Source organism: Pantoea sp. SGAir0175 (genome assembly GCF_043547855.1).
In genome coordinates this window covers 3546823-3603207 of sequence record NZ_CP028081.1, presented here as the reverse complement: position 1 = coordinate 3603207, position 56385 = coordinate 3546823, and the positions used below count along the sequence as shown (strand labels likewise).

General features: G+C 58.7%; 56 protein-coding genes and 2 tRNA genes (2 of these 58 cut by a window edge). 32 read left to right on the top strand and 26 right to left on the bottom strand.

Features of this window, described 5'->3' with window-relative positions; genetic code table 11:
- Positions 1-971 carry the 3' portion of an aerobic respiration two-component sensor histidine kinase ArcB gene (gene arcB, locus C1N56_RS16940; RefSeq protein ID WP_394516897.1) on the top strand. The gene continues 1363 nt to the left of window position 1, outside the view, so 971 of the gene's 2334 nt are visible here — the last part of the coding sequence; its start codon lies beyond the left edge, outside the window; its stop codon occupies positions 969-971.
- Positions 972-1218: 247 nt separating this feature from the next.
- On the opposite strand, the gene C1N56_RS16935 is transcribed toward arcB, so the two are convergent.
- Positions 1219-1563 (bottom strand): hypothetical protein, encoded by a 345-nt coding sequence (locus C1N56_RS16935; protein ID WP_394516896.1) that lies wholly within the window; start codon positions 1561-1563, stop codon positions 1219-1221.
- 306 nt (positions 1564-1869) lie between these two features.
- Here C1N56_RS16935 and mtgA point away from each other — a divergent pair, with 306 nt between their 5' ends.
- Complete coding sequence (mtgA, locus tag C1N56_RS16930) at positions 1870-2592, top strand: monofunctional biosynthetic peptidoglycan transglycosylase (RefSeq protein WP_031279742.1); 723 nt, start codon at positions 1870-1872, stop codon at positions 2590-2592.
- A gap of 5 nt (positions 2593-2597) precedes the next feature.
- Here mtgA and npr read toward each other — a convergent pair whose 3' ends face one another.
- From npr to C1N56_RS16875, 11 genes are all read right to left on the bottom strand, one after another.
- Positions 2598-2870, bottom strand: coding sequence for a PTS phosphocarrier protein NPr (npr, locus tag C1N56_RS16925; RefSeq protein WP_058759594.1), 273 nt, complete (start codon positions 2868-2870; stop codon positions 2598-2600).
- The gene (rapZ, locus tag C1N56_RS16920) at positions 2867-3721 is read right to left on the bottom strand and encodes an RNase adapter RapZ (RefSeq protein WP_021507744.1); all 855 of its coding nucleotides are present in this window, start codon (positions 3719-3721) and stop codon (positions 2867-2869) included. The genes npr and rapZ overlap by 4 nt, the downstream gene beginning before the upstream one ends.
- Positions 3722-3773: 52 nt before the next feature.
- On the bottom strand, positions 3774-4256 hold the full coding sequence (ptsN, locus tag C1N56_RS16915; protein WP_031279741.1) for a PTS IIA-like nitrogen regulatory protein PtsN: 483 nt from the start codon (positions 4254-4256) through the stop codon (positions 3774-3776).
- A 166-nt stretch (positions 4257-4422) separates the two neighbouring features.
- On the bottom strand, positions 4423-4710 hold the full coding sequence (hpf, locus tag C1N56_RS16910) for a ribosome hibernation promoting factor (RefSeq protein WP_010618250.1): 288 nt from the start codon (positions 4708-4710) through the stop codon (positions 4423-4425).
- Positions 4711-4731: 21 nt separating this feature from the next.
- The gene (rpoN, locus tag C1N56_RS16905) at positions 4732-6165 is read right to left on the bottom strand and encodes an RNA polymerase factor sigma-54 (protein WP_031279740.1); all 1434 of its coding nucleotides are present in this window, start codon (positions 6163-6165) and stop codon (positions 4732-4734) included.
- Between the two features lie 48 nt (positions 6166-6213).
- Complete coding sequence (gene lptB / locus C1N56_RS16900) at positions 6214-6939, bottom strand: LPS export ABC transporter ATP-binding protein (RefSeq protein WP_010618248.1); 726 nt, start codon at positions 6937-6939, stop codon at positions 6214-6216.
- Between the two features lie 5 nt (positions 6940-6944).
- On the bottom strand, positions 6945-7499 hold the full coding sequence (lptA, locus tag C1N56_RS16895; RefSeq protein WP_031279739.1) for a lipopolysaccharide ABC transporter substrate-binding protein LptA: 555 nt from the start codon (positions 7497-7499) through the stop codon (positions 6945-6947).
- Positions 7474-8046 (bottom strand): LPS export ABC transporter periplasmic protein LptC, encoded by a 573-nt coding sequence (gene lptC / locus C1N56_RS16890; protein WP_021507740.1) that lies wholly within the window; start codon positions 8044-8046, stop codon positions 7474-7476. The genes lptA and lptC overlap by 26 nt, the downstream gene beginning before the upstream one ends.
- Positions 8043-8609, bottom strand: coding sequence for a 3-deoxy-manno-octulosonate-8-phosphatase KdsC (kdsC, locus tag C1N56_RS16885; RefSeq protein ID WP_021507739.1), 567 nt, complete (start codon positions 8607-8609; stop codon positions 8043-8045). The genes lptC and kdsC overlap by 4 nt, the downstream gene beginning before the upstream one ends.
- Positions 8610-8622: 13 nt before the next feature.
- Positions 8623-9603, bottom strand: a complete 981-nt coding sequence (gene kdsD / locus C1N56_RS16880; protein ID WP_021507738.1) for an arabinose-5-phosphate isomerase KdsD — start codon at positions 9601-9603, stop codon at positions 8623-8625.
- Positions 9604-9615: 12 nt separating this feature from the next.
- Positions 9616-10599 carry a calcium/sodium antiporter gene (locus C1N56_RS16875; RefSeq protein ID WP_058774893.1) on the bottom strand — a complete coding sequence of 328 codons (984 nt, stop codon included), beginning with the start codon at positions 10597-10599 and terminating at the stop codon, positions 9616-9618.
- A gap of 227 nt (positions 10600-10826) precedes the next feature.
- On the opposite strand from C1N56_RS16875, the gene mlaF reads away from it, so the two are divergent.
- The 7 genes from mlaF (at position 10827) to murA (ending at position 15617) form a co-directional block, all read left to right on the top strand.
- The gene (mlaF, locus tag C1N56_RS16870; RefSeq protein ID WP_021507736.1) at positions 10827-11642 is read left to right on the top strand and encodes a phospholipid ABC transporter ATP-binding protein MlaF; all 816 of its coding nucleotides are present in this window, start codon (positions 10827-10829) and stop codon (positions 11640-11642) included.
- Between the two features lie 4 nt (positions 11643-11646).
- A complete protein-coding gene (mlaE, locus tag C1N56_RS16865) occupies positions 11647-12429 on the top strand; it encodes a lipid asymmetry maintenance ABC transporter permease subunit MlaE (protein WP_021507735.1) in 783 nt (260 codons plus the stop codon).
- Between the two features lie 4 nt (positions 12430-12433).
- Complete coding sequence (gene mlaD, locus C1N56_RS16860; RefSeq protein WP_021507734.1) at positions 12434-12976, top strand: outer membrane lipid asymmetry maintenance protein MlaD; 543 nt, start codon at positions 12434-12436, stop codon at positions 12974-12976.
- Positions 12977-12995: 19 nt separating this feature from the next.
- Positions 12996-13634 carry a phospholipid-binding protein MlaC gene (gene mlaC / locus C1N56_RS16855; protein ID WP_021507733.1) on the top strand — a complete coding sequence of 213 codons (639 nt, stop codon included), beginning with the start codon at positions 12996-12998 and terminating at the stop codon, positions 13632-13634.
- Positions 13634-13939: a lipid asymmetry maintenance protein MlaB gene (gene mlaB, locus C1N56_RS16850; RefSeq protein WP_021507732.1), complete on the top strand. Its 306-nt coding sequence runs from the start codon at positions 13634-13636 to the stop codon at positions 13937-13939. Before mlaC ends, mlaB begins: the two co-directional genes overlap by 1 nt.
- A gap of 114 nt (positions 13940-14053) precedes the next feature.
- A complete protein-coding gene (gene ibaG, locus C1N56_RS16845; protein ID WP_007886637.1) occupies positions 14054-14311 on the top strand; it encodes a BolA family iron metabolism protein IbaG in 258 nt (85 codons plus the stop codon).
- A 46-nt stretch (positions 14312-14357) separates the two neighbouring features.
- Complete coding sequence (gene murA, locus C1N56_RS16840) at positions 14358-15617, top strand: UDP-N-acetylglucosamine 1-carboxyvinyltransferase (protein ID WP_021507731.1); 1260 nt, start codon at positions 14358-14360, stop codon at positions 15615-15617.
- A gap of 62 nt (positions 15618-15679) precedes the next feature.
- Here murA and C1N56_RS16835 read toward each other — a convergent pair whose 3' ends face one another.
- Together C1N56_RS16835 and ispB are read right to left on the bottom strand one after the other, a co-directional pair.
- The gene (locus tag C1N56_RS16835; protein ID WP_394516895.1) at positions 15680-15973 is read right to left on the bottom strand and encodes a helix-turn-helix domain-containing protein; all 294 of its coding nucleotides are present in this window, start codon (positions 15971-15973) and stop codon (positions 15680-15682) included.
- A 238-nt stretch (positions 15974-16211) separates the two neighbouring features.
- Positions 16212-17183: an octaprenyl diphosphate synthase gene (gene ispB / locus C1N56_RS16830; protein WP_021507729.1), complete on the bottom strand. Its 972-nt coding sequence runs from the start codon at positions 17181-17183 to the stop codon at positions 16212-16214.
- 254 nt (positions 17184-17437) lie between these two features.
- Between ispB and rplU the strand changes: the two genes are divergently transcribed.
- The 3 genes from rplU (at position 17438) to cgtA (ending at position 19447) form a co-directional block, all read left to right on the top strand.
- Positions 17438-17749 carry a 50S ribosomal protein L21 gene (rplU, locus tag C1N56_RS16825; RefSeq protein WP_021507728.1) on the top strand — a complete coding sequence of 104 codons (312 nt, stop codon included), beginning with the start codon at positions 17438-17440 and terminating at the stop codon, positions 17747-17749.
- A 15-nt stretch (positions 17750-17764) separates the two neighbouring features.
- Positions 17765-18022, top strand: a complete 258-nt coding sequence (gene rpmA / locus C1N56_RS16820) for a 50S ribosomal protein L27 (protein ID WP_006121751.1) — start codon at positions 17765-17767, stop codon at positions 18020-18022.
- A 249-nt stretch (positions 18023-18271) separates the two neighbouring features.
- Positions 18272-19447 carry an Obg family GTPase CgtA gene (gene cgtA, locus C1N56_RS16815; protein ID WP_104093952.1) on the top strand — a complete coding sequence of 392 codons (1176 nt, stop codon included), beginning with the start codon at positions 18272-18274 and terminating at the stop codon, positions 19445-19447.
- A 212-nt stretch (positions 19448-19659) separates the two neighbouring features.
- On the opposite strand, the gene C1N56_RS16810 is transcribed toward cgtA, so the two are convergent.
- Genes C1N56_RS16810 through C1N56_RS16790 form a run of 5 tightly spaced genes read right to left on the bottom strand, consistent with a single transcriptional unit; the run spans position 19660 to position 24513 of the window.
- Positions 19660-20076: a hotdog fold thioesterase gene (locus C1N56_RS16810; protein ID WP_021507726.1), complete on the bottom strand. Its 417-nt coding sequence runs from the start codon at positions 20074-20076 to the stop codon at positions 19660-19662.
- Positions 20077-20079: 3 nt separating this feature from the next.
- The gene (dhbA, locus tag C1N56_RS16805) at positions 20080-20838 is read right to left on the bottom strand and encodes a 2,3-dihydro-2,3-dihydroxybenzoate dehydrogenase (protein ID WP_058759589.1); all 759 of its coding nucleotides are present in this window, start codon (positions 20836-20838) and stop codon (positions 20080-20082) included.
- Positions 20838-21689, bottom strand: coding sequence for an isochorismatase family protein (locus C1N56_RS16800; RefSeq protein ID WP_394516894.1), 852 nt, complete (start codon positions 21687-21689; stop codon positions 20838-20840). Before C1N56_RS16800 ends, dhbA begins: the two co-directional genes overlap by 1 nt.
- 18 nt (positions 21690-21707) lie before the next feature.
- Complete coding sequence (locus C1N56_RS16795) at positions 21708-23321, bottom strand: (2,3-dihydroxybenzoyl)adenylate synthase (protein ID WP_394516893.1); 1614 nt, start codon at positions 23319-23321, stop codon at positions 21708-21710.
- Positions 23322-23331: 10 nt separating this feature from the next.
- Positions 23332-24513, bottom strand: a complete 1182-nt coding sequence (locus C1N56_RS16790) for an isochorismate synthase (protein WP_211726559.1) — start codon at positions 24511-24513, stop codon at positions 23332-23334.
- A gap of 176 nt (positions 24514-24689) precedes the next feature.
- Here C1N56_RS16790 and fepB point away from each other — a divergent pair, with 176 nt between their 5' ends.
- Positions 24690-25655, top strand: a complete 966-nt coding sequence (gene fepB / locus C1N56_RS16785) for a Fe2+-enterobactin ABC transporter substrate-binding protein (protein ID WP_058780377.1) — start codon at positions 24690-24692, stop codon at positions 25653-25655.
- Here the strand turns inward: fepB and entS are convergent.
- Positions 25650-26900, bottom strand: a complete 1251-nt coding sequence (gene entS, locus C1N56_RS16780; protein WP_058770690.1) for an enterobactin transporter EntS — start codon at positions 26898-26900, stop codon at positions 25650-25652. The genes fepB and entS overlap by 6 nt on opposite strands.
- Before the next feature lie 146 nt (positions 26901-27046).
- Between entS and fepD the strand changes: the two genes are divergently transcribed.
- Genes fepD through C1N56_RS16765 form a run of 3 tightly spaced genes read left to right on the top strand, consistent with a single transcriptional unit; the run spans position 27047 to position 29810 of the window.
- Positions 27047-28036, top strand: coding sequence for a Fe(3+)-siderophore ABC transporter permease (gene fepD / locus C1N56_RS16775; protein ID WP_058759585.1), 990 nt, complete (start codon positions 27047-27049; stop codon positions 28034-28036).
- On the top strand, positions 28033-29016 hold the full coding sequence (gene fepG, locus C1N56_RS16770; protein ID WP_394516892.1) for an iron-enterobactin ABC transporter permease: 984 nt from the start codon (positions 28033-28035) through the stop codon (positions 29014-29016). Before fepD ends, fepG begins: the two co-directional genes overlap by 4 nt.
- The gene (locus C1N56_RS16765) at positions 29013-29810 is read left to right on the top strand and encodes an ATP-binding cassette domain-containing protein (RefSeq protein ID WP_058780378.1); all 798 of its coding nucleotides are present in this window, start codon (positions 29013-29015) and stop codon (positions 29808-29810) included. Before fepG ends, C1N56_RS16765 begins: the two co-directional genes overlap by 4 nt.
- A gap of 79 nt (positions 29811-29889) precedes the next feature.
- On the opposite strand, the gene C1N56_RS16760 is transcribed toward C1N56_RS16765, so the two are convergent.
- Together C1N56_RS16760 and fes are read right to left on the bottom strand one after the other, a co-directional pair.
- Positions 29890-33774: an enterobactin synthase subunit F gene (locus tag C1N56_RS16760; RefSeq protein WP_394516891.1), complete on the bottom strand. Its 3885-nt coding sequence runs from the start codon at positions 33772-33774 to the stop codon at positions 29890-29892.
- Positions 33767-35041, bottom strand: a complete 1275-nt coding sequence (fes, locus tag C1N56_RS16755) for an enterochelin esterase (protein WP_058759581.1) — start codon at positions 35039-35041, stop codon at positions 33767-33769. Before fes ends, C1N56_RS16760 begins: the two co-directional genes overlap by 8 nt.
- A gap of 261 nt (positions 35042-35302) precedes the next feature.
- On the opposite strand from fes, the gene C1N56_RS16750 reads away from it, so the two are divergent.
- Positions 35303-37579: a TonB-dependent siderophore receptor gene (locus C1N56_RS16750; RefSeq protein ID WP_394516890.1), complete on the top strand. Its 2277-nt coding sequence runs from the start codon at positions 35303-35305 to the stop codon at positions 37577-37579.
- 6 nt (positions 37580-37585) lie between these two features.
- On the opposite strand, the gene pmrB is transcribed toward C1N56_RS16750, so the two are convergent.
- Genes pmrB through dacB form a run of 3 tightly spaced genes read right to left on the bottom strand, consistent with a single transcriptional unit; the run spans position 37586 to position 40739 of the window.
- Positions 37586-38647 carry a two-component system sensor histidine kinase PmrB gene (pmrB, locus tag C1N56_RS16745; protein ID WP_021507712.1) on the bottom strand — a complete coding sequence of 354 codons (1062 nt, stop codon included), beginning with the start codon at positions 38645-38647 and terminating at the stop codon, positions 37586-37588.
- Entirely contained in the window at positions 38644-39306 is a 663-nt protein-coding gene (gene pmrA / locus C1N56_RS16740) for a two-component system response regulator PmrA (RefSeq protein WP_021507711.1), read from the bottom strand. The genes pmrB and pmrA overlap by 4 nt, the downstream gene beginning before the upstream one ends.
- Positions 39306-40739, bottom strand: a complete 1434-nt coding sequence (gene dacB, locus C1N56_RS16735; protein WP_031279733.1) for a serine-type D-Ala-D-Ala carboxypeptidase — start codon at positions 40737-40739, stop codon at positions 39306-39308. The genes pmrA and dacB overlap by 1 nt, the downstream gene beginning before the upstream one ends.
- A gap of 248 nt (positions 40740-40987) precedes the next feature.
- On the opposite strand from dacB, the gene greA reads away from it, so the two are divergent.
- Entirely contained in the window at positions 40988-41464 is a 477-nt protein-coding gene (greA, locus tag C1N56_RS16730; protein ID WP_021507709.1) for a transcription elongation factor GreA, read from the top strand.
- Positions 41465-41592: 128 nt separating this feature from the next.
- Here greA and yhbY read toward each other — a convergent pair whose 3' ends face one another.
- Positions 41593-41886 carry a ribosome assembly RNA-binding protein YhbY gene (yhbY, locus tag C1N56_RS16725; RefSeq protein ID WP_010617345.1) on the bottom strand — a complete coding sequence of 98 codons (294 nt, stop codon included), beginning with the start codon at positions 41884-41886 and terminating at the stop codon, positions 41593-41595.
- 126 nt (positions 41887-42012) lie between these two features.
- On the opposite strand from yhbY, the gene rlmE reads away from it, so the two are divergent.
- The 14 genes from rlmE to pnp form a co-directional block, all read left to right on the top strand.
- Positions 42013-42642: a 23S rRNA (uridine(2552)-2'-O)-methyltransferase RlmE gene (gene rlmE / locus C1N56_RS16720; RefSeq protein ID WP_394516889.1), complete on the top strand. Its 630-nt coding sequence runs from the start codon at positions 42013-42015 to the stop codon at positions 42640-42642.
- A gap of 174 nt (positions 42643-42816) precedes the next feature.
- Positions 42817-44745, top strand: a complete 1929-nt coding sequence (gene ftsH, locus C1N56_RS16715) for an ATP-dependent zinc metalloprotease FtsH (protein ID WP_021507707.1) — start codon at positions 42817-42819, stop codon at positions 44743-44745.
- An 85-nt stretch (positions 44746-44830) separates the two neighbouring features.
- Complete coding sequence (gene folP, locus C1N56_RS16710) at positions 44831-45664, top strand: dihydropteroate synthase (RefSeq protein ID WP_211725282.1); 834 nt, start codon at positions 44831-44833, stop codon at positions 45662-45664.
- Between the two features lie 4 nt (positions 45665-45668).
- Positions 45669-47003, top strand: a complete 1335-nt coding sequence (gene glmM, locus C1N56_RS16705) for a phosphoglucosamine mutase (RefSeq protein ID WP_394516888.1) — start codon at positions 45669-45671, stop codon at positions 47001-47003.
- 217 nt (positions 47004-47220) lie between these two features.
- Complete coding sequence (gene secG, locus C1N56_RS16700) at positions 47221-47556, top strand: preprotein translocase subunit SecG (RefSeq protein WP_010617340.1); 336 nt, start codon at positions 47221-47223, stop codon at positions 47554-47556.
- Positions 47557-47602: 46 nt separating this feature from the next.
- A tRNA-Leu gene (locus C1N56_RS16695) sits at positions 47603-47689 on the top strand.
- A gap of 59 nt (positions 47690-47748) precedes the next feature.
- A tRNA-Met gene (locus C1N56_RS16690) sits at positions 47749-47825 on the top strand.
- Positions 47826-48037: 212 nt separating this feature from the next.
- A complete protein-coding gene (gene rimP, locus C1N56_RS16685; RefSeq protein ID WP_264249564.1) occupies positions 48038-48490 on the top strand; it encodes a ribosome maturation factor RimP in 453 nt (150 codons plus the stop codon).
- Positions 48491-48514: 24 nt separating this feature from the next.
- Positions 48515-50002, top strand: coding sequence for a transcription termination factor NusA (gene nusA / locus C1N56_RS16680; RefSeq protein WP_021507703.1), 1488 nt, complete (start codon positions 48515-48517; stop codon positions 50000-50002).
- Between the two features lie 17 nt (positions 50003-50019).
- Positions 50020-52710, top strand: coding sequence for a translation initiation factor IF-2 (gene infB, locus C1N56_RS16675; protein ID WP_021507702.1), 2691 nt, complete (start codon positions 50020-50022; stop codon positions 52708-52710).
- Between the two features lie 64 nt (positions 52711-52774).
- The gene (rbfA, locus tag C1N56_RS16670; protein ID WP_021507701.1) at positions 52775-53182 is read left to right on the top strand and encodes a 30S ribosome-binding factor RbfA; all 408 of its coding nucleotides are present in this window, start codon (positions 52775-52777) and stop codon (positions 53180-53182) included.
- Positions 53182-54126: a tRNA pseudouridine(55) synthase TruB gene (gene truB, locus C1N56_RS16665; protein ID WP_394516887.1), complete on the top strand. Its 945-nt coding sequence runs from the start codon at positions 53182-53184 to the stop codon at positions 54124-54126. The genes rbfA and truB overlap by 1 nt, the downstream gene beginning before the upstream one ends.
- A 132-nt stretch (positions 54127-54258) precedes the next feature.
- A complete protein-coding gene (gene rpsO, locus C1N56_RS16660; protein WP_010615981.1) occupies positions 54259-54528 on the top strand; it encodes a 30S ribosomal protein S15 in 270 nt (89 codons plus the stop codon).
- Between the two features lie 308 nt (positions 54529-54836).
- Positions 54837-56385: the 5' portion of a polyribonucleotide nucleotidyltransferase gene (gene pnp, locus C1N56_RS16655; protein WP_058770684.1), read on the top strand. Its footprint extends 584 nt past the window's final position; only the first 1549 of its 2133 coding nucleotides appear in the window; its start codon is at positions 54837-54839; the stop codon falls past the right edge of the window.

Here is a 56385-nt window from a genome sequence, read left to right as displayed (position 1 = left end):
ACCAGGTGAAAGATCAGCACGGCGGTAAACCGGCCACCGGCACCGGGATTGGCCTGGCGGTGTCACGCCGGCTGGCGCAGGCGATGGGCGGCGATATCACTGTCAGCAGCGCACCGGGTCAGGGCTCGTGCTTTACCGTGGAAATCCACGCGCCGCGCGTGGCGGATGAAGTGGAAGATGAGGATCAGGACGACAGCATGCCGCTGCCGGCGCTGCACGTGCTGCTGGTAGAAGATATCGAGCTCAACGTGATTGTGGCGCGCTCGGTACTGGAGAAGCTGGGTTGCAGCGTGGAGGTGGCGATGACCGGCGGTGAGGCGCTGGCGATGTTCGATCCGCAGGAGTTCGACCTGGTGCTGCTGGATATCCAGCTGCCGGACATGACCGGCCTCGATGTGTCGCGCGCCATTCATCAGCAGCACGCCGGCGTGACGCTGCCGCCGCTGGTCGCGCTGACTGCCAACGTGCTGAAGGATAAAAAAGAGTATCTCGATGCTGGCATGGACGATGTGCTGAGCAAACCGCTGGCGGTGCCGGCGCTGACCGCGATGATCAAGAAATTCTGGGATTACCAGACCGAAGCGGAAGCGGTGGTGAGTGACGCCGACGCGGAACAGTCACGCACGCTGCTGGATGTCGACATGCTGGAGCAGTATATCGAGCTGGTTGGTCCGGGGCTGATCACCCAAAGCCTGACGATGTTCGAGCAGATGATGCCGGGTTATCTTGAGGTGCTGGACTCCAACATGATGGCGCGTGACCAGAAGGGCATCGCCGAAGAGGGGCACAAGATCAAAGGCGCGGCGGGCTCCGTCGGCCTGCTGCATCTGCAGAAACTGGCGAAACAGATTCAGTCACCGGAATTGCCGGCCTGGTGGGATAACGTGCAGGAGTGGGTCGACGAGCTGAAACACGAGTGGCGGCACGACGTTGAAGTATTACGGAACTGGGTTGCGGAGCGGGAAAAATAGCGCGGGCCAGAAAAAAATGACCCCAGTCGAAACCGGGGTGCGCGAATACTGCGCCAACACCAGGGAAATGGGCGCTGCTGCTATTATTAGAAATCGAATACAAAAGCAACAGCGTGGTATTGGTTAACGCTTCAAAATCACCTTAGCAAATTCGCCACGGCTTGTGACAAGATTCATTAAATTGTGTGATGTTGAGCAGCGTTTAAATACAGAAAACATTAATTTGCTGACACAGTCAAGCAAGGAATCAATTTCTTTGGCGTATTGCACTATTTTTGAGCAAATGTTCGGTTTTTTGCCTGGTTTTCCCACAGTCGCGGTCCGGAAAGCGCTGCGCGGCGAAGGGAAACGGCAAAAAGCGCAGCGCAACGGCCGTTTTTATGCTCATGTTATTGATTCTAATAATGAATATCCAGATTTTGTGGCGGTTATCCAAAACGTTTTGGAAACCCCCGGCTGAAAGTTCCAGTTCGGGCATTGAACGGTTAGCGTAAACCGGATGGGCGGTAAAACGTTTTACAGGCTGCGCCCTGGCCTGAAGCGTAATTGTCGCTATTTGCGCCGTGTTTTTCAGAATGGTCTCGGTTGTCAATGAACATCTTCACTGACTACTAGAGATGATAGTTAAACATCGTGAAAGGTTTAACGTGAGCGGTATCACAATCGGTTAAGTATTTATGCCTGTGCGCGCTGCGCGATTTTTCTGCATGGAACCGATTCCTTTTTGCCGGAAGTGCTTGATGCGACTGGCTCTAATAGAGGAACGATGGTTGCCCGCGCAATGAGTTTGGCTGGTGGTCGCGATGCCGCAGAGATAAAATTCCGGCTTGCATCACCGCTATTTGAAATCATGACCTGAGTAATTGATTAATCCAGGGAACCGGTAAGAGACGATTGCATGAGTAAGAGTAAAGGGAAGATGGTCCAGCGCCTGAAGCGGCTGGCTGGCAGGGTGCTTCTGGCATGGCTGGGTCTGTGGCTGGCCGGTATTGTGCTGTTCGCATTTTTGCCGGTGCCGTTTTCGGCGGTAATGGTGGAGCGGCAGCTTGGCGCGTGGTTCAGCGGACGCTTCGATTATGTCGCCCATTCAGACTGGGTGGGAATGGATGAGATTTCACCGTGGATGGCGCTGGCGGTGATCGCCTCGGAAGATCAGAAATTCCCCGAGCACTGGGGCTTTGACGTGCATGCCATTCAGCAGGTGCTGGACAATGACGGCAGCGAACGGATGCGCGGCGCATCAACGCTGTCTCAGCAGACGGCGAAGAACCTGTTCTTGTGGGATGGCCGCAGTTGGGTGCGCAAAGGGCTGGAGGCCGGGCTGACGGTGGGGCTGGAAACGGTATGGACCAAACGCCGCATTCTGACGGTGTACCTGAATATTGCGGAATTCGGTAATGGAGTGTTTGGTGTGGAAGAGGCATCGCAGCGCTATTTCCACAAGCCTGCCAGCCGGCTGAGCATGGCGGAAGCCGCTTTGCTGGCGGCGGTGCTGCCGAATCCGATTCGCTTCCGCGCGGATGCGCCGTCCGGCTACATTCGTCAGCGCCAGCAGTGGATTATGCGCCAGATGCGCCAGCTGGGCGGTGAGGGTTTTCTCAACCGTTACCAGCTGCATTGACGTGGTTAGTCTTCGTCAAAACCGGCTTCAAACAGCTCAATGACCGCGGCCAGCGCCTGGGTTTCCTGCGGGCCGCTGGCCTCGATTTCGATATGACCGCCTTTAGCGGAGTCGAGCATCAGTAGCGCAATCACGCTGCTGGCTTCGGCTTCGGTACCGGCCTCGTTACGCAGCAGCACTTCCGCATCAAAACTCTGTACCAGCTCAAACAGCTTCATCGCCGGGCGCGCATGCATACCCAGCTTATTTCGAATCTCAACGGTTTGCTTCACGGTCATGATTTACGTTTTTCCAGGGTGCGATGACGGGACTGCACATTTTTACCGCGCGAACGGAAATAGTCTGCCAGCTGTTCGGCAATGTAGACCGAACGGTGCTTACCGCCAGTACAGCCAATCGCCACCGTCAGATAGCTGCGGTTATTGGTTTCCAGCATCGGCAGCCACAGCTCGAGATAGCTGCGTGTCTGGTAGATAAAGTTGTGCACTTCGGTGTGACGATCGAGGAAGGCCGCCACCGGACGATCGAGCCCGGTCATCGGACGCAGCTTCGGATCCCAGTGTGGGTTGGGCAGGAAACGCACGTCAAACACGTAATCAGCGTCGATCGGGATGCCATGCTTGAAGCCGAAGGATTCAAACACCATGGTGAGTTCACGCTCACGCTTGCCCAGCAGGCGCGTGCGCAGCATTTCTGCCAGCTCATGCACCGACATCTCTGAGGTATCGATGATCAGATCGGCACGCGAGCGCAGTGGCTCCAGCAGATCGTTCTCCTCATCAATGGCGCTTTCCAGCGACAGATTTTTGCTGGAGAGCGGATGCAGGCGGCGCGTGTCGCTGTAGCGGCGGATCAGCGTATTGCGATCGGCGTCCAGAAACAGCAGCTGTGGCGAGAACGCTTCCGGCAGATTGTTCAGTGCCTGCTCAAACACCTCCGGTGATTCCGGCATGTTGCGCACGTCAATGCTGACCGCCGCTGAGATATTGCGCTCGGTTAAGGTGTTCGCCAGCTCCGGCAGCAGCACCACCGGCAGGTTATCGACACAGTAGAAGCCCATATCCTCAAGGGCGCGCAGCGCGACTGATTTTCCTGAGCCTGACCGACCGCTAACGATCATCAGCACCATCACATTTCTCCCGTGTTAAACCGGCACGCAGGCCGGTAAAAGTGTCTGTCGCTTAAGCGTGATCTTCCTGAGCTTCTGTAATGATGGCGTAGAGCTCTTCATCGCTCTGTGCCGCGCGCAAACGGCGGCAGACGGTTTTATCCGCCAGGCGTTTCGCCACCAGCGACAGGGTGTGCAGATGGGTTTTGCACTGGTCTGCGGGCACCAGCAGGGCAAACAGCAGGTCAACCGGCTGGTTGTCGACGGCGTCAAAGGCGATAGGCTGGTCGAGGCTGATAAACACGCCAACGGCGCGCAGCGTATCCTCCTCCAGCTTGCCGTGCGGGATGGCGATGCCGTTGCCAATGCCGGTACTGCCCATGCGTTCACGGGTCAGGATGGCTTCAAAAAGCGTCTGGTGCGGCAGATTGAGCTGCTTAGCGGCCAGCTCGCTGATAATTTCCAGCGCGCGCTTTTTACTCTGGCAGTGTACGCCGCTGCGGGTGCAGTCCAGCGAAAGGACCGCGCTCAATTCCAGTGTCAGATCGTTGTTCATCATCGTTTCACTTGCGTGTTCACATAGCCGTAAGGCACGTACCGGGACACCGCGAACGGGCAGGGCAGGTGACTGCAGGCGCTTGCGCAGATGACAAAACGGGGCGGTGACCCGCCCCATTTCTCCTCTGAGTGCTGAACCCGTCAGCACTCTGCAAGCGTGAAGGTTAGTGTTTTTTCAGTTTGTCTTTGTGTTTGGTCAGCTGACGGGCCAGCTTGTCAATCAACCCGTCGATGGCCGCGTACATGTCTTCCGCTTCCGATGTGGCGTGCAGCTCCCCGCCGTTGACGTGCAGGGTTGCTTCCGCAATCTGCGTCACCTTCTCCACTTTCAGAACAATATAAACCTGATTGATACGATCAAAATAGTGTTCCAGTTTGGCAAATTTGTTATTTACAAATTCGCGCAGTGGGTCGGTTATCTCAACATTCAGTCCGGTAAGGTTTAGCTGCATAGGTCTTCCTTCTTGTTTCGGTCAAACCAGCTGCTTGCGCTGGTTTGATGGCGGTATAGATAAAGACTCGCGATACTTAGCAACCGTACGTCGCGCCACCATGATGCCCTGTTCAGATAACATGGAGGTCAGTTTGCTGTCGCTCAAGGGTTTTGCGGGATTTTCCGCGGAGATTAATTTTTTCACCAGTGCACGGATCGCCGTCGACGAGGCTTCGCCACCGCCTTCGGTGCTGACGTGACTGGAGAAAAAATACTTCAGTTCAAAAATGCCACGCGGGCTGTGCAAATACTTTTGCGTGGTGACGCGGGAAATGGTGGATTCATGCATATCCACGGCCTGGGCGATATCCGCCAGTACCATCGGACGCATATACTCTTCACCCTGTTCAAAAAACGCCTGCTGCTGTTCGACAATACAGCGCGTCACTTTCAGCAGCGTGTCGTTGCGGCTCTCCAGGCTCTTAATCAGCCAGCGGGCTTCCTGTAAGTTGCTGCGAATAAACTGACTGTCACTGTCATTACGCGCAGAACCGCCCATCGCGGCGTAATGCTGATTAATCTTCAGGCGCGGCAGGCTGTCAGCGTTCAGCTCCACCGTCCAGCGTGTGCCAGTCTTGCGCACCAGCACATCGGGAATCACATACTCGGGCTCGCTGGTATTGATGGACTGCCCGGGGCGCGGATCGAGCGACTGAATCAGCAGCATCGCTTCCTTCAGCACCTCTTCTTTCAGCCGCGTCACGCGCATCAGGCTGCGGAAATCGTGGTTAGCCAGCAGGTCGAGGTGCTCGCTGACAATCAGCCGTGCTTCGTTCAGCATCGGCATATCGGCCGCATACTGCGACAGCTGCACCAGCAGGCAGTCACGCAGATCGCGTGCGCCGACGCCCACCGGATCGAAACGCTGTACGCGCTTCAGCACCGCTTCCACCTCTTCCAGCGTCAGCTCTTCGTCACCAATACTGTCACAAATGTCCTGTAAGCTGACGGTGAGATAACCGGTATCGTCGATGGCATCGACGATGGAAGTAGCGATGGCGCGGTCGGTGTCGGTGAACGGCGTCAGTTCTACCTGCCACATCAGATAGTCCTGCAGCGACTGCGTGGTTTCACCCTGATACACAGGCAGCTCGTCGTCCTGGTAATCGGTGCCGGTGCCGGAGGGCGTGCCGGCCGTGTAGATCTCGTCCCAGGTGGCATCGAGCGGCAGCTCTTCCGGCATCTCTTTCTGTTCGAGTGCCTCACGGGTATCTAACGCCTCGTTCTCCTGAAACTCGCGGGCGTCGACTTCATCGTGCAGATCGGTTTGTTCAAGCAGCGGATTGCTTTCCAGCGCCAGTTGCAGTTCCTGCTGGAGTTCAAGCGTAGAGAGTTGCAGCAAGCGGATTGCCTGCTGCAACTGGGGGGTCATCGCCAGCTGTTGGCTGAGCCTGAGTTGCAAACCTTGCTTCATAATCCGGCTAGAATTTCCTAAGCAAATGTCGGGTATGCCGACACCTTATCAGAGTCTGAACTCTTCGCCCAAATAAACCCGCTTAACCTGCTCATCTGCAAGAATTTCATCTGGCGTGCCGTGGGCAATCAGATGGCCCTGGCTGACGATATATGCGCGCTCACACACCGCGAGCGTTTCACGCACGTTGTGGTCGGTGATCAGCACGCCGAGGCCGCTGTCACGCAGGTGTTCGATGATCTTTTTGATATCGATAACGGAGATGGGGTCAACGCCGGCAAAAGGTTCATCCAGCAGGATAAACTTTGGATTGGCGGCCAGCGCACGGGCAATCTCGACGCGGCGACGTTCACCGCCCGACAGCGCCTGGCCCATGCTGTCGCGCAGATGGCCAATGTGGAACTCGTCCATCAGCTCATTGGCGCGATCCTGACGCTGCTCTTCCGTCAGGTCGTCACGCACCTGCAGTACCGCCATCAGGTTGTCGTAGACGCTCAGACGGCGAAAGATCGACGCTTCCTGCGGCAGATAACCGATGCCGCGCCGCGCGCGCGCATGCAGTGGCAGAATACTGATATCTTCTTCATCGATAATAATGCGGCCGGCATCACGCGGCACGATGCCTACCACCATGTAGAAGGTGGTGGTTTTACCGGCCCCGTTGGGACCCAGCAGGCCGACAATCTCGCCGGATTTCACCTGCAGGCTGACATCTTCTACTACGCGACGGCCTTTGTAGGCTTTCGCCAGGTTTTCAGCGACTAATGTGGCCATAGCGATCAGTTACTCTTTTTGGGGCTCGCAGACGAACCGTTTTTATCCTGCAGCTGCGACGGCACCAGCACGGTGGTGACGCGCTTGCTCTGGCCCTGACTGTAGGCCTGCATCTTCTGCTCTTTCACCAGATAGGTGATGCGATCGCCTTTGATGTTGCTGTCCTGCTGCTCGATAAAGGCGTTGCCGGTCAGCTCGACGAAATCGTTGGCCAGCTCATAGTGCAGTTTGGCGGCATGACCCTGCACCGGTTTGCCGTTGTCCTGCATCTGATAAAAGGTGGCCGGATTGCCGTAGGCATCGACGATGGTTTTGTTGCTGTCGCCGCCGGGACGGGTTACCACCACTTTATCGGCGGTAATTTTGATGGTGCCCTGGGTCACGATCACGTTGCCGGTAAAGGTGGCGACGTTACCCTGCAAATCGAGCGCCTGGTTCACCGAGTCGATGTTAACCGGCTTGTCCGAATCGCCCGTTAACGCCAGCGCCGGCAGGCTGGTTGCCAGCAGCGCACTCACCAGCAGCAACTTAAGGCTATTTTTGTTCATTTTGAATTTCATAGGAGGTTTTGACCTTTTCAAGCAGCTCGGCATTCTTTGTCCGTAGGTTGCCGCGCATCTTCATGCCAGTGGAGTTAAAACTGCGGCCAAATAGGGTGACCTGATCGTCAGACGTCACATCCTGGCTGACCAGATTAACCTGAGCATTATCCGTGATGATGCGCTCAAGCTGGGAATCCTGCGTCAATGTGTGTACTTCAACGTGGCCATAAAGATACAGCATACGATCTTTCGTCAGCTTTGCCTTGTCAGCACGAACCGACCACGTGGGCACTTTGTTTTCGTCGTAAGTGGTCATCACCGGATTATCGAACCAGCTCACTTCTTCGGCCGAAAAGTAGGTCACTTTATCCGAGACCAGCTTATAGGCCAGCGCACCCGTCGGGTTATACACCACGGTGCTGGAGTTGGCGCTGGTGTAGGTCGGCGCCTGATCGTTGGTCGCCACCGGCGTGGCGCTGTCGTCCTGGTTGGTAAGATTCCAGCCGATCAGCACCAGGGCGATCAGCGCCAGAATCAGCGTTATCCAACGCCTGCTTTTACTCATACTGATTGCCCTTTGGCATCCTCAAATTTGTTCTGCGCCAGCAAAATCAGGTCGCATAGCTCACGTACTGCACCGCGACCGCCAGCAATGCGCGTCACGTAATGCGCGCGCGGCAGTAACACCGGATGCGCATCGGCGACGGCCACGCTCAGACCCGCCTGTGCCATTACCGGCCAGTCGATCAGGTCGTCACCAATATACGCGACCTGGTCTGCCGATAGTGACAGTTTATCCAGGAGTTCGCGCCAGGCCAAAAGCTTATCCGACTGTCCCTGGTAAAGATGCGTAATGCCGAGCGTTTTACAGCGATCTTCCAGCAGTTTAGCGCGACGGCCGGTAATAATAGCCACTTCGATGTCCGAGGTCAGCAGGCAGCGCACGCCGTAACCGTCGCGCACGTTAAAGGCCTTTAGCTCTTCACCGCTGTTGCCCATGTAAATCAGGCCGTCGGACATCACGCCGTCGACATCGCAAATCAGCAGGCGGATGTTGGCCGCCCGCGCCATCACGTCGGCGCTCACCGGACCGTAGCAGGTGTCGACCATCGTGGTTTCAGCACTCATTGTTGTTTCCCGTTCAGACCACGCCAGCGCGCAGCATGTCATGCATATGTACCACACCGAGCAGGCGATCGTCATCGGCCACCAGCAGCGCAGTGATGTTTTTGTTTTGCATCAGATTAAGCGCATCCACCGCCAGCAGATTAGGGCGCACGCGAATCCCGCCGCGCGTCATCACATCCTGGATGCGGGCCGACTGGAAATCGATGCCCATATCGAAGATGCGGCGCAGGTCACCGTCCGTGAAAATCCCTTCGATTTTCATCAGGTCGTCGACAATCACCGTCAGGCCGAGGTTTTTGCGCGTGATTTCCAGCAGCGCATCGCGCAGCGAGGCGTCACGGGTGACGTGGGGAATTTCGTCGCCGCTGTGCATAATGTCGCTGACGTGCAGCAGCAGTTTGCGCCCCAGCGCGCCGCCCGGGTGCGACAGCGCGAAATCTTCCTGCGTGAAGCCGCGCGCTTCCAGCAGCGCCACCGCCAGCGCATCGCCCATCACCAGCGTGGCGGTGGTGCTGGAGGTCGGTGCCAGCCCGAGCGGACAGGCTTCCTGCGGCACTTTCACGCATAAATGCACATCGGCAGCCCGGCCCATGGCGCTCTCCGGACGGCTGGTCAGACAAATCAGCTGCACTTTCTGCCGTTTGAGCACCGGGATCAGCGCGAGGATTTCGCCCGACTCGCCGCTGTTCGAGATAGCGATCACCACATCATTGGTGCTGACCATGCCGAGATCGCCGTGGCTGGCTTCACCCGGGTGGACGAAGAACGCCGGCGTGCCGGTGCTGGCGAAGGTGGCGGCCATTTTCTTGCCGATATGGCCGGATTTGCCCATGCCCATCACCACCACTTTGCCACGGCAGGCAAAGATCATTTCGCAGGCGCGGCTGAAGTCGGCGTTAATATACTGGTCGAGCTGTTCCAGCCCTTCGCGTTCAATGCGCAGTACCGCTTTACCTGCCTGCTGGAAGTCGAAATCCGGTTGCTGATGTGACATGGTCAGTCATCCTTAATAGCTTGCGATAAGCGTGGGGCTGAGCCACAGCCACAGCACCCACACGATAAATCCACCTAACAGCAGCGTGCCCGCTACGCGGCCGATGCGGCGCTTGCGCAGCAGGCACAGCAGGGCGAACAGCACGCTGACGCCCAGCATAATCCAGTAATCCCGTGCAAAGGCGTGCGCATCGATCGCGCCGGGATGCACCAGCGCCGGCAGGCCCAGCACAATCGCCAGATTGAAGATATTGGCGCCAATCAGGTTGCCGATGGCGATATCGTCTTCGCCTTTCAGCGCGCCGGCCAGCACCGTGGCCAGTTCCGGCAGGCTGGTACCGACAGCAATCAGCGTCAGTCCCATCACCAGTTCGCTAACGCCGAAGTAATCCGCAAACACCGTGGCGTTGTCGATCACCATGCGCGTCGACATCGGCAGAATAATCAGCGCAACCGCCAGCCAGAGAAACGCTACCGTATTGCCGCTTTCGTCGCGCGGCAGCTCCGCCAGTTGTTCACGCGTCAGGGTGTCATTATTATCGCGCTCGGCCCGCCGGGCGATGCGGATCGCCACCAGCAGATAACCCAGCGCCAGCAGCAGCAGTGCCACGCCATCCAGCCGGCTGAGCTGGTTATCAAACAGCATGATGCCGCTGAGCAGTGAGACCAGCAGCAGCAGAGGGAGTTCGCGGCGAATCAGATTGGAGTGTACGGTTAAAGGGTGCAGCAGCGCAGCGCCCCCCAGAATCAGCAGAATATTGGTGATGTTCGAGCCCAGCGCGGTACCCACGGCTAAATCCATCTGACCATGCTGTGCGGCAGAGAACGAGACGATCAGTTCCGGCAGTGAAGTGCCAATGCTCACCACCGTCATGCCAATGATCAACGGGGGAATGCCAAGGGATCGACACAGGATCGCGGCGCTGAACACCAGGCGGTCAGCTCCGTAAGCCAGTAAAATCAATCCGATAAACAGCAGGGCAGTGGCTACGAACATGAAAAATCCTTGATGGATAACGGTGCCGGCAAACCTTGTCCGACAGGTAAAAGCAGTGCGCGTGCGGAATCAGGCGCTGATTTTGACTGTCTGAGAGGCAAAAGTAAATTTTAAGGCCGTTTTCGCCACACCGGACGGGTAAGTTTCTGTAAAACTATCGTGCATTGTGGTTTACCAGGCTACCATCCACCACGTTAATTACGCCCGATCCGTTTAAAGAGGTAATGATGATCCAGCAGCAAACGAATCTGGTTGAGGTTCGTGGCGTCAGTTTTACGCGCGGCAATCGCACCATCTTCGACGACATTTCGCTGACCGTTCCGGCGGGCAAAGTCACGGCGATTATGGGCCCTTCCGGCATCGGTAAAACCACCCTGCTGCGCCTGATTGGCGGGCAGCTGCAGCCGGACAAAGGTGAGATCTGGTTTCGTGACCAGAACATTCCGACGCTGTCGCGCCGTAAGCTGTATGACGTGCGTAAAAAAATGAGCATGCTGTTCCAGTCCGGTGCGCTGTTCACCGACCTTAACGTCTATGAAAACGTTGCCTGGCCGCTGCGCGAACACACCCGGCTGCCAGCGGAATTGCTGCACAGCACGGTAATGATGAAGCTGGAAGCCGTCGGACTGCGCGGTGCAGCGCAGCTGATGCCAGCCGAACTCTCCGGCGGCATGGCGCGCCGGGCGGCGCTGGCGCGTGCAATTGCGCTGGAGCCGGAGCTGATCATGTTCGACGAACCCTTTGTCGGCCAGGATCCCATTACCATGGGCGTGCTGGTCAAGCTGATTGATGAGCTTAACCATTCGCTGGGCGTCACCTGCATTGTGGTTTCACACGATGTGCCGGAGGTCTTGAGCATTGCCGACCATGCCTATATTGTTGCCGGGCAAAAGATTATTGCTCAGGGTAGTGCGCCGCAGCTGAGGGAGAATCCCGATCCGCGCGTGCGCCAGTTTATTGAGGGTCATGCGGATGGTCCGGTGCCGTTCCGCTTCGCTGCCGGGGATTACCTCAGCGATCTGACCCGCACAGGGAGAAGCTAAACTGATGTGGTTACAGGCACTGGCGTCATTTGGGCGTCAGGGAATTAACACCTGTGCGGCCTTTGGCCGGGCGGGCTTAATGCTCTTCCATGCGCTGGTGGGTAAACCGGCGTTTCGTAAGCATGCGCCGCTGCTGGTGAAGCAGCTGTATAGCGTGGGCGTGCTGTCATTGCTGATCATTGTGGTCTCCGGCCTGTTCATTGGCATGGTGCTGGGGCTGCAGGGCTATCTGGTACTCACCACTTACAGCGCGGAAACCAGCCTGGGTATGCTGGTGGCGCTGTCGCTGCTGCGCGAACTGGGGCCGGTAGTCACCGCGCTGCTGTTTGCCGGGCGCGCCGGTTCGGCGCTCACTGCGGAAATTGGCCTGATGAAAGCCACTGAGCAGCTCTCCAGCATGGAGATGATGGCGGTCGATCCGCTGCGCCGCGTAGTGTCGCCGCGCTTCTGGGCCGGCTTTATCAGTATGCCGCTGCTGGCGCTGATCTTTACCGCGGTGGGCATTGCCGGTGGCGCGCTGGTCGGGGTGGCCTGGAAAGGCATCGACCCGGGTTTCTTCTGGTCGGCGATGCAGAACGCGGTGGATTTTCGTACCGATGTGATCAACTGCCTGATCAAGAGCGCGGTGTTTGCCATCACGGTGACCTGGATCGCGCTGTTCAATGGGTATGACGCCATCCCGACTTCGGAAGGGATCAGTCGCGCGACGACGCGTACCGTAGTCCATGCTTCGCTGGCGGTGCTTGGACTGGATTTTGTGCTGACGGCACTGATGTTTGGGAATTAATGCAATGCAAAGCAAAAAAAACGAAATCTGGGTTGGCGTGTTTATGCTGGCTGCGCTGCTGGCGCTGCTGTTCCTCAGCCTGCGCGTCGCCGATCTTAAATCGCTGGGTACTGAGCCAACGTGGAAGCTGTACGCCACCTTCGATAATATCGGCGGCCTGAAAGTCAGCTCGCCGGTGAAAATTGGCGGCGTGGTGATTGGCCGCGTCACCGACATTTCACTGGATGACAAAACGCTGTCGCCGCGCGTCACCATGGACATCAGCGAACAGTATGCCAATAAAATTCCTGACACCAGCTCGCTGGCGATTCGCACCCAGGGTCTGCTGGGTGAGCAGTTCCTCGCGCTCAACTTAGGTTTTGACGATCCGGAGCTTGGCTCGGCGATGCTGAAAGATGGCGGCACGCTGCGGGATACCAAATCGGCGCTGGTGCTGGAAGACCTGATCGGCCAGTTCCTCTACAAGAGCGGCGACAACAAGGACAATGAGAAATCGTCGGGCGCCGCCAGCGCGAGCGCCCCGGCAGCACCTGCTACAACGGAATAACCCAGAGAGGTACAACACGATGTTAAAACGTTTCCTGATGGTGGCCCTGCTGGCCATCGCGCCGCTGGCGGCAAACGCAGCGGATGCCAACCAGAGCAATCCGTACAAGATGATGAATGAAGCGGCGGAGAAGACCTTTACCCGCCTGAAGAACGAACAGCCGAAGATTAAGCAGGATCCGAATTACCTGCGCGAAATCGTGCGCCAGGAGCTGCTGCCGTACGTGCAGATTAAATACGCGGGGGCGCTGGTACTGGGCCGTTACTACCGCGAAGCCACGCCGGCGCAGCGCGACGCCTACTTTGCCGCGTTCGGGGATTATCTGGCGCAGGCTTATGGTCAGGCGCTGGCGTTGTATCACGGCCAGACTTACCAGATTCAGCCTGAGCAGCCGATTGGCGATGCCAATATCGTGGCGATTCGCGTCACCATCATCGATCCCAACGGTCGTCCGCCGGTGCGCCTTGATTTCCAGTGGCGCAAGAACAGCCAGACCGGCAACTGGCAGGCTTATGACATGATTGCTGAAGGCATCAGCATGATCACCACCAAACAGAATGAGTGGAGCGATCTGCTGCGCACCAAAGGCATCGACGGCCTGACTGCGCAGCTGAAAACCTATGCCGCGCAGCCTATCACCCTGGACAAGCAGCAATAATGAGCGAACCGTTACGCTGGCAGCGCACTGCCAGCACGCTGGCCCTGAGCGGCAAACTGGACCGCGATACGCTGCTGGCGCTGTGGCAGGCGCGTGACAGCGCCATGGCTGGTATCACCACGATTGACGTGGCGGCGCTGGATCGGGTTGATTCTGCCGGGCTGGCGCTGCTGGTGCATCTGCGCGAAATCGCGCGGGCGCAGGGCACGACGCCGCTTTTCAGTGGTATCACCGATAAGCTCGACTCGTTAATCAAGCTGTACAACCTGCAGCAGATTATTGTTTCTGCGGAACAAATCGCCTGATTAACGGCGCTGCTGACAAAGCCCCTGATTTTTTCAGGGGCTTTTGCGTATTTAAGAGTCAGGCGCTTTCCTCTAAGATATCCGCCTTATTATTATCAAGTGAAGCAATGAGCGATGGAAAATAGTGAAGTTCAGGCCGTGCTAATGCAGGCGCTGCCGTTAGAAGAAGTACATGTTCTCAGCAACGATGGCAGCCATTTCCAGGTCATTGCCGTGGGCGAAATGTTTGGCGAGCTGAGCCGCGTAAAGAAACAGCAGGCTGTGTACGCGCCGCTGATGGAATACATTGCGGATAACCGTATTCATGCGGTGTCCATCAAGACTTATACCCCAGCCGAGTGGGCGCGCGACCGTAAACTCAACGGTTTCTAAGCGCCACTCTGGCTGTTTTGTTGATAGATAATTGAGAGCCGTGTTAATGGACAAATTTCGTGTGCAAGGCCCCACCCGTTTAAGCGGTGAAGTGACCATTTCCGGGGCGAAGAATGCTGCGCTGCCGATTCTGTTTGCTGCGCTGCTGGCTGAAGAGCCGGTAGAGATTCAGAACGTGCCGAAGCTGCGTGACATCGATACCACCATGAAGCTGCTGAGCCTGCTCGGTGCGCGCGTGGAACGCAATGGTTCGGTCCACGTTGATGCGCGCGAAGTTAATGTCTTCAGTGCGCCGTACGATCTGGTGAAAACCATGCGCGCCTCCATCTGGGCGCTGGGGCCGCTGGTGGCGCGTTTTGGCCAGGGCCAGGTTTCTCTGCCAGGTGGCTGTGCGATTGGTGCGCGTCCGGTCGATCTGCACATTACCGGCCTGGAACAGCTGGGTGCCGAGATCAAACTGGAAGAGGGCTATGTTAAAGCCTCTGTGGATGGCCGCCTGAAGGGCGCGCACATTGTGATGGATAAGGTCAGCGTGGGCGCGACCGTGACCATCATGAGTGCCGCAACGCTGGCGACGGGCACCACCATCATTGAAAACGCGGCGCGTGAACCGGAGATTGTCGACACGGCAAACTTCCTTAACACGCTGGGCGCGAAAATCAGCGGCGCCGGCACCGACAAAATCACCATCGAGGGCGTTGAGCGCCTCGGCGGCGGCGTCTATCGCGTGCTGCCGGACCGTATCGAAACCGGCACCTTCCTCGTGGCCGGCGCTATCTCGCGCGGCAAAGTGGTGTGCCGCAATGCGCAGCCAGACACGCTGGACGCCGTGCTGGCGAAACTGCGTGATGCGGGTGCGGAGATTGAAGTCGGTGAAGACTGGGTGAGCCTGGATATGCACGGCAAGCGTCCGAAAGCGGTTAACATCCGTACCGCACCGCACCCGGGTTTCCCGACCGACATGCAGGCGCAGTTTACGCTGCTCAACCTGGTGGCTGAAGGTACCGGCGTGATTACCGAGACCATCTTCGAAAACCGCTTCATGCACATCCCGGAGCTGATTCGTATGGGTGCGCACGCCGAAATCGAAAGCAACACCGCTATCTGTCACGGTGTTGAAACCTTGTCCGGCGCGCAGGTGATGGCGACCGATCTGCGTGCGTCAGCCAGTCTGGTACTGGCAGGCTGCATTGCAGAAGGTGCGACGCTGGTGGATCGTATCTACCACATCGATCGTGGCTACGAGCACATTGAAGACAAGCTGAAAGCGTTAGGCGCCAACATTGAGCGCGTCAGCGGCGAGTAATCCTTTGTCCTGATTGCCAGGCATGAAAACCAGTCACGACAGCGTGGCTGGTTTTTTTTGCTTTATCCGCGTGAGACGATCTTTTTCAGAACCTGGGGCGATCGAATGCGTTTTTTACGATCCAGCAGACGCTGCGTGACCGGATCAAAATAGCGGCTGGGCCAGATCTCGGAAGGATGGACCTTCAGCGCCGTGGCGATCAGCCATTCACCTTTAGGCCAGGGGCGTGACAACGCGTTGGCCAGCGTCGATGAACTGAGGCCAGATTGACGTGACAGGGCGGCCAGTGACGTACCGCGCTTGCGCAGGGCCGCAATGATATCTGCCGGATGCCAGTCTTCTCTCCTTGCATGCATAACTCTCTTCTCCGTGTCCGTGTTAGTGCTCCATCTCTGCAGCGCTGTGGCTCTCCTGCGCAGAGATAACTGGAAAAATCCGGATTTTTATAGCAAATAATTTCCATATGTTTCCAGTAATTGTTTTGCCTGTGCACGAAACTGCGCAGTTTTTCGCAAAAATGCTGCAAGGGAATGTAATCAGACGGGCAGAGCAGGGGGGAGAAATAAAAACGGGGCCGGTCGGCCCCGTAGCAGGTCAGAAATCGCGCTGCACCGACATGTGCGCCAGTGCTTCCAGCGCGCTGCGCCACGGCGTTTCTGGCAGTGCCTGTAGCGCGGCGATGGCTTTATCCGCCTCTTCTTCGGCGCGTTTGCGCGTCCATTCCAGCGAACCGGTTTGTTGCATTGCCGCCAGCACCGGCTCCAGCAGATGACGGCCATTACCTTCCTCGATCGCCTTGCGGATCATCTGCGCCTGCTCTGGCGTGCCGTTGTGCATGGCGTGCAGCAATGGCAGCGTCGGCTTACCTTCGCTCAGATCGTCACCGGTATTTTTGCCCAGCGTCTCGCCGTCGGCGCTGTAATCCAGCAGATCGTCGATCAGCTGAAACGCCGTACCGAGATAGCGGCCATAATCCTGCAGCGCTTTCTCCTGCGCTGGCGTGGCTTCCGCGAGAATCGCCGAAGCCTGCGAAGCGGCTTCAAACAGGCGGGCGGTTTTGCTGTAGATCACCCGCATGTAGCTCTCTTCGGTGATATCCGGATCGTTGCAGTTCATCAGCTGCAGCACTTCCCCTTCGGCGATCACGTTCACCGCTTCGGACATCAGTGCAAGGATCTTCAGCGATCCCATGCTGGTCATCATCTGGAAGGCGCGGGTATAGATAAAATCCCCGACCAGCACGCTCGCCGCATTGCCGAACGCGGCGTTAGCGGTGGCTTTGCCACGGCGCATATCGGATTCATCCACCACATCATCGTGCAGCAGCGTCGCCGTGTGGATAAATTCGATCAGCGCCGCATTGGTCACATGCAGCGATCCCTGATAATTCAGCGCGCGTGCTGACAGCACCGCGATCATCGGACGGATGCGTTTGCCTCCCCCGCTGATGATGTAATAGCCCAACTGGTTAATCAGTGAGACATCTGAATTCAGCTGGTCGAGGATGGTCTGGTTGACGGCCGCCATGTCCTGCGCGGTTAATTCGTTAATCTGTTCTAAGTTCATTCGTCTGTTCAGCTTTGACTCGTTTTCTGCATGGTAAGCGCTTTTACCCAGCGTGAGTTCAGGTAATCTGTTACTGATTGTACTTGAAAAATCGGGTTGAGAAACGTTTGCATTCGTCCTGCGCTTTTTTTCTGCAAGAGAGTGCAAAGTGCACTTGTCTTCTGCTGGAGTTTTGCGTAGAATTCGCGCCCTATTGTGAATATTTATCGCGCCGCCTGATGAACAGAAAGGCATGCGCAGAAGCGGAGTTTTATATGTACGCGGTTTTCCAAAGTGGTGGTAAACAACACCGAGTAAGCGAAGGTCAGACCGTTCGCCTGGAAAAGCTGGACATCGCAACCGGTGAAACCATCGAGTTCGACCAGGTTCTGATGATTGCAAATGGCGAAGACGTGAAAATCGGCGCGCCACTGGTTTCAGGCGGTGTGATCAAGGCAGAAGTTGTTGCTCACGGTCGTGGCGAGAAAATTAAAATCGTTAAGTTTCGTCGTCGTAAACACTACCGTAAGCAAGCTGGTCACCGTCAGTGGTTCACTGATGTGAAAATCACTGTGATCAGCGCGTAAGAGGAGATCTGACAAATGGCACATAAAAAGGCTGGTGGCTCGACTCGTAACGGTCGCGACTCCAATGCAAAACGTCTGGGTGTTAAGCGTTTCGGTGGTGAATCTGTTCTGGCAGGTAGCATCATCGTTCGTCAGCGTGGTACCAAATTCCACGCCGGTAACAACGTAGGTTGTGGTCGTGACCACACTCTGTTTGCTACCGCAGACGGCAAAGTTAAATTCGAAGTTAAAGGTCCTAACAACCGTAAATATATCAGCATCGTTGCTGAGTAAGGTTGTTGTGCCGCAGACGATTAACGTCTGAACACACGAATGGAAGGCCCCGCAGCTTTGCGGGGCTTTTTACATTCTGCCGCAGGTTACGGCAATCACGCTGACCTTGCGCCTCAGTTTGCTGTACACTTTATGTACACATGGCTTTGCCAATCCTGTATTATCCGCCGCCGGTCAGCGCAGAAGACCCTGGCGGACCCGTTTGTCGCCCGCAGCGTGGCGCAAACGACAGTGTGACGGAGATAAAAAATGAAGTTTGTTGATGAAGCGACGATCCTGGTGGTCGCGGGTGATGGTGGCAACGGTTGCGTCAGCTTCCGCCGCGAGAAGTACATTCCCAAAGGGGGACCGGACGGCGGTGACGGCGGTGACGGCGGTGATGTTTACCTGCTGGCGGATGAAAACCTCAACACCCTGATCGATTATCGTTTCGAAAAATCTTTCCGCGCCGAACGCGGCCAGAATGGCCAGAGCCGTGACTGTACCGGTAAACGCGGTAAAGACATCATTGTTAAAGTGCCGGTGGGTACGCGCGTGATCGATCAGGGCACGGGCGAAACGCTGGGCGACATGACGCGCCATGAGCAGAAGCTGATGGTGGCGAAGGGTGGCTGGCACGGTCTGGGCAACACCCGCTTCAAATCGTCCGTGAACCGTACGCCGCGTCAGAAAACCATGGGCACGCCGGGCGAGAAGCGCGACCTGCAGCTGGAACTGATGTTGCTGGCAGACGTGGGTATGCTGGGTCTGCCAAACGCCGGTAAATCGACCTTTATCCGCGCAGTATCAGCGGCGAAGCCAAAAGTGGCGGATTATCCGTTCACTACCTTAGTGCCAAGCCTCGGCGTGGTACGTATGGACAGCGAAAAGAGCTTCGTGGTCGCCGACATTCCCGGCCTGATTGAAGGCGCAGCGGAAGGCGCAGGCCTCGGAATTCGCTTCCTCAAGCATCTGGAGCGCTGCCGTGTGCTGCTGCACCTTATCGACATCGCGCCAATCGACGAATCCGATCCGGTAGAGAACGCCCGCATCATTCTCGGCGAGCTGGAAAAATACAGCGACAAGCTGTACCAGAAACCGCGCTGGCTGGTGTTCAACAAAACTGACCTGCTGAGCCGCGAAGAGGCGGAAAGCCGCGCCAAAGCCATTGCCGAAGCGCTGGGCTGGGATGAGAAATACTATCTGATCTCCGCCACCAGCCGTGACGGTGTCAATGAGCTGTGCTGGGATGTGATGAGCTTTATCATCGCGAATCCAAAAGAAGCGGAAGAAGAAGCGAAGCAGCCAGAGAAAGTGGCCTTCATGTGGGATGATTACCACCGTGAAGCGCTGGAAAATGCTCAGGAAGTGGAAGAAGACGAAGACTGGGATGACGACTGGGATGAAGACGACGACGAAGGCGTCGAGATCATTTATCAGCGTTGATGTCAGCAAAAAAAGCGGCCAGATGGCCGCTTTTTTTATTGCTGTTTAGCGCCGAGCACCAGCCCGCACCATCATCCCTCTCCCCGCAGGAGAGAGCACCAGCCCGCACCATCATCCCTCTCCCCGCAGGAGAAAGCATCAGGCCGCACAATCATTCCCTCTCCCTGTGGGAGAGGGCAGGGTGAGGGCATCAGGCCGCAGCGGAGCCAAACCTATCCCAGCACCGCCACCGTCAGCCGCGAACTGCAGCACAGCTGATCGCGACCATTGCGTATCTCAATCTGCCAGCTCTGATTGCGCGCCCCCAGATGCAGCGGACGACAAACACCGCGCACCTCGCCGCTGCTCACCGCCCGATGATGGCTGGCGCTCACCTCAATGCCCACCACGCTTTTACCTTCTTCCACGCTCAGGTAACCGGCAATGGAGCCCATCGACTCCGCCAGCACCACCGACGCGCCGCCGTGCAGCAGACCAAACGGCTGCTGCGTGCGGCTGTCTACCGGCATGGTGGCCTCCAGATAATCGTCACCGATGGCGGTAAACACGATGCCCAGATGCGCCACCAGCGAGTTATCGCCCAGCTGATTCAGCGTGGCAAGATCCACCGTACGTTTCCAGATTGCCATGCCTCAGGCTCCCAGCGTTGCGCCACCGTCCACCACAATATCCTGCAGCACCACGTGGCTGGCAAGATCCGAGGCCAGGAACAGGATGTTGTTCACGATCTCCTGCGGCTGGGCGATCTTACGCAGCGGGATCCCCAGTTTGTACTGATCCGGGAAACCGTTGATCATCTCCTGCTCGGCTTCCGGCGTATGCCACAGGCTGCGCTGCATATCGGTATCGGTTGATCCCGGTGAGACAATGTTGCAGCGCACGCCATACGGCGCCATCTCAAGGCCAACCGTCTGGCACAGGCTGCGCAGCGCTGCTTTGGACGCGCCATAGGCTGACATGCCGAGGCGCGGGGCGTGCGCGGCGTTAGAGGCGATAGTGACAATCGCGCCAGCGCGCTGCTGGCGGAAGACCGGCAGCGTCTGCTGGAACAGGTTAAACGCGCCGCCGGCGTTGACGGCGAGACACGCCTGCCAGTCAGCAAACGACAGCGCATCGGTGCTGCCGATGCGCAGAATGCCTGCGCCGTTCACCAGGATATCCAGCCGCGGCTGGCTGGCCAGCAGTGACTGACAGCAATCGCGCACCGCAGCACTGTCGGCGACGTCCAGCTGGCAGGTGGCAAACGGATAGTCATCCTGGCCAAAGTGCAAATCAAAACCGGTCACCTGCGCACCGGCCTGATGGAACGCCAGCGCGGTGTGGTAGCCGATGCCTTTACCGGCACCGGTCACCCAGACAATTTTTCCGCTGAAATCAAAACAGGCACTCATTATGCTGGCACCCGTGACAGCAGCGCCCACCAGCCATCAATGCTGGGGTTTTTCGCCAGGCTGATGAAGTCGATATCGCTGTGCACCTGACGCCAGCGCGCCGCCAGCGCCATCACGCGCACCGAATCCAGCCCATAATCGATCAGGTTTTCATCATCTTCCGGCACGTCATCATCTTCCAGCAGCGGCAGAATCAGCGCGCGCAGCGCGTCCTTGCTCTGTGGCAGCGGCATCAGGTCGGCGGTCATCACCACCTTGCCACTGCGGCCTGCGGTGTAGGTCAGCGCCATCATATGCTCGTCGCACGAGAAGTCGGCCAGCGCATCGGCCACCATGAACGGCTGGATGTTACGCATGAAGGCGTCGGTGGCGGTGGTCAGGCAGCCGATGTGGGCATACACGCCAGTAATGATCAGCTGATCGCGGCCCATTTCCTGCAGGATAGACTCCAGCGGCGAGCGCACGAACGCGCTGTAACGCCATTTAGTCAGCACCTGATCGTCCTGATCCGGTGCCAGCGCGTCGACGATCTTCTGCTGATCCGGATGTTTGTTCAGCCCCGGTCCCCACATATCATTCAGCAGCGCGCGATCCTCATCGCTTTGCTGGTTGGGCTGGGCGGTATAGAACACCGGAATGCCCTGCGCTTTACAGTAAGCGCGCAGGCGGGAAATGTTCTCCACCACCTGATTCACCAGCGGGCTGTCTTCGCCCCAGAAGTTGAGGAAATAGGCCTGCATATCGTGAATCAGCAGCGCCGCGCGCTGCGGCTCCAGCGCCCATTGTACTTTGTTAGCCGGCAGCTCAGTGGCGGCGGGCAGCGCATAAGACGTCAGTTTTGGAATAGCCATTACAATCTCCGGAAAAAATCAGGCTTGCGTCTGCTCAGCAAGCTGTTGGCGTAAACGTTTTTTATCCACTTTGCCTACCGGGGTAAGCGGCAGGTCGTCGACGCAGGTAATGCGGTCGGGAAGTTTGAATTCGGCAATGCCCAGCTCGCGCAGATGGCGGCGCAGCGCGACCGGTTTTACCGGCTGGCGCGCCACAATGAAGGCACAGCTCTTTTCACCCATCAGCTCGTCATGCATGGACACCAGCGCGGCGTGGATTACATCCGGATGGCGCAGCAGCAAGTTTTCGATCTCTTCTGCGGCGATCTTCTCGCCGCCGCGGTTGATCTGATCCTTTTCGCGTCCCTGTACGGTGATGTAACCCTGAGCGTTGATCTCAATCAGATCGCCTGAGCAGTAAAAACCGTCAGCGTCGAAGCTGGCGGCATTGTGCTCCGGGCTGTTGTAGTAGCCCCGGAAGGTGTAAGGGCCGCGCGTCATCAGGCGACCCACCTGGCCTGGCGGCAGCGGATTGCCGTTCTCGTCGGCCACCCACACTTCGTCATCTTCCGAAATCGGCCGCCCCTGGGTAGTCAGAATGGTTTGCTCGTCATCGCCGAAGCGCGTGTAGTTAACCAGCCCTTCCGCCATGCCAAACACCTGCTGCAGCTGGCAGCCGATTTCACGCTGAATGCGTGCGGCCAGCGTTTCTCCCAGTTTGGCTCCGCCCACCTGAATGCGCTGCAGCGAGGCCAGCGCTGTGTTGCTGCCCCACTCCTGAATTGCCTGCAACCACAGGCTGACCGCCGGCGGCACCAGTCCGGTATCGGTCACCTGGTGCTGCTCAATCAGCGGGAAACAGAGCGTGGCGCTGGGATCCGCGGCGAGAATCACCTGGCCACCGGCATAGAACACCCCGAGCGAACCGGGGGAACTCATGGCGAAGTTATGCGGCGCGGGCAGGGCGATCAGATAGCGCGTGTCGGCGTTGATGTGACAAATCTCGTCGCTGGCGCGGATGCTGTAGTAGTAGTCGTTGTGGGTGCGCGGAATCAGCTTCGGCGTGCCGGTGCTGCCGCCGGAGAGCTGGAAAAACGCCACTTCATCGGCGGCCGTCGGTGTCGCGATAAAATCGCCAGCCGCTTCATCCTGCAGCGACGCCAGCGTATTTTCCGCCTGCACGTCGTTACGCAGGATCACCTGCTGCAGTGTGGGCTGCGCCTCGCACAGCGTGGCGATGAAGTCGTCGCTGGCAAACAGCGCGTGCTGGCGATCGGCGATCAGCAGTTTCGGTGCAATCTGCTGCGCATAGGCCAGCAGTTCAGTGCGCTGATGGCTGAACAGCGCGTACACCGGGACCACGCCCAGCTTAAACAGGGCAAACAGCGTAACGTAAAAGTCCGCCACGTTGCCGAGCTGCACCAGCGCCGTGTCACCGCGCTGTAAACCGCGCCGCTGCAGCGCCGCCGCCAGATTATCACTGCGCTGCGCCAGCTGGCGGTAGCTGAGCTGCAGCGGGCCGTCGATCACGGCGATAGCGTCGTTTTCGCTATGGCGGTCGATGATGTCGGTCAGCGGCACGTCGATCCAGTAGCCTTTTTCGCGGTAGCGCGCGGCCAGATGTGCCGGCCAGCGGCTGAAGGGAATGCTCATGCTTGTTCCTTTATTGCAGTCCAAAAGCGCGCAACATGGTGTCCAGCTTCACACCCGTTTCACGCCATTCTGATTCCGGTTGTGAGTCGGCGACGATGCCAGCGCCGGCAAACAGCCGCACGCGCGTGCCGTTTACCGTCCCGCAGCGAATGGTTACCACCCATTCGCCGTTGCCTTCGCTGTCGCACCAGCCGACGATGCCGCCAAACAGCTGGCGATCAAAGGGTTCGAGCTGCTGAATCAGCTGCTGCGCGCGGGCGTGCGGGAAGCCGCTCAGGGCCGGGGTTGGGTGCAGCAGCGCCGCCAGCGACAGCGCGTTTTCGCGCTCATCCTGCACTTCGCCATCGATTTGCGTCGCCAGATGCCACAGCGTGGCGGTGGTGATCAGCGACGGCACGGTAGGCACCGACAGCAGGCGGCTACGCGGCTGCAGCGTGCTGCGCATCGCGTCGGTCACCAGCTGATGTTCGTGGCGATCTTTGGCTGACGCCATCAGGGTGTTACCTGCCGCGCGATCGGCGCTGACATCGTCATGATGGCGGCGCGCCGAGCCGGCCAGCGGGCAGGAGGAGAAATCGCGCCCCTGTTTGCGCAGCATCAGTTCCGGGCTGGCGCCCACCAGCGCGCCGCCTTCCGCCAGCGGCAGATGGAAATGGTAGCTATTGGGATTTTGCGCGATCACGCGCTGCATCAGCGCGGCGGTATCCACCGGCTGCTCCGTGACGATATCCATCAGGCGCGACAGCACCACTTTGTCCGGATCGCCGCGCTGGATGGTGGCAACGGCGTCGGCCACCATGCGGGTAAATACCGCGTGGTCTGGCACTGCCGTCCGCCGCCGCACTGCCGGCAGATCGCTCTGCTGCACCGGCAGCGCCTGTTGCAGGTCGGCGCGATTAAAGCTCTGCCAGGATTCGGGTATGAACAGCGACGCTGGCTGGCTGACGTCAAACGGAATCGCGCCCACCAGCAGCGGATTGGCGATCCCCTGCTTTTTCGCCGCGGCAAAGTGCTGGCGCAGCTGCTGTTGAAAGTCGCCCTGCAGCAGCGCGGCATCGCCCACCGGCGTGTTGATCGTGGTATAGCACCCCTGGGTGGCCAGGCTGCGCCATGGCGAGGTGAAAAGGAAACCGCGGCACAGCGCGGAAAAATCCTTCAGCCAGGCATTTTCAAACGTGGAGCTTTCCACCATAATTTTCACCTATAAATGATAAGATTATTAAGAATGATTATCATTTTTATTATGGCTCTGTAACCTACGTCGAAAGGGGCAAAGAGTCAATCCATTCGCGGGATTTACCGTGCTGTCAGACGTAAGCGGCGGCTGACGCCGGGCCAGGCATTAAGCTAAAAGGTGGATCAAAACTTATGAATAAATGCGGTTTATGGGGCATGGCTGTCCTGTTGTTCATTTTCCAGTCGCTGTCAGGGACAGCGCGGGCCGACCAGGGCTGGCCGCGCAGCGTACAGGGCGCGACCGGAACGGTAACGCTTCACCAGGCACCGCAGCGCATTGTCTCCACCAGCGTCACGCTGACCGGCTCGCTGCTGGCGATTGACGCGCCGGTCATCGCCTCAGGCGCGACCGCACCGAAAAGCCGCCTGGCCGACGATCAGGGCTTCTTCCGTCAGTGGGGCGAGGTGGCAAAGCAGCGCCACGTTAAGCGGCTGTACATTGGTGAGCCGAGCGCCGAGGCGATTGCGGCGCAAGCCCCGGATCTGATTATCGTCAGCGCCACCGGTAATGACTCCGCCCTGAAGCTGGTCAGTCAGCTGTCCGCCATTGCCCCCACGCTGGTGGTCAACTACGACGATAAGAGCTGGCAGGATGTGGTTACGCTGCTGGGGCAGGCCACCGGCCATGAAGCACAGGCAGCGCAGCGCGTAAAAGAGTTCGACGATCGCGAAGCGGCGCTGAAGCAGGCCATTACGCTGCCGCCGCAGCCGGTCTCCGCGATGGTATGGAACGGTGATGGCCGGGCAGTGAATCTGTGGACCGCCGCATCGGCGCAGGGCAAACTGCTGCAGCAGCTCGGTTTTACCCTGGCGCAGCCGCCGGCTGACACGCAACAGGGGCACAGCATGGGCCAGCGCAAAGACATTATTCAGCTCTCGGGCGAGAATCTCGCCGCCAGCCTGACCGGTCACAGCTTCCTGCTGTTTGCCGGCGATGACAAAACCGCGCAGTCAGTGCTGAGCAACCCGTTCCTGGCACAAAACGCGGCGGTGCGCGATAAGCAGGTCTATGCGCTGGGCATCGACACCTTCCGCCTGGATTACTACAGCGCCAGCAATCTGCTGACGCGTCTGCATCAGCTGTTCGTCAAATCATGATGTTTGCTGCGCCAGCACGGGCGCGGGTGCCTGATAGCGCCGTAATCCTTTCATCATCAGCCACATCATGACGCCAAGCAGTGTCGCGGCACAGCCAAACGCCGCGGCAGCCTGCGCCGGTAACAGCCACGAACCGAGGGCACCAATCAGCGCGGCGCCGAGGGCATCGCCGCACACGTTCTGCGCCGTCCACAGGCTGTTGATGCGGCCCAGCAGATGATCCGGCGTCAGCAGCTGAATCATCGCGTACTGCACCAGGCTGTTGATGGCGCTGAAGTAGCCGAAGCCCGCCAGACACAGCAGCGCCAGCCACAGCGTCGGCATCAGGCTGAACAGGCCCAGGGCGACGAAACCGGCCACGGCGCTGCCCAGCACCAGCCGCCCAGGGCGCGCCGCCTGTTTCAGCCTGCCGCTGGTAAATGCACCCACGGCGGCACCGAGCGGCACGGCGGCGTACAGCATGCCGAGCTGGTCGGCGCTGACTGACCAGTGCGGTGCCAGCGCCGGGTACAGCACGCGGATGGCGCTGGCCAGCGTCACCAGCGCACCGGTCAGCGCCACCATGCCGACCAGCGGGCTGGCGAACAGGAATTGCACGCCGGTTGCCAGCGCCCGCAGCGGATGCTCGCGCGGCTGCGGAGGCGGGGGCAGCGCAGGCAGCTTCAGCAGCGTCAGCACTGTCAGCAGCGTGCCGAAGGCGGTCAGTCCGTAATTCCACAGCACGCCGCCGTGCGCGATCACTACACCAGCAATTGCCGGCGATAAAATCGAGCCGAAGCGCACCGTCAGCATGGTGATCGCGCCGGCCTGCATAATGTTTTCGCGCCCCACCAGCGCCGGCGTAGCGGCCAGCAGCGCCGTGACGCCAATCGCACCGAAAAAGCCGTCCCACAAGCCCAGCAGATAGACCGCCAGCAGCGAAGGCGCGGGCAGCGCGGCATTTATCGCCAGCGCGACAAAGCCCAGCCCGCAGGTGGTGCGGGCAAACAGGATCAACTTCTTACGCTCATAGCGATCGGCCAGCACGCCGCCGGTCAACAGGCCAGTAAACATGCCGGCAGCGGACAGTGTGACGGCGAGGCCCACCAGCAACGGTGAATGGGTCATCTGCTGAATCTGCACCGGCACGGCAACGGCCAGCATGCCGAGCGCCACAATCGAGATAAAACGCGCAATAAACACCGCGCGAAACGCCGCGTGGGTTTTCAGCAGTGAGAGATCGATAAAGTGAGAGGGTTTGTTCATTGTTTCGCCTTTTTGCACCAATTTTCCTCATCATCCGCGAGGCGACTCATGGTAACATAGGCAAACGCGAGTAATAACGATAACAAATATCATTATCACATTACGTTGCACCGCAACGAGGTCGAACAGTGAAGGTTTAGAACGCTATGCGCCAGATCCGTGCATTAGCAGGCTCAGGGATTCTGCTTTTGCTCCTCATGGCGCTCAGTCTGATGCTGGGTGCCAAATCAATACCGCTTTCCGATGTGTATCACGCTCTCACCGCTTCCTGCTCCAGCGCGGAGTGCATCATCGTGCGCGATGCGCGCCTGCCGCGCACGCTGGCCGGTCTGCTGGCTGGCGTGGCGCTGGGGCTGGCTGGCGCGCTGATGCAGAGCCTGACGCGTAATCCGCTGGCCGAGCCGGGCATTCTGGGCGTGAACGCCGGTGCCGGTTTTGCCATCGTGCTCGGCATCGCGCTGCTGGGAGCGGACTCCCCGCTGCAGTGGCTGACGCTGGCCTTCAGCGGCGCGCTGCTGGCGGCGCTGCTGATGACGGTGATTGGCGCGATGGGCGGCGGGCGCGTCAATCCGGTGCGTCTGACGCTGGCGGGCGTGGCGCTGGCGGCGGTGCTGGAGGGCTTAACCTCCGGCCTGTCGCTGCTCAATCCGGACATTTACGATCACCTGCGCTTCTGGCAAAGCGGCTCGCTGGATATCCGCGATTTCAGCGTGTTGCGTACCCTGAGCCCGGCGGTGCTGGCCGGTGCGGCGCTGGCGCTGGGGCTGGCGCAGTCGCTGAACAGCCTGAGCATGGGCGGCGATATGGCGGCGGCGCTGGGCACGCGCGTGGTGCGCACTCAACTGCTGGGCCTGCTGGCGATTGCCTTACTGAGCGGCGCGGCGACCGCCGCCGTCGGGCCGATCGCTTTTATCGGCCTGATGACGCCGCATTTTGCCCGCTGGCTGGTGGGCAACGATCACCGCTGGCTGCTGCCGGCGACGGCGCTGATCACCCCGGCGCTGCTGCTGGCGGCGGATATTCTGGGGCGGATGATGGTGGCAGGCGAACTGCGTGTCTCAATTGTGACCGCCATCCTTGGCGCGCCGATGCTGATTTTGCTGGTGCGGCGCCAGCGCGGGCGAGGTGGACTATGACGCGGCGCGCCTGGTTGCATGGCGGCTGGCTGCTATTAGCGTGTGCGCTGCTGACGTGGCTGGCGCTGACGCGCGGTGCGCTGCCGATTACGGCGGAGCAGGTGTGGCAGGCGCTGCGCGGGCAGGGAGCGGCCAACGTGCAGCTGATTGTGGTGGAGTGGCGGCTGCCGCGCGTGATGATGGCGCTGCTGATCGGCGCGGCGCTGGGTGTCAGCGGGGCAATTTTTCAGTCGCTGCTGCGTAACCCGCTCGGCAGCCCGGATATTCTCGGCTTCAATACCGGCGCTTACAGCGGTGTGCTGGTGGCGCTGGTGCTGTTCAATCAAAGTATTACCGCGATGACCGGGGCCGCGCTGATCGGCGGTATCGCGACGGCTGCGCTGGTGTATCTGTTTGCCTGGCGCAACGGGGTGGAAACGTTTCGGTTAATCATCGTGGGCATTAGCGTGCGCGCGCTGCTGATGGCGCTCAATGCCTGGCTGATTATCAGCGCTTCGCTGGAGTCGGCGCTCAGCGCCGGGCTGTGGAGCGCCGGCTCGCTCAACGGCATCACCTGGGCGAAAACGCCGCCGGTGGTGACGGTGCTGCTGCTGTCGCTGCTGCTGGTGGCGCTGTTAACGCGCCGCATGCGTCTGCTGGAGATGGGCGATGACACCGCCTGCGCGCTCGGCGTGCCGGTGGAGCGCAGCCGCCTGTGGCTGATGCTGCTGGGCGTGCTGCTGACCGCGGCGTCCACCGCGCTGGCGGGGCCGATCTCGTTCGTGGCGCTGCTGGCACCGCAGATTGCGCGCCGGCTGAGCGGCGGGGAAAAAGGCGCATTATGGCTGGCGGCGCTGTGCGGCGCGCTGCTGTTGTGCGCCGCCGATTATGCCGCGCAGCATCTGTTCCTGCCTTATCAACTGCCGGTTGGCGTGATTACCGTCAGCCTGGGCGGACTCTATCTGATTGCGTTACTGGTGCGGGAGGCGCGACGCCAATGATCGATATTCCTTCACGGCTGTATGGCGAAGGCCTGACGCTGGGTTATGACAAAAAAGTGGTGGCGGAAAATCTGTCGGTGGCGATTCCGCAAGGGGAGCTGACCGTGATTATCGGCCCTAACGCCTGCGGTAAATCCACTCTGCTGCGTACTCTCAGCCGCCTGCAGGCACCGCTAAAAGGTGACGTGCTGCTGGACGGCGAGGCGATTGCACGTTATCCCACCAAAGAGGTGGCGCGCCGTCTTGGCCTGCTGCCGCAGAGTTCAAACGCACCGGCGGGCATCAGCGTGAGCGAGCTGGTGGCGCGCGGACGTTATCCGCATCAGTCACTGTTTGGCCGCTGGCGCGCGGAGGATGAAGCGGCGGTGCAGCAGGCGATGCTGGCCACTGGCGTGGCGGACCTGGCGCAACAGGCGGTCGATACCCTGTCCGGCGGACAGCGTCAGCGCGTGTGGATCGCCATGGTGCTGGCACAGCAGACGCCGCTGCTGCTGCTGGATGAGCCCACCACCTGGCTGGATATTACCCACCAGATTGAGCTGCTTGAGCTGATGCAGACGCTCAATCAGCAGCATGGCCGCACGCTGGTGGTGGTGCTGCATGACCTTAATCACGCCTGCCGCTACGCCACCCATCTGATCGCCATGCGTCACGGGAAGATCATTGCCGAGGGCAAGCCTGGCGAGATTGTGACGCCAGCACTGATTGAGCAGGTGTACGGATTACGCTGTGTGATTGTTGAGGATCCGGTGGCGCATACGCCAATGATTGTGCCGCTGGGGCGCGGGCGCTAAGGCGGGAAAGGGGCTGTGGTGTAAACGTTTTCTGCCATACGTTTCCCTCTCCCGCCGGGAGAGGGTGAGGGCAAAACCGCTACGCCAGCAACTGCTGCAACAGTGGCCCGATCTGCTCAAACATGCGAGGCGAGATAATCTCGACGTGGGCGCAATCCATCGGCCACACCGTCAGCTCACCGACATAGGGCGCCCAGGCGCGGCGCGCATCCTGGCCTGGCTGCTGCGTCTGTTCGGCGAGGAACAGCGTAGCGCGGCCGCCGAAGCGTGCGCTGCGCGCCGTGGCCAGCAGACGCACCGAGCTGGCGTAGTTGGCTTCGATGGTATCGAACATGGCCTGCATCTCTTCACCGGCCTGATGGCGCTGCGCGGCGATAAACTGTTCGCGCTCGCGATTCACCTCCTCCAGTACCGCCGGATCCAGCACGTTCTCGCCGCGCTTCTCATCCCAGTTCTGCGTTTCCGGCGGCCAGGTGTCGAGCAGGCCAAGGAAGGCAACCTCTTCACCCGCCGCTTCCAGCCGGGCAGCAATGCCCTGCGCCAGCGTGCCGCCCAGCGAGTAGCCGAGGAAATAGTAGGGCCCGTGCGGTTGTACCTCGCGCAGCGTACGCAAATGCGCCTCACAGACCTCATCGAGGTGCACGCTCTGGTTCAGCGGTCCCTGCGTGTCAGGCGACTGAATGCCGACCAGTGACCAGCGTGGGTCAAGATAACGCTGCAGCACGCTGAACTGCCAGGCGAAGCCGGACGCCGGGTGGAAGCAGAACAGCGTCGGTCCGCTGCCTTTACGCAGCGGCAGCACCGCTTCAAAGCCCGCCTGCTGATGGGATTGTCCATCGCTCAGCAGCGTCGCCAGTTTTTCCACCGTCGGGGCGATCATGATCTGCCCGACCGAGACCGACAGCTGGAGCTCGCGGCGCAGCTGCGCAGCCAGGCGCATCGCCAGCAGCGAATGGCCACCGAGCGCAAAGAAATCATCCTGCGCACCGATCGTGTCGCAGGCCAGCAGGCGGCAGAACGCTGCGGCCAGCGTGCTCTCTAAACCGGGCAGTGGCGCGCGCCCCTGGCGCTGCGTGGTGCTCTGCGGCAGCGGCAGCGCTTTGCGATCCAGTTTGCCGTTGCTGCTGAGCGGCAGCGCCTCCAGCTGGACGATGGCCACCGGCACCATGTGTGCCGGTAGCTGCTGTGCCAGCGCGTGACGCAGCGCATCGCCATCCACCGGCTGAGGCGCCACCACGTAGCCCACCAGCTGACGCGCATCGCCCTGTGCCGCCGCACTGCCCAGCACCACCGCATGCGTCACCGCCTGCTCAATGCCGGGCTGGGCGCACAGCGCATGATCGATTTCGTTCAGCTCAATGCGCTGACCGCGGATCTTCAGCTGGTCATCGCTGCGCCCGAGATACTCCACCGCACCGTTGTCCAGCCAGCGCGCTACGTCGCCGGTCAGGTACATGCGCTCGCCAGCGGCGTACGGGTCGGCGATAAAGCGGCTGGCGGTCAGCTCCGGCCGGTTGAGATAGCCGTGCGCCAGCTGAATGCCGGTAAGATAGAGATCGCCGGCCACGCCCGGCGGCACCGGCTGCATTTGCGCATCAAGAATGCGCAGGCCGGTGTTCCACACCGGGAAGCCGATCGGTACGCTCGGGCCATCGACTTCGGCCAGCGCCGCGCCATACGCCGGATACCAGCTGACATCAACGGCCGCTTCGGTCGGCCCATACAGATTGTGCAGCGGCACGCGGGTCAATGTTTCCCAGCTGCGCGACAGATCGGTGGGCAATGCTTCACCGCTGCAGAACACATTGCGCAGGCTGGCGCAGCACGCTATCGCGGCCGGGTGGTCGAGCGCCGCGACAAAGGCCGCCAGCATCGAGGGTACGAAATGCGTGGTGGTGACTTTGTAGCGGGCAAACAGTTGCTGTAAGGCTTCCGGATCGCGGTGTGCATCCGGCGGCGCCATCACCAGCTGCGCGCCGACCAGCAGCGGCCAGAAGAACTCCCACACCGAGACATCAAAGCTGCTCGGCGTTTTCTGCAGCACCACGTCATCTGCCTGCAGCGGATAACGATCCTGCATCCACAGCAGGCGATTAACGATCGCCTGATGGCCGACCAGCACGCCTTTCGGCCGGCCGGTAGAGCCGGAGGTATAGATGATGTACGCGCCATCCTGCGGCGTCGGCGCGCTGGCCGGTGCCGGTGCATGTTCGGCATTGTACAGGGTGTCAAAGTGCAGCTGACTGACCGGCGCGATGGCGTGGAAGCGGGCACTGAGCGCGGCAGCGGTGATCAGCGTTTTGGGCGCGGCGTCTTCCAGCATCAGCTGGAGCCGCTCGTCCGGATAGCCGGTATCCAGCGGCAGATAAGCGGCCCCGAGCGTCACAATAGCCTGCAGCGCCAGCGACAGCTGCACTGAACGCGGCAGCGCCACGGCGACGATATCACCCCGCTGCACGCCAGCCGCACTGAGATCGGCCGCCAGCGCGAATACCTGCTGCTGCATCTGGCGATAGTTCAGCTGGTGCTGCGCATCGGCCAGCGCCGGTGCGTCCGGCGTGCGCTGCGCCTGCTGCGCCAGCAGCGACGCCAGGGTTTCCGCCGGCAGCGGATGGGCGGTCTGATTGATGGCCGCAATCTGCTGCTGCTCCGCTTGCGTCAGCAGATCGAGCTCGCCCAGCGCGCGCTGCGGCTGCGCGGCCAGCTGGCTGAGCAGCAGGGCAAAGCGGCTGGCATGGCGCTGCAGCGTCTCGGCAGCATAGCGCTGCGCGTTCGCCAGCAGCTCCAGCGTCAGATCGCCGTGCTCGCTGAGATAAATCGCGATTTCCAGGTCGCGCACCGGGCCGGAGGCCAGCTGATGCGTGATGCCTTCAATGCCAGCGAAATCAAGCTGGTAGTCAAACATCTTCAGGTTGATCACCGGGCCATACAGCGGATCGCTATCGCCGGGGCGGCCAAGATCGCGCTGCACCTGTTCAGCATCGTAGCGCTGATGACGGCGCATTTTTTTCACTTCCGCGGCCAGCTGAGCGGCGAGATCGCCGAGCGTTTGTCCCGGCTGATAATGCACCGCCATCGGCAGCACGTTGATCACCGGACCGGTGGCGCACAGCGCGGCGGAGCCGATGCGGCGCATGAAGATGAAGCCGGCAGCAAAATCATTTTGTCCGCTGAGACGAGCCAGCCACAGCGCTACCAGCGCAAAGGCCAGATCGGCGGCGCTGTGCTGTGGATGCTGGCTGGTCAGCGTCTGGAAGCGGTGACGATCCAGCGTAACGCTGTGACGCAGCAGATCGGTGCTGGCGCTCTGACCGGCCAGCGGCAGCGGCGACAGCGAGGCGGGCGCGGGCAGGGCGCGGCCTTTTTCGCGCCAGAATTCGCCGTCACGGGTGTAAGACGCCGATTGTTGATAGCGCTGATACTCGTCAACCACGGCGCTGAACGGAATAAACGGTGTCGGCTCAGGCGGCTGCTGCTGTAAGGCGGCGCTGTACAGATTGGCGATGCGGCGCGTCAGCGCGGTAAAGCTGAAGCCATCCACCACCAGATGGTGATAGCGCTGATACCAGAACCAGTGCTGTTCGCCGAGGCGGAACAGACGATGGTGCCACAGCGGTGCGCCACTCAGCACACGCAGGTCGCCCTGCATATCGGCACGCATCAGGGCGCGCGCGGCGGCAGCGGCATCCGCTTCGCTGCGCAGATCAACGATGTCTGGCAGGCTGAAGGTCTGCGGCTGCGGCCACTGTAGCGGCTCGCCGTCGATTTCGCCGAACGCCATATTCAGGGTATCGGCTTCCTGCATGCCGTCGACGATGGCCTGCGCCAGCAGCGCGCTGTTGATGTCGCCGCGCAGTTCGACAAAGTGCGCGACCGCGTAAGCGTTGTGATGGCGGCTGAGCTGGTCGGCGATCCAGATGCCAGGCTGCGCCGCCACCAGCGGCAGAGTTTGTTGGTCAATCATAGTGTCGTTCATCAGAGAATTTACTGTCGCTCCGGTTCACGTCTGGCGTGATGAATGAATTTGGATTGCGCCACAAAGCTTGCAGACCGTCGAGCAGGCCACCGCGCCAGCACAGCGCGTCATGGCCGCCCTCGACCGGCTGGTAATGCACCTGATAGCCGGCAGCGGTAAGTTGTTGTTGTAATTGTTGATTGGCTTGCAGAATCAGGCCTTCACGCTGGCCTGCCTCCAGCCAGAAACGCAGCGGCTGGCGAGGTGCCAGGCCATGGTCCAGCGCCTGCAGCAGCCAGCCATGCGGGTTACCGCGCTCCGGCCACCAGAAGGAGCCGGACAGGCTGAGCGCATTACCAAAGGTGTGGGGAAAGTGCAGTGCGGCAAACACCGCGGCCAGACCGCCGAAGCTTTGTCCGGCAACCAGCGTGCGCGCTGGCTGCGCATCGTACGGCATCCAGCGTGCCACCTGCGGCAACAGCTCCTGCTGCACCGCCTGCCAGAATTGCGGATTGCATGGCAGCTCGCGGCTGCGGTGTTCGCGATCGATGATGTCGATAAACAGGTAGACCGCTGGCGGCAGCTTGCCCGCGGCGGTCAACTGCTGCAGCGGGCCGGCGATCGGCATCTGCTGCGCCCAGAACTGACCATCGAGCAGTATCGCCAGCGGACGCGGGCCGTGCTGCGCCTCGCCTGTGGCGTACAGCCACACCCGGCGACGATTGCCGAGCAGCGCGCTGTCCCACTGCTGCTCCTGCAGCGTCAGCGCCGGGGCGCGGCCCTCATCCACCGCACGCCACACCTGCTGGTCGGGCGCGTCAGGCAGGTGCAGCGGTGACACGCCCATGCCGCGCCCGCCGGACCAGCTGCGCAGCGGATTGAGCGCATCGGCCTGCGCGGCAGGGAATTTTTCGCGCCACCAGTGGCGCAGCGCATGCATGTCAGGCTCGCCGCTGAAATCGCTGGCCTGCCGATCCGGCATCAGGCAGTAGCTGCCGCGCCAGTGTGACGGCAGCACGGTTTGCCAGTACCAGACATCGCTACTGGCGACGCGCATCAGCGATTGCGGCGGGCGCCGCTGGTGGTGATCGGTCACGCCGGTGATGTTGATCCACACGCGCTGGGTGTGGGAGGTGGTTTCACTGCCTTGCGGATCGCGCCAGAAGAAGGTCACCAGACAGGTGCCATCCTGCTGCGGCTCAATGCGCGGAATGCCCTGAGTCTGTTGCTCCTGCCACCAGGCTTCGCTACCAATTCCATCATTTCGCCAGGTCATAGGGGCTGCCAGTCGCCGTCTGTACGGGGAGGTTTACATAGGATTGATAAATAATACTATTGATAATTATTTGCATTTGCAATAGGGTGACTGCGCTCAAAATGAGCACGCACGTTCCGTCTGGCACCCGGTAAGTCATGGGATTCAGCAAAGGATGGCCCTGCCAGGTGTGAACGGCTGCGCGATAAAGACAGGGATCTTCTCACCGGCTCGCCAGTCACTCCGCTGTGGCGCAGAACTGGCCTTCCAGGAATGAAAAAAATGAAGCATTACTCGCGGTTAACCTTCGCTATTTTGATCGAACTGGGGCTCAGCGCCTCACTGCTCTCCGGCAGCGCCTGGGCAGCAGAGACTTCCAGCAAGACGACTTCCAGCAACGCCTCTTCTCCCGACGCCAGCGCAATGGACGGTGGCACCTTAATGGTGACGGCCCAGCAGCAGACGCTGCAGGCACCGGGGGTTTCCACCATCACCGCCGATGAGATCAAAAAGCATCCGCCGGCGCGCGATGTCTCAGAAATTATCCGTACCATGCCGGGGGTTAACCTGACCGGTAACTCGACCAGCGGCCAGCGCGGCAACAACCGTCAGATCGATATTCGCGGCATGGGACCGGAAAATACCCTGATTATGGTGGACGGCATGCCGATCACCAGCCGTAACTCAGTGCGTCTCGGCTGGCGCGGTGAGCGTGATACGCGCGGCGATACTAACTGGGTGCCGCCGGAGATGATTGATCACATCGACGTGATTCGCGGGCCGGCCGCGGTGCGCTACGGTAACGGCGCGGCGGGCGGTGTAGTGAACATCATCACCAAAAAGTACAGCGATCAGCAGTGGCACGGTTCGTGGAATACCTACTTCAACGCGCCGGAACACAAATCGGAAGGGGCGACCAAACGCACCAACTTCAGCCTTGAAGGGCCGCTGGGCGACGACTTCAACTTCCGGCTGTATGGCGGCTTAGCCAAAACCCAGGCCGACGCGTACGACATCAATGAAGGGCACGCGGCAGCGCGCACCGGCAGCTATGCCGGCAGCTACCCGGCAGGCCGCGAAGGCTCGGTAAACAAAGACATCAATGCGTTGCTGAGCTGGGCGTTTGCGCCCATGCAGACGCTGGAGCTGCAGGCCGGTTACAGTCGTCAGGGCAACCTGTACGCGGGCGATACGCAGAACACCAACACTAACGCACTGGTAAAGAGCCTGTACGGCGATGAAACCAACCGTCTGTATCGCCAGAATATTTCACTGAAATGGACCGGCGCGTGGGATAACGGCATCAGCACCAGCAGCTGGGCGCGCTACGAGAAAACCCGCAATACGCGCATTAATGAAGGTCTGGCGGGCGGCACGGAAGGGATCTTCTCCAACAGCGGGTTCAATACCATCCAGCTGGACGATGTGCTGCTGCACAGTGAAATCAGCCTGCCGTTTGAGCTGGGCGTCAATCAGACCGCGACGCTGGGCACCGAGTGGAACCAGCAGCGCATGAAAGATCCTTCGTCGACCACCCAGGCTGCCAGCAACGGCGCTGTTCCAGGCATCGCCAGCACCGGCCGCAGTCCTTATGCCCAGGCGGAGATTTTCTCCCTGTTTGCCGAAGACAACATGGAGCTGACCGACAGCACCATGCTGACGCCGGCGCTGCGCTTCGATCATCACTCCATCGTTGGCAACAACTGGAGCCCATCGCTTAACCTGTCACAGGGGCTGGGCGATGACTTCACGCTGAAGATGGGGATTGGCCGGGCCTACAAAGCGCCGAGTCTGTACCAGACGAACCCGAACTACCTGCTGTACAGCAACGGCCAGGGCTGCGCCGCCAGCACCGGCGCCTGCTATCTGCAGGGTAATCCGAATCTGAAGGCGGAAAACAGCATCAATAAAGAAGTTGGGCTGGAGTGGAAGCATGAAGGTTATCAGGCCGGTCTGACCTGGTTCCGTAACGACTACCGCAACAAGATTGAAGCCGGTTATGCGCCTGCAGGTAAAGCCTCTAACGGCACCACGGATATCTATCGCTGGGAGAACGTGCCGAAAGCGGTGGTGGAAGGGCTGGAAGGCACGGTCAATGTTCCTTTCTCTGACAGCGTGATGTGGAATAACAACTTCACCTACATGCTGCAGAGCAAGAACAAGGAGACCGGCGATCGTCTGTCGATCATTCCGGAGTATACGCTGAACTCGACGCTGAGCTGGCAGGCAACGCAGGATCTGTCGCTGCAAACCACCCTGACGTGGTACGGCACCCAGACGCCGAAGAAGTACGACTACAAAGGACAGCCGGTGACCGGCAGCGCCACCGACAAAGTGAGCCCGTACTCGCTTGTCGGCCTGAGCGGTACTTACGATATTAATAAGTACGCCAGCGTGACGCTGGGCATCGATAACCTGTTCGATAAGCGCCACTTCCGTGAGGGCAATTCGCAAACCACCGGTAACGCCACCACCGGCGCTTATCTCTACGGTGCCGGTGCCAATACCTATAACGAATCAGGCCGTACTTACTATATGAGCCTCAACACCCACTTCTAATGGCGTTCAGCCAATCAGTTGCGTTGGCAAACAGCAGCGGGCGACCAGTCCGCTGCTGTCTTCGCGGTTCACCAGTTCCAGCCTGCCGCGATGCATCTGCACAATACGCAGCACAATGTTCAGGCCCAGGCCGCTGCCGCCATAGCGTTGATCGCGCCGCCGGAACGCCTGCGTCAGCTCTTCTGCCGCATCGGCATCAATACCCGGCCCCTGATCCCACACTTCAACCCAGACCTGCTGTTGCACCTGACGCAGCTTCACCTGCACGCTGCTGCCTTCCGGACTGTAGCGTGATGCGTTCTCCAGCAAATTGCGCAGCATCAGGCGCAGCAGCACCGCTTCACCCTGCTGCGGCACATCGTCGCCGTCTGGCCAGTGCAGCGTCTGCTGACGCTGGGCATACAGTTCAGCCATCTCCGGCATCAGCGGCTGCATGATGTCACGCTGCCACTGCAGCTGCTGATAGTGGCCGCCCGCCAGCGCCTGACCGGCGCGCGACAGCATCAGCAGCTGTTCGACGGTATGCATCAACTGGTCGATACGCTCAATCAGCATGGCGCTTTGCGGCACCTGCTGCTGATGCAGAAGTTCAAGATGCAGGCGCAGCCCGGCCAGCGGCGTACGCAGCTCGTGCGCGGCATCGGCGGTGAATAATCGCTCCTGCTGCAGCGTGTGGTCGAGACGGGAAAACAGCTGGTTGATGGAGGAGGTGACCGCAACGATCTCATCCATCTCGGAGTAAATCGGCAGCGGCGTCAGGTTGTCGGCTGAGCGGTGGGCAAGGCTGTCCTGTAGCGATTTGAGCGGACGGATAATCCAGTTGATGGCCCAGAACGACAGCAGCAGCGTCAGGCTTACCATCACCAGCGAAGGCAGCAACAGCGAGGCGATGGCCTCACGGATCTCATTCTCCACGCGATCGTTACGCGCCTGGGCCGACAGGGTTTCGTTGACGAGGAAACTGATCTGTTCGCGGCTTTCGTGCCACAGCCAGATGGCGCTCATCACCTGGCAGGTGAGGAGAATCAGCGCCAGCATAATCAGTAACCGCTGACGCATGCTGTTCATTCGCGCAATTCCAGCCGGTAGCCAACGCCGCGCACGGTTTTGATGCGATCTTTCCCCAGCTTGCGGCGCAGATTATGAATGTGAACTTCTAAAGTGTTGGAGCCGGGATCGTCGTTCCAGCTGTAGAGATCCTGCTGCAGCGTTTCTCGATGCACATTCTGCCCCACGCGCATCAGCAGGCGGGTGAGCAGGGCGAACTCTTTGGGGGTGATCTCCAGCGGCAGATTTTCCAGCAGCACCTGCTGCGAGCTGAGATTGAGCGTCAGATCGCCCTGCTGCAGCAGGTTGTCGCTGTGCCCCTGATAGCGGCGGATCAGCGCGCGCACCCGCGCCTGCAGTTCTGCCAGCGCAAACGGCTTGACCAGGTAATCGTCGGCACCGGCGTCCAGCCCGTCGACGCGATCCTCCAGCGCATCGCGCGCGGTCAGGATCAGCACCGGCACCGCGATGCCGTCGCGTCGCCACTGGCGCAGCAGCGTGGCGCCATCGCGATCCGGCAGACCAAGATCCAGCACGATCAGGCTGTACTGGCTGCTGCGCAGCAGGGCGTTGCTTTCCGCCGCGCTGCCAGCGCAATCCACGGCGTAGCCCTCGCTGCTCAGCGCCTGCGCCAGGCCCGATTGTAATAACGCATCATCTTCAACGATCAACAGTTTCATTAGTTGTTCTTGTTAATGTCGGTATAGAGCCGGCTCTCAAAGCGCACCAGCGGAATCCGCCGCGTTTTCTGGTCTTCCGGCGGTACCGCATAGCCAGAGAGGAACTGGACAAAGGCCACGCGCGCACCGCTCGACGTGGTGATGAACCCAGCCAGATTATAGACGCCCTGCAGCGAACCGGTTTTTGCCGACACTTTGCCATCCAGCCCCGCTTCGTGCAGACCGCCGCGATACTGCAGCGTGCCGTCATAACCCGCCAGCGGCAGCATCGAAATATAATTCAGCGTAGCGTCATTTTTGGCGATGAACTGCAGCACCTGCATCATGGTATCCGGCGCGATCAGGTCGTGACGCGACAGGCCGGAACCATCCACCTGAATACTGTTGCCGAGGTCGACGCCGGCTTTTTCGCGCAGCACACGCCTGACCGCATCCGAACCGGCGCGGAAGGTGCCCGGCACGTTAAAGTAGTGATGGCCGATGGTGCGGAACACGGTATCAGCGATCATGTTGTCTGACTTTTTCAGCATGGTGTGCAGCAGGTTGTGCAGCGGTGCGGACTGCGTTGAGGCCAGCACCGTGCCCGGTGACGTCACCTGCGTCTGGCGCACTAAATGGCCGCTGTAATCAATATCGGCGTCGCGCAGCTGCGCTTTAAGGATCTCGCCGGCCCACGCGGCGCCATCCTGCACGGCAAATGCCAGGGGCAGCGGTTCCGCACGCTGGCGCATACAGCCGGTCAGCGTGTAGCGATTGAGCTCGCCGGGCACCACGTCCAGTTCGCAATACTGCCCGTCACCGCTGTTGCGTCCGATCGTGCGCACCTGACTGAACATGTGCGCCGGATAGTAAGAGGCGATGCGCACAAAGGCGTTTTCGCCGGGCGTATTGGCACTGTAGAGCGAAACCGAGAAGCAGTTTTTATCAACAATCGCCGCACCTGGCGGGGCGCTGAAACACTGTGTCAGATCGTTCCACGGCCAGCCTGGCGCCATATCGTGACTGGCGAACACCGAGGTGTCGATCACCAGATTGCCTTTGATATGGTTGATGCCCTGCTTTTTCAGCGCCGCCACCATATTGCGCAGATCCTGGCGGCTGAGCGTCGGATCGCCGGCAAAGCGCGCCACCAGGTCGCCATTTAAGGTGCCATCGCTGACCGCGCCTTTGGTCTCCAGCGTGGTCTGAAAACGGAAGTCCGGGCCAAGCTCCAGCAGTGCCGCCAGCGCGGTGATCACTTTCATGGTGCTGGCCGGCAACGCCATCTGTTTGCCGTGATAGTCGATTATCGGGGTGGATGCGCCCACTTTTTGTACCATCAGCGCCAGGTTTGCGCCGTCTGGCAAATACTGCATGTATTCTTCAACGGGTGCTGCTTGTGCCTGCAGCATAAACGCACAGGTTAATCCGGTAACAAGTCGTGAAAATCGCATAATCTCGCGGTAACTGACGGGTGAAGGCGTCAATACTATGTCCCCGGACGGTGCAAAGTAAACAATGACCCACAGGGAACTCTGGGGTAAAATACGTATCAAAATGCAAAACCGATACCTGACCCGGAAAGCTTTCCGGGTCAGGATTCTTTTGCTTGTGAAAAGAGGTTACGCGCCGCAGAAGCCGATCTTCTGCTGTCACCGGTCAGGATGACGCCGTTAACCAGGATAGATGACGAGGAGCCAAAATGAATCAGATTCCGATGACGTTGAAAGGCGCTGAGAAGCTGCGTGAAGAGCTGAACGAACTGAAAACCGTTAAGCGTCCGCGCATCATCGCCTCTATCGCCGAAGCCCGTGAGCACGGCGATCTGAAAGAGAATGCCGAATACCACGCCGCGCGCGAAGAACAGGGGTTCTGCGAAGGGCGTATTCAGGAGATTGAAGCCAAGCTCTCCAATGCACAGGTGATTGACGTGACCGCCATGCCGAAAACCGGCCGCGTGATTTTTGGTGCCACCGTCACCGTGCTGAATGTCGATACCGATGAAGAGTTTACTTACCGGATTGTCGGTGACGACGAAGCGGACTTTAAACAGAACCTGATTTCCGTGAATTCGCCGATGGCGCGCGGTCTGGTGGGCAAAGAGGCCGATGACGTGGCTATTGTCAAAACCCCAGGCGGCGATGTGGAATATGAAGTGCTGAAAGTGGAATACATCTAAGATATTGCTACGCTTTGAAATGCGCAGCTGCATATTGTAAAGAAAGGAAAAAGGCCGCGCTGCGGCCTTTTATCCCATGCAGGAGCATGGCACTTTCTCTGCCCGTCGGACGAGCCGTAACGGTACGCTTAACGTGGCAGAGTAATTTTGCGCTCTTTGGCAGGGCGATACAGCACCAGCACGTTGCCGATGACCTGAACGTTGTTTGCCTTAGTTTCACGCACGATAGCGTCCACGATCAGCTGCTTGGTTTCACGATCTTCCGAGGCAATTTTTACCTTGATCAATTCGTGATGTTCGAGCGCCTGTTCGATCTCGGCGAGCACGCCTTCAGTCAGGCCATTGCCGCCCAGCATGACCACTGGCTTCAGTGGATGGGCAAGGCCTTTCAGGTGCTGTTTTTGTTTGGTACTCAGATTCATCGTATTTTTTGCTTACTCAGGGATTGAAAACGGTTCATTCTACCGCCATCTCGGGTATATCGCCAAATCAACGCGACCCATTGCGTGCTGATTTATCGCTACGATGACGATTTAACTGGAAATATTATGACGGGTAAAAAGCGTTCGGCCAGTTCCAGTCGCTGGCTTCAGGAACACTTTAGCGATAAATATGTGCAACAGGCACAGAAAAAAGGGTTGCGCTCGCGCGCCTGGTTTAAACTGGATGAAATTCAGCAGGGTGACAAGCTGTTCAAACCCGGTATGACCGTGGTTGACCTGGGCGCTGCGCCCGGCGGCTGGTCGCAATATGTGGTACAACAGATTGGTTCGGGTGGCCGTATTATTGCCTGCGATCTGCTGCCGATGGATCCCATCGTTGGCGTTGACTTCCTGCAGGGCGATTTTCGCGACGAAGCGGTGTTGAAAGCGTTACTGGAGCGCGTGGGCGACCATAAAGTGCAGGTGGTGATGTCGGACATGGCGCCGAACATGAGCGGTACGCCTGCAGTCGATATCCCGCGTTCCATGTATTTAGTTGAACTGGCGTTAGAAATGTGTCGGGATGTACTGGCACCTGGCGGCAGTTTTGTAGTGAAAGTGTTTCAGGGAGATGGCTTCGATGAATACCTGCGGGAAATTCGCTCCCTGTTTACGAAAGTGAAAATTCGTAAGCCGGACGCTTCGCGATCACGTTCGCGCGAAGTGTACATTGTGGCGACAGGGCGCAAACTGTAGCCCTCCATACCGGAATCAAAGCAAGGCGAAACGGCGTTTATTCTGATGCGTAATTCTGAGTTTCAGGCTAAACAGGCAAAATCATCAGCGCCGCGATTCCAGGTATGAAGGATATATAGTACCCTACGCTGTCTGTTAACACCGTTGTAATATGAGGTTAATCCCTTGAGTGACATGGCGAAAAACCTGATTCTCTGGTTAGTCATCGCGGTCGTGCTGATGTCAGTATTCCAGAGCTTTGGGCCCAGCGAGTCGAATGGCCGTAGGGTTGATTATTCAACCTTCCTGTCGGAAGTGAACCAGGATCAGGTCCGCGAGGCACGTATTAACGGGCGTGAGATCAACGTAACCAAAAAAGACAGTAATAAATACACGACCTACATTCCTGTCAACGATCCCAAGTTACTCGATAACCTGTTGACCAAAAACGTCAAAGTTGTGGGTGAACCACCGGAAGAGCCGAGCCTGCTGGCTTCCATCTTCATCTCCTGGTTCCCGATGCTGCTACTGATTGGCGTGTGGATCTTCTTTATGCGGCAGATGCAGGGCGGCGGCGGCAAGGGCGCGATGTCCTTCGGCAAGAGCAAAGCCCGTATGCTGACCGAAGACCAGATCAAAACCACCTTTGCTGACGTTGCGGGGTGCGACGAAGCAAAAGAAGAGGTGGGTGAGCTGGTAGAATACCTGCGTGAGCCGAGCCGCTTCCAGAAGCTGGGCGGTAAAATCCCGAAAGGCGTGCTGATGGTGGGCCCTCCGGGTACCGGTAAAACGCTGCTGGCGAAAGCGATTGCTGGCGAAGCGAAAGTACCGTTCTTCACGATTTCCGGTTCTGACTTCGTAGAAATGTTCGTCGGTGTCGGTGCATCACGTGTGCGCGACATGTTCGAGCAGGCGAAGAAAGCGGCACCGTGCATCATCTTTATTGATGAGATCGATGCGGTGGGTCGTCAGCGTGGTGCCGGTTTAGGCGGTGGTCACGACGAACGTGAGCAGACGCTGAACCAGATGCTGGTTGAGATGGATGGCTTCGAAGGCAATGAAGGCATCATCGTTATCGCCGCGACTAACCGTCCGGACGTACTGGACCCGGCGCTGCTGCGTCCAGGCCGTTTTGACCGCCAGGTGGTGGTAGGTCTGCCAGACGTGCGCGGCCGTGAACAGATTCTGAAAGTGCATATGCGTCGCGTGCCGCTGGCAACCGACATTGATGCCGCGATTATCGCACGTGGTACGCCGGGCTTCTCCGGTGCGGATCTGGCGAACCTGGTCAACGAAGCGGCGCTGTTCGCTGCGCGTGGCAACAAGCGCGTGGTGTCGATGGTCGAGTTCGAGAAAGCGAAAGACAAAATCATGATGGGTGCGGAACGTCGCTCCATGGTGATGACGGAAGCGCAGAAAGAATCCACCGCGTATCACGAAGCGGGCCATGCGATTATTGGTCGCCTGGTGCCGGAACACGATCCGGTGCATAAAGTGACGATTATCCCGCGCGGCCGTGCGCTGGGGGTGACCTTCTTCCTGCCTGAAGGCGACGCGATCAGCGCCAGCCGTCAGAAGCTGGAGAGCCAGATTTCAACGCTGTACGGCGGTCGTCTGGCAGAAGAGATCATCTACGGGGCGGAACACGTTTCTACCGGTGCTTCAAACGACATCAAAGTGGCGACCAACCTGGCGCGCAACATGGTGACGCAGTGGGGCTTCTCGGAAAAACTTGGTCCGCTGCTGTATGCGGAAGAGGACGGTGAAGTGTTCCTCGGTCGTTCAGTGGCGAAAGCCAAACACATGTCGGACGAAACGGCACGCATCATCGACCAGGAAGTTAAACACCTGATCGACAGCAACTACCAGCGTGCACGCCGTATTCTGGGTGAGAACATGGACATCCTTCACGCGATGAAAGACGCGCTGATGAAGTATGAAACCATCGACGCACCGCAGATCGACGACCTGATGGCGCGCCGCGAAGTGCGTCCGCCAGCAGGCTGGGAAGATCCAGGCAGCAACAACTCTGACAGCAACGGTACGCCAAAGGCGCCACGTCCGGTTGATGAACCGCGTACGCCAAACCCAGGCAACACCATGTCAGAACAGTTCGACAAGTAACAGGCCTGTTCCTAAGCAAAAACCCCGGCTGGTCCGGGGTTTTTTACATTCCACAATCCAGTGATTCCTCAGGGAGATTTTCGCCATGAAGTTGTACGCCCGTGATACCCATCTCGATCTGTCGTTTCCCCATGTGATGGGAATTTTAAATGTCACGCCGGACTCCTTTTCTGATGGCGGAACGCACAACACGCTGGTCGACGCCCTCACGCACACCAACGAGATGGTGAATGCCGGTGCCACGATTATCGATGTGGGCGGCGAATCAACGCGTCCCGGTGCTGATGAAGTCTCAGTGGAAGAGGAACTGGCGCGGGTGATTCCGGTGGTGGAAGCCATTGCGCAGCGCTTTGAAGTGTGGATTTCGGTGGATACGTCAAAAGCAGAAGTGATCCGCGAAGCTGCGCGAGTGGGCGCTCACATCATTAACGATATCCGCTCGCTGTCCGAGCCGGGTGCGTTACAGGCCGCCGCAGATAGCGGTCTGCCGGTATGCCTGATGCACATGCAGGGCGAACCGCGCACCATGCAGCAGGCACCGGAATATCAGCACATCTTAAGCGAAGTGGACGCTTACTTCGCTGCGCAGATTGCCCGCTGTGAAGCGGCCGGCATTAAAAAAGAGCGTCTGCTGCTCGACCCGGGCTTCGGTTTCGGTAAGAATCTCAGCCACAATTATGAGCTGCTGGCACATCTCAGTGATTTTCACCATCACGGTCTGCCGCTGCTGGTGGGCATGTCGCGTAAGTCGATGATTGGCCAGCTGTTAAACGTCGGCCCGGCACAGCGCCTGACCGGCAGCCTGAGCTGTGCGGTGATCGCCGCCATGCAGGGCGCGCAGATTATTCGCGTGCATGACGTTAAAGAAACTGTCGAAGCGATGCGCATCGTCGAGGCGACACGGAGAGCAAAAGGATAAAGGCATGAGCGATCGTAAATATTTCGGTACTGATGGGATTCGCGGCAAAGTGGGTGAAGCGCCCATTACCCCGGACTTTGTGTTGAAGCTGGGTTTTGCTGCCGGCAAAGTGCTGGCCCGTTCCGGCTCGCGCAAGGTATTGATTGGTAAAGATACACGGATTTCCGGCTACATGCTGGAATCGGCGCTGGAAGCCGGTCTGGCGGCTGCCGGGCTGTCTGCGGCTTTCACCGGCCCGATGCCCACGCCGGCCATTGCCTACCTGACGCGCACCTTCCGCGCCGAGGCGGGCATCGTGATCTCCGCGTCGCACAACCCGTTTGACGACAACGGCATCAAATTCTTCTCAGCCGAAGGCACCAAACTGCCGGACGACGTCGAAGCCGCCATTGAGCTGGAGCTGGAGAAGCCGCTGACCTGCGTCGAATCCGCTGAGCTGGGCCGTGCCAGCCGCATCGTCGATGCCGCCGGGCGTTACATTGAGTTCTGCAAAGGCACTTTTCCCAGCGAGCTGAGCCTGAACGGGCTGAAGATCGTGGTGGACTGTGCCAACGGCGCGACCTATCACATCGCGCCGAATGTGCTGCGTGAACTGGGTGCGAAGGTGATTGCGATTGGCGTGCAGCCGGACGGCATGAACATCAACAAAGAGTGCGGCGCTACCGATCTGCGTCAGCTGCAGCAGCGCGTGCTGGATGAAAAAGCCGATCTCGGCCTGGCCTATGACGGCGACGGCGACCGCATCATGATGGTGGATCACCTTGGACAGAAGGTGGATGGCGACCAGATTCTCTACATCATCGCGCGTGAAGCGCTGCGTCAGGGCCAGCTGCGTGGCGGCGTGGTCGGTACGCTGATGAGCAACATGGGGCTGGAGCTGGCGCTGAAGCAGCTGGGGATTCCGTTTACCCGCGCCAAAGTGGGCGACCGCTATGTGCTGGAAAAAATGCAGGAGAAGGGCTGGCGCATGGGCGCGGAGAACTCCGGCCACGTGATCCTGCTGGATAAAATCAGCACCGGTGACGGCATCGTGGCAAGTTTGCAAGTACTCACTGCGATTGTGCGCAACCACATGAGTCTGCACGATCTGTGCAGCGGTATGAAGATGCTGCCACAGGTGCTGGTGAATGTGCGTTTTAACGGCAGCCACGATCCGCTGGAGAGCGACAGCGTCAAAGCGGCTGCCGCAGAGGTGGAAAAAACGCTGGCCGGGCGCGGGCGCGTGCTGTTGCGTAAATCCGGCACCGAGCCGCTGATTCGCGTGATGGTGGAAGGCGAGGATGAGGCGCAGGTGACCGAGCTGGCGCACAAAATTGCCGATGCGGTAAAAGCGGTTTAACCGCGTTACGGGCGGTCAGTTTGCTGCTTTCCGCCTGTAAAATCACCGGGATGGCGCTTTTTTCCGCAATCGCAAAACTTCATGTAAATTGCGCTTGCAGAGGTATGCGCCTTTGGTTAGTATTCACACCCGCTTCTGATGGGTGATGACGAGACTCCCCGTCAATATTGGTTGAAGCTTTAACTGTGCGGATAACGCGCAAGGAAACAGGTTGATTATGTACGAAGCTCTGTTGGTTGTTTTCCTTATTGTAGCGATTGGCCTCGTTGGTCTGATCATGCTGCAGCAAGGCAAAGGCGCTGATATGGGAGCCTCATTCGGTGCAGGCGCTTCTGGTACGCTGTTCGGTTCAACCGGGTCTGGTAACTTCATGACTCGCATGACCGCGGTACTGGCTACGCTGTTCTTCATCATCAGTCTGATTCTGGGCAACCTGAACAGTAACAAGACTTCCAAAGGAAGCGAGTGGGAAAACCTCAGCGCGCCGGCTCAGTCTCAACAGCAGACTCAGCCAGCTAAACCGGCCACACCGGGCAATGATATCCCGCAGTAAGATCGTCAGCGCTAAAGCGACATCGTATCGTCGCAGTCAGTGAAGTGCCGAGGTGGTGGAATTGGTAGACACGCTACCTTGAGGTGGTAGTGCCCGATTGGGCTTACGGGTTCAAGTCCCGTCCTCGGTACCAAATCTCAGTATAACTTGCATTTTTCGCAAGATCGGCGTAACATTCGCCACGTTTTCGGACGCGGGGTGGAGCAGCCTGGTAGCTCGTCGGGCTCATAACCCGAAGGTCGTCGGTTCAAATCCGGCCCCCGCAACCACTTTCCCTTAGAGTTCTTTTTCAAATATACTGTATGCATCGACGGACGCATCCGCAGTCAGTTTTGAAAAAAATTCTGCTGGATGGTGTGCCGAAGCCGCATCGCGGCATACAGGGTCCAGTCACAAAAAGCCCCGAATTTTCGGGGTTTTTTGTTATCAGGAAATCGTAACACTGGGCTTTAGGCCCTTTTTTTATGTCTTGGGGGTGGGCTTGTCCACATTAGAGCAAAAGTTGACAGAGTTGATCTCTGCTCCGGTAGAAGCGCTTGGCTACGAATTGGTCGGTATCGAGTTCATTCGTGGTCGCACATCAACCTTGCGCATCTATATTGATAGTGAAGAGGGTATCAATGTTGATGATTGCGCCGATGTTAGCCACCAGGTCAGCGCTGTAATGGATGTGGAAGATCCTATTACGGTGGCTTACAACCTTGAAGTTTCCTCACCGGGTCTCGATCGCCCTCTGTTCACCGCGGAGCACTATGCGCGTTTCACCGGTGAAGAGGTGAGCCTGGTACTGCGTATGGCCGTGCAGAACCGCCGTAAATGGCAGGGCATCATCAAGTCTGTCGAAGGCGAGATGATCACGGTAACCGTTGAGGGTAACGATGAAGTGTTCGCGCTGAGCAACATTCAGAAAGCGAACCTGGTCCCCCACTTTTAAAAGTCCGGATTGAGGCTAACCAGGATGAACAAAGAGATCTTAGCTGTAGTAGAAGCCGTTTCTAACGAAAAAGCCCTGCCGCGTGAGAAAATCTTCGAAGCGCTGGAGAGCGCTTTGGCCACTGCGACCAAGAAGAAGTATGAGCAGGAAATCGACGTGCGCGTCAGCATTGACCGTCGCAGCGGCGATTTCGACACCTTCCGTCGCTGGGTGGTTGTAGAAGAAGTCACGCAGCCAACGCGCGAGATCACGCTGGAAGCAGCACGCTTTGAAGATGAAGCCTTCAATCTGGGCGATTATGTTGAAGATCAGATCGAATCTGTCACCTTCGACCGTATCACCACGCAGACCGCGAAACAGGTTATCGTCCAGAAAGTGCGTGAAGCCGAGCGCGCGATGGTGGTCGATCAGTTCCGCGAGCAGGAAGGCGAAATCATCACCGGCGTGGTGAAGAAAGTGAATCGCGACAACATTTCACTGGATCTCGGCAACAACGCCGAAGCGGTGATTGTGCGTGAAGACATGCTGCCGCGTGAAAACTTCCGCCCGGGTGACCGTATTCGCGGCGTGCTGTATGCCGTGCGTCCGGAAGCGCGTGGTGCGCAACTGTTCGTTACCCGCTCCAAACCAGAGATGCTGATCGAACTGTTCCGCATAGAAGTGCCGGAGATTGGCGAAGAAGTTATCGAGATCAAAGCGGCAGCGCGCGATCCGGGCTCACGCGCCAAAATTGCGGTAAAAACTAACGACAAACGTATCGATCCGGTCGGTGCCTGCGTCGGTATGCGCGGTGCGCGCGTGCAGGCGGTGTCCAGCGAGCTGGGCGGCGAGCGTATTGATATCGTGCTGTGGGACGACAACCCGGCACAGTTCGTGATTAACGCCATGGCACCTGCCGATGTGGCGTCAATTGTGGTGGATGAAGACAATCACACCATGGATATCGCTGTTGAAGCCGGCAATCTGGCTCAGGCGATTGGCCGTAATGGCCAAAACGTGCGTCTGGCATCCCAGCTGAGCGGCTGGGAGCTGAACGTGATGACCGTCGATGATCTGCAGGCGAAGCATCAGGCCGAAGCCCATGCAGCGATCGATATGTTCACTAAACATCTCGACATCGACGAAGAGTTCGCCACCGTTCTGGTGGAAGAGGGCTTCTCTTCGCTGGAAGAATTGGCTTACGTGCCAATCAACGAGCTGCTGGAAATCGACGGCCTCGACGAAGAGACCATTGAAGCCCTGCGTGAACGAGCAAAAAATGCGTTAACCACCCTGGCATTAGCGAAAGAAGAGAGCCTTGGTAATCAGGAACCTGCTGAGGACCTGCTGAATCTTGAAGGCCTGGATCGTGCGCTGGCGTATCGCCTGGCGTCAAAAGGCGTTTGCACGCTGGAAGATCTCGCTGAGCAAGGTGTTGACGATCTGACAGATATTGAAGGGCTGGATGATGAGAAAGCCGGTGCGCTGATTATGGCTGCACGTAATATCTGCTGGTTCGGCGATGACGCGTAATAACAGGAAGGAACAGCATGACAGATGTAACCGTAAAATCGCTGGCCGCCGAAATTCAGACTCCGGTCGATCGCCTGGTACAGCAATTTGCTGATGCAGGGATCCGTAAGTCTGAAAACGACGCCGTATCCCAGCAAGAGAAAGAGACCTTACTGTCCCACCTGAATCGTGAGCACGGTCAGACCGGTTCAGGCAAACTGACGTTGCAGCGCAAAACGCGCAGCACCTTGAATATTCCAGGCACCGGGGGTAAAAGTAAGTCGGTGCAAATCGAAGTCCGCAAAAAGCGCACATACGTGAAAGGTGATGCCGACGCTGAGCAAGCTCAGGCGGAAGCAGAAGCCGAGGCGCAGCGTGAAGCGGAAGAGCAGGCGCGTCGCGAGGCTGAAGAACAAGCCCGTCGCGAAGCTGAACAAAAAGCGCAACGTGAAGCCGAAGAGAAAGCCAAGCGCGAAGCCGCTGACAAGGCTAAGCGTGAAGCAGCGGAAAATGAGAAAGTGACTAATCAACCTACCGACGAAATGACCAAGGCTGCGCAATCTGACAAAGCCCGTCGTGAAGCTGAAGCCGCCGAACTGAAGCGTAAAGCGGAAGAAGAAGCGCGCCGTAAGCTGGAAGAGAATGCGCGCCGCGCGGCGGAAGAAGCCCGTCGTCTGGCCGAAGAGAAAGCCGCTGAATGGGAAAAACCAGAGGAAGAAGATAAGGGCGACTACCACGTCACCACTTCAACTCATGCCCGTCAGGCAGAAGACGAAAACGATCGCGAAGTCGAAGGCGGTCGTGGTCGCACCCGCACCACCAAGGCAGCGCGTCCGGCCAAAAAAGGCAACAAGCACTCTGAAGCCAAAACTGACCGTGAAGAAGCGCGTGCTCAGGTACGCGGCGGTAAAGGTGGCAAACATCGTAAACCAAGCACGCTGCAGCAGGGCTTCAACAAACCTGCTCAGGCGGTGAACCGTGACGTCATCATTGGCGAAACCATCACCGTTGCCGAACTGGCCAACAAAATGGCGGTGAAAGGCTCGCTGGTTATTAAAGCGATGATGAAGATGGGTGCCATGGCAACCATCAACCAGGTTATCGACCAGGAAACCGCCCAGCTGGTGGCAGAAGAGATGGGTCACAAAGTGATCCTGCGCCGCGAGAACGAGCTGGAAGAAGCGGTAATGGACGATCGTGATACCGATGCTGCGCAGGAAAGCCGTGCGCCGGTCGTGACCATCATGGGTCACGTTGACCACGGTAAAACCTCGCTGCTGGACTACATCCGCTCCACCAAAGTCGCCTCCGGCGAAGCGGGCGGGATTACCCAGCACATCGGTGCGTATCACGTTGAAACCGATAACGGCATGATCACCTTCCTCGACACCCCGGGCCACGCCGCGTTTACCGCAATGCGTGCACGTGGTGCGCAGGCCACGGATATCGTTATCCTGGTGGTGGCGGCTGACGATGGCGTGATGCCACAAACCGTCGAAGCTATCCAGCACGCGAAAGCGGCCGGTGTGCCGGTGGTCGTGGCCGTGAACAAGATCGATAAGCCAGAAGCCGATCCGGATCGCGTCAAGAACGAGCTGACCCAGTACGGTATCATCCCGGAAGAGTGGGGCGGCGAGAACATGTTCGTTAACGTCTCGGCGAAAGCCGGTACCGGCATCGACGACCTGCTGAACGCAATTCTGCTGCAGGCGGAAGTACTGGAGCTGACTGCGATTCGTCAGGGTATGGCGAGCGGTGTGGTGATCGAATCGTTCCTCGACAAAGGTCGTGGTCCGGTAGCAACCGTGCTGGTGCGTGAAGGTACGCTGAACAAGGGCGATATCGTACTGTGCGGCTTCGAATATGGCCGTGTGCGTGCGATGCGTGACGAACTGGGTCGCGAAGTGCTGGAAGCGGGTCCATCGATTCCGGTGGAAATCCTCGGTCTGTCCGGTGTGCCGGCAGCGGGTGACGAAGCGACCGTGGTGCGTGACGAGAAGAAAGCGCGTGAAGTGGCACTGTATCGTCAGGGCAAATTCCGTGAAGTCAAACTGGCGCGTCAGCAGAAGTCCAAGCTGGAAAACATGTTTGCCAACATGACCGAAGGCGAAGTGTCCGAGCTGAACATCGTCCTGAAGTCCGACGTACAGGGTTCTGTGGAAGCGATCTCCGACTCGCTGCTGAAACTCTCCACCGACGAAGTGAAGGTGAAGATTATCGGTTCTGGCGTGGGCGGTATCACCGAAACCGACGCCACCCTGGCCGCTGCGTCCAACGCGATCATCCTCGGCTTCAACGTGCGTGCGGATGCCTCTGCGCGTCGCGTGATTGACGCTGAAAACGTTGACCTGCGCTACTACTCCGTCATCTATAACCTGATTGACGAAGTGAAAGCTGCCATGAGCGGCATGCTGGCACCAGAGTTCAAACAGCAGATTATCGGTCTGGCCGAAGTCCGTGACGTGTTCAAGTCACCGAAATTTGGCGCGATTGCCGGCTGTATGGTCACCGAAGGCAACATCAAACGTCACAATCCGATCCGCGTACTGCGCGACAACGTGGTTATCTATGAAGGCGAGCTGGAATCTCTGCGTCGCTTCAAAGATGACGTCAACGAAGTGCGTAACGGCATGGAGTGTGGTATCGGCGTGAAGAACTACAACGACGTTCGCGTTGGCGACATGATCGAAGTGTTCGAAGTGATTGAAGTTAAACGCACCATCGAGTAATTGCTGGTCGATGTGATGCAATTTGGGAGGCCTCTGGCCTCCCGAATTATTTGGGAGAAATAGTATGGCGAAAGAGTTTGGTCGCCCACAGCGCGTAGCGCAGGAGTTGCAGAAAGAGATTGCGATCATCCTGCAGCGCGAAATCAAAGACCCGCGTCTGGGTATGATGGTCACCGTGTCTGGCGTTGAGGTGTCACGCGATCTGGCGTATGCCAAAGTGTTCGTGACCTTCCTGAACGACCAGGATGAAGAAGCGGTGAAAAACGGCCTCAAAGCGCTGAAAGAAGCGTCTGGCTACATCCGTATTCTGCTCGGTAAAGCGATGCGTCTGCGCATCGTGCCGGAGCTGACCTTCTTTTACGATAACTCGCTGATTGAAGGGATGCGCATGTCGAATCTGGTGTCTAACGTGATCAGAAACGATGCTGAGCGACGGGGTGAAAGCCCGGCGGAAGACGACAAGGAGGACTGATGAGTCGTCCTCGTCGCCGTGGTCGTGATGTCCACGGTGTTTTCCTGCTGGATAAACACCAGGGCGCATCCTCCAACGATGTGCTGCAAAAAGTAAAACGCCTGTTTAATGCTAACAAGGCGGGCCATACCGGCGCGCTCGATCCGCTGGCCACCGGTATGCTGCCGATTTGTCTCGGCGAAGCCACCAAGTTTTCCCGCTATCTGCTGGATTCGGACAAGCGTTACCGCGTGATTGCCCGTCTGGGCCAGCGCACCGATACCTCCGATGCGGACGGCAATATCGTTGAAACGCGGCCGGTGACCTTCAGCCAGGCTGAGCTGGATGCCGCGCTGGAGAGCTTTCGCGGCGAGACGCTGCAGGTGCCCACCATGTTCTCGGCGCTCAAGTATCAGGGCCGCAAGCTGTACGAATATGCGCGCGAAGGCATCACCGTGCCGCGTGAAGCGCGACCGATTACCGTGTTTGAACTGCAGTTTATTCGCTGGCAGGGCGACGAGCTGGAACTGGAAATCCATGTTTCCAAAGGCACCTACATTCGCACCATCATTGACGATTTAGGTGAGAAGCTCGGCTGCGGTGCACATGTAATCATGCTGCGCCGTCTGCAGGTGGCGCGTTACCCGATTGCGCGCATGATGACGCTGGAACAGCTGCAGGTGCTGGCGGCGCAGGTTAATGCGGCGGAAACGCCGGATTACGCACCGCTGGACGCGTTGCTGTTGCCAATGGACAGCCCGGCGGAAGATTTTCCAGCGGTCAATCTGCCCACGCCGATCGCGGCCTGGTTCAAACAGGGCATGCCGGTCCAGGCGGAAAACGCGCCGGCCAGCGGGCTGGTGCGGGTGACCGAAGGTGAGCAGCAGAAATTTATCGGTATGGCGGAAATCGCCGACGATGGTCGCGTGGCACCGCGTCGTCTGGTAGTGGAGTTTGCCGACTGACCGCGTATTACCGCTGGGCGTTACAGCGCATTTGCGTTGCTACCGGGCGAAGAGTAGAATAGCGCGGCTTTAAAAGCGGGCTGCTGAATTAGAGATCGGCACCCATACATTCATTTTTTACTGGAGTTTATTATGTCTCTAAGCGTAGAAGCTAAAGCAGAGATCGTTGCTAAATACGGTCGTGGCGCTAACGACAGCGGTTCAACTGAAGTTCAGGTTGCTCTGCTGACTGCTCAGATTAACCACCTGCAGGGTCACTTCTCTGAGCACAAGAAAGACCACCACAGCCGTCGCGGTCTGCTGCGCATGGTATCCCAGCGTCGTAAGCTGCTGGACTACCTGAAGCGTAAAGACGTTGCACGTTACACCAGCCTGATCGAAAGCCTGGGTCTGCGTCGCTAAGTCTGAAGAATCTGATCAACGATGTAGCGCATGCAGTATGCAAAAAACCGCATCTGGCGATCAGATTTGTGCGAGTTTCGCGAAAAGGGGGCCTTTATGGCCCCTTTTTTCGAGCAATCCGCAGCAATCCGGACCAAACTCATGTATTGTTGCTGAGAGTGATCTTTGCTTGCAGAGGTTCGCGCGGCTAATGAGAGGCTTTACCGCAGGGGCGGTTAAGGGTTGTCATTAGTCGCGAGGATGCAACTAAAGATCGGTAATCCCCGGCGGGCCGAGCAGGCTTTGCCACGAATTTAAGGACTTAAATTTTGCTGAACCCGATCGTACGCAAATTCCAATATGGTCAGCATACCGTCACGCTGGAAACCGGCATGATGGCGCGCCAGGCCACCGCAGCAGTAATGGTAAGCATGGACGACACCGCGGTATTCGTTACCGTCGTGGGCCAGAAAAAAGCCAAAGCCGGTCAGGACTTCTTCCCTCTGACAGTGAACTATCAGGAGCGTACTTACGCTGCTGGCCGTATTCCGGGCAGCTTCTTCCGTCGTGAAGGCCGTCCAAGCGAAGGCGAAACCCTGATTGCGCGTCTGATTGACCGCCCGGTGCGTCCGCTGTTCCCGGAAGGTTTTGTTAACGAAGTACAGGTTATCGCGACTGTGGTATCCGTGAACCCGCAGGTTAACCCGGACATCGTTGCTATGATCGGTGCTTCTGCTGCGCTGTCACTGTCTGGTATTCCGTTCAACGGCCCAATCGGTGCGGCACGCGTTGGTTACATCAACGATCAGTACGTGCTGAACCCAACCGCGGATGAGATCAAACAGTCTCGTCTGGATCTGGTGGTTGCCGGTACGCAGAATGCAGTGCTGATGGTGGAATCTGAAGCGGACATCCTGACCGAAGATCAGATGCTGGGTGCTGTGGTGTTCGGCCACGACCAGCAGCAGGTTGTGATTGAAAACATCAATGCGCTGGTGGCCGAAGCCGGCAAACCACGCTGGGACTGGCAGCCAGAGCCGGCGAACGATGCGCTGATCGCACGCGTTGCCGCCCTGGCCGAAGCGCGTATCAGCGATGCTTACCGCATCACTGACAAGCAGGAGCGCTATGCGCAGGTTGGCGTCATCAAAGACGAAACCATCGCCGCACTGCTGGCTGAAGACGAAACGCTGGATGATGCCGAAATCGGTGACATCGTACACAGCCTGGAAAAGAACGTGGTGCGTACCCGTATCCTGAACGGCGAACCGCGTATCGATGGCCGCGAAAAAGATATGATCCGTGGTCTGGACGTGCGCACTGGCGTACTGCCGCGTACCCACGGTTCTGCGCTGTTTACCCGTGGTGAAACGCAGGCGCTGGTCGCTGCCACCCTCGGTACCGCGCGTGACGCACAGAATCTCGATGAGCTGATGGGCGAGCGTACTGACAGCTTCCTGTTCCACTACAACTTCCCTCCGTACTCCGTGGGCGAAACAGGTATGGTTGGCTCACCGAAGCGTCGTGAAATTGGTCACGGCCGTCTGGCGAAGCGTGGCGTGCTGGCAGTGATGCCTAAACAGGATGCGTTCCCGTACACCGTGCGCGTCGTGTCTGAAATCACCGAATCGAACGGTTCTTCTTCTATGGCTTCCGTGTGCGGTGCATCACTGGCACTGATGGACGCTGGCGTACCGATCAAAGCGGCCGTTGCCGGTATCGCGATGGGTCTGGTGAAAGAAGACGAGAAGTTCGTGGTGCTGTCTGACATCCTCGGCGACGAAGATCACCTCGGCGATATGGACTTCAAAGTAGCCGGTAGCCGTGAAGGTATCACCGCGCTGCAGATGGACATCAAAATTGAAGGTATCACCCGCG

Bases quoted from the DNA above. Each gene is read 5' to 3' on its own strand.
- C1N56_RS16810 (WP_021507726.1), bottom strand. From the start codon at position 20,076: ATGGCAATCTGGAAACGTACGGTGGATCTTGCCACGCTGAATCAGCTG.
- rpmA (WP_006121751.1), top strand. From the start codon at position 17,765: ATGGCACATAAAAAGGCTGGTGGCTCGACTCGTAACGGTCGCGACTCC.
- npr (WP_058759594.1), bottom strand. From the start codon at position 2,870: ATGACCGTGAAGCAAACCGTTGAGATTCGAAATAAGCTGGGTATGCAT.
- C1N56_RS16875 (WP_058774893.1), bottom strand. From the start codon at position 10,599: ATGTTCGTAGCCACTGCCCTGCTGTTTATCGGATTGATTTTACTGGCT.
- mlaC (WP_021507733.1), top strand. From the start codon at position 12,996: ATGTTAAAACGTTTCCTGATGGTGGCCCTGCTGGCCATCGCGCCGCTG.
- mtgA (WP_031279742.1), top strand. From the start codon at position 1,870: ATGAGTAAGAGTAAAGGGAAGATGGTCCAGCGCCTGAAGCGGCTGGCT.
- kdsC (WP_021507739.1), bottom strand. From the start codon at position 8,609: ATGAGTGCTGAAACCACGATGGTCGACACCTGCTACGGTCCGGTGAGC.
- fepD (WP_058759585.1), top strand. From the start codon at position 27,047: ATGCGCCAGATCCGTGCATTAGCAGGCTCAGGGATTCTGCTTTTGCTC.
- lptC (WP_021507740.1), bottom strand. From the start codon at position 8,046: ATGAGTAAAAGCAGGCGTTGGATAACGCTGATTCTGGCGCTGATCGCC.
- rplU (WP_021507728.1), top strand. From the start codon at position 17,438: ATGTACGCGGTTTTCCAAAGTGGTGGTAAACAACACCGAGTAAGCGAA.
- rpsO (WP_010615981.1), top strand. From the start codon at position 54,259: ATGTCTCTAAGCGTAGAAGCTAAAGCAGAGATCGTTGCTAAATACGGT.
- rbfA (WP_021507701.1), top strand. From the start codon at position 52,775: ATGGCGAAAGAGTTTGGTCGCCCACAGCGCGTAGCGCAGGAGTTGCAG.
- mlaF (WP_021507736.1), top strand. From the start codon at position 10,827: ATGATCCAGCAGCAAACGAATCTGGTTGAGGTTCGTGGCGTCAGTTTT.
- rlmE (WP_394516889.1), top strand. From the start codon at position 42,013: ATGACGGGTAAAAAGCGTTCGGCCAGTTCCAGTCGCTGGCTTCAGGAA.
- dhbA (WP_058759589.1), bottom strand. From the start codon at position 20,838: ATGAGTGCCTGTTTTGATTTCAGCGGAAAAATTGTCTGGGTGACCGGT.
- cgtA (WP_104093952.1), top strand. From the start codon at position 18,272: ATGAAGTTTGTTGATGAAGCGACGATCCTGGTGGTCGCGGGTGATGGT.
- kdsD (WP_021507738.1), bottom strand. From the start codon at position 9,603: ATGTCACATCAGCAACCGGATTTCGACTTCCAGCAGGCAGGTAAAGCG.
- ftsH (WP_021507707.1), top strand. From the start codon at position 42,817: ATGGCGAAAAACCTGATTCTCTGGTTAGTCATCGCGGTCGTGCTGATG.
- yhbY (WP_010617345.1), bottom strand. From the start codon at position 41,886: ATGAATCTGAGTACCAAACAAAAACAGCACCTGAAAGGCCTTGCCCAT.
- lptA (WP_031279739.1), bottom strand. From the start codon at position 7,499: ATGAAATTCAAAATGAACAAAAATAGCCTTAAGTTGCTGCTGGTGAGT.
- rpoN (WP_031279740.1), bottom strand. From the start codon at position 6,165: ATGAAGCAAGGTTTGCAACTCAGGCTCAGCCAACAGCTGGCGATGACC.
- C1N56_RS16750 (WP_394516890.1), top strand. From the start codon at position 35,303: ATGAAGCATTACTCGCGGTTAACCTTCGCTATTTTGATCGAACTGGGG.
- glmM (WP_394516888.1), top strand. From the start codon at position 45,669: ATGAGCGATCGTAAATATTTCGGTACTGATGGGATTCGCGGCAAAGTG.
- fes (WP_058759581.1), bottom strand. From the start codon at position 35,041: ATGACCTGGCGAAATGATGGAATTGGTAGCGAAGCCTGGTGGCAGGAG.
- C1N56_RS16760 (WP_394516891.1), bottom strand. From the start codon at position 33,774: ATGATTGACCAACAAACTCTGCCGCTGGTGGCGGCGCAGCCTGGCATC.
- dacB (WP_031279733.1), bottom strand. From the start codon at position 40,739: ATGCGATTTTCACGACTTGTTACCGGATTAACCTGTGCGTTTATGCTG.
- mlaD (WP_021507734.1), top strand. From the start codon at position 12,434: ATGCAAAGCAAAAAAAACGAAATCTGGGTTGGCGTGTTTATGCTGGCT.
- mlaE (WP_021507735.1), top strand. From the start codon at position 11,647: ATGTGGTTACAGGCACTGGCGTCATTTGGGCGTCAGGGAATTAACACC.
- C1N56_RS16800 (WP_394516894.1), bottom strand. From the start codon at position 21,689: ATGGCTATTCCAAAACTGACGTCTTATGCGCTGCCCGCCGCCACTGAG.
- truB (WP_394516887.1), top strand. From the start codon at position 53,182: ATGAGTCGTCCTCGTCGCCGTGGTCGTGATGTCCACGGTGTTTTCCTG.
- C1N56_RS16765 (WP_058780378.1), top strand. From the start codon at position 29,013: ATGATCGATATTCCTTCACGGCTGTATGGCGAAGGCCTGACGCTGGGT.
- ptsN (WP_031279741.1), bottom strand. From the start codon at position 4,256: ATGAACAACGATCTGACACTGGAATTGAGCGCGGTCCTTTCGCTGGAC.
- infB (WP_021507702.1), top strand. From the start codon at position 50,020: ATGACAGATGTAACCGTAAAATCGCTGGCCGCCGAAATTCAGACTCCG.
- pmrB (WP_021507712.1), bottom strand. From the start codon at position 38,647: ATGAACAGCATGCGTCAGCGGTTACTGATTATGCTGGCGCTGATTCTC.
- lptB (WP_010618248.1), bottom strand. From the start codon at position 6,939: ATGGCCACATTAGTCGCTGAAAACCTGGCGAAAGCCTACAAAGGCCGT.
- C1N56_RS16795 (WP_394516893.1), bottom strand. From the start codon at position 23,321: ATGAGCATTCCCTTCAGCCGCTGGCCGGCACATCTGGCCGCGCGCTAC.
- nusA (WP_021507703.1), top strand. From the start codon at position 48,515: ATGAACAAAGAGATCTTAGCTGTAGTAGAAGCCGTTTCTAACGAAAAA.
- greA (WP_021507709.1), top strand. From the start codon at position 40,988: ATGAATCAGATTCCGATGACGTTGAAAGGCGCTGAGAAGCTGCGTGAA.
- pmrA (WP_021507711.1), bottom strand. From the start codon at position 39,306: ATGAAACTGTTGATCGTTGAAGATGATGCGTTATTACAATCGGGCCTG.
- fepB (WP_058780377.1), top strand. From the start codon at position 24,690: ATGAATAAATGCGGTTTATGGGGCATGGCTGTCCTGTTGTTCATTTTC.
- ispB (WP_021507729.1), bottom strand. From the start codon at position 17,183: ATGAACTTAGAACAGATTAACGAATTAACCGCGCAGGACATGGCGGCC.
- C1N56_RS16790 (WP_211726559.1), bottom strand. From the start codon at position 24,513: ATGGTGGAAAGCTCCACGTTTGAAAATGCCTGGCTGAAGGATTTTTCC.
- hpf (WP_010618250.1), bottom strand. From the start codon at position 4,710: ATGCAGCTAAACCTTACCGGACTGAATGTTGAGATAACCGACCCACTG.
- fepG (WP_394516892.1), top strand. From the start codon at position 28,033: ATGACGCGGCGCGCCTGGTTGCATGGCGGCTGGCTGCTATTAGCGTGT.
- murA (WP_021507731.1), top strand. From the start codon at position 14,358: ATGGACAAATTTCGTGTGCAAGGCCCCACCCGTTTAAGCGGTGAAGTG.
- C1N56_RS16835 (WP_394516895.1), bottom strand. From the start codon at position 15,973: ATGCATGCAAGGAGAGAAGACTGGCATCCGGCAGATATCATTGCGGCC.
- entS (WP_058770690.1), bottom strand. From the start codon at position 26,900: ATGAACAAACCCTCTCACTTTATCGATCTCTCACTGCTGAAAACCCAC.
- rapZ (WP_021507744.1), bottom strand. From the start codon at position 3,721: ATGGTGCTGATGATCGTTAGCGGTCGGTCAGGCTCAGGAAAATCAGTC.
- mlaB (WP_021507732.1), top strand. From the start codon at position 13,634: ATGAGCGAACCGTTACGCTGGCAGCGCACTGCCAGCACGCTGGCCCTG.
- folP (WP_211725282.1), top strand. From the start codon at position 44,831: ATGAAGTTGTACGCCCGTGATACCCATCTCGATCTGTCGTTTCCCCAT.
- ibaG (WP_007886637.1), top strand. From the start codon at position 14,054: ATGGAAAATAGTGAAGTTCAGGCCGTGCTAATGCAGGCGCTGCCGTTA.
- secG (WP_010617340.1), top strand. From the start codon at position 47,221: ATGTACGAAGCTCTGTTGGTTGTTTTCCTTATTGTAGCGATTGGCCTC.